Raw genomic sequence first — 57034 nt, 5'->3', positions numbered from 1 at the left:
GCGTCGTCGTCCATCGCCGGCAGGTCGTCGTGGACCAGCGAGTAGGCATGGATCAGTTCCACCGCCAGCGCCGGCGCGTCCAGGCGCGCGGCGTCGGCGCCGAACAGCGCGCCGCTGGCGTACACCAGCAGCGGGCGCATGCGCTTGCCGCCGCCGAGCGTGGCGTGGCGCATCGCCGCGTGCAGGCGTTGCGGGGCCAGCGTCGCCGCCGGCAATTGCGCCTGCAGACCGGCTTCCACCCGCTCGCGCCAGTGCGCGAACGCCGCGTCAGCCGCCATGGGGCGGCACGGGGTCGAAGGGTTCGGCGCTGTCGGGCTGCTCGGGATCGCTGAGCAGGCGCACGCGCAACTCGGCCTGCTCCAGCGCCTGCTGGCATTGCCGGTACAGGCCCACGCCGCGCTCGTAGGCGCTGAGCGACTGTTCCAGGCTCAGGTCGCCGGCTTCCATCTTCTCCACCAGGACTTCCAGTTCCTCGAGCGACTGCTCGAAGCGGGCGACCGGGGAGGCATCGTCTTGAGGCTTCTTGGGCATGGCGAAAGTGTGCGCGGCGGCGGCAGCAGGGTCAATGCGACGCTGTCGCCGGCACTGTCAGCGGATCCAGCACCAGGCGTGCGGCGCGCGCCTGCAGCCAGGCGTGCAGCGGCGCGGCCAGCAGGTCCGGGCCGGCGGCCAGCAGTTGCGTGGCGTCGAACAGCAGCGGCAGCCGTTGGCGCTCCCACGGCGGTAGCGCCTGGGTCTGCAGCAGGTGCTTGAGCGACTGCGACTGTGCACGCCCAGGCAGGCGCAGGCGCTCGCCGCCGCGGCGTGCGCGCACCAGCAGCGGCGTGTCGAAGGCCAGCGTGGTGTCGGCGAGCAGGTGCAGGCGGCGGCCGTCGGGCAACGGCAGCGGCGCACGACCATCCCACTGCGCCTGCCAGTCGGCCGGCCAGGGCGCGAGGTCGTGTTCGGCGTACAGCGTGTCGCGCCAACTGCGCACGCTGGCGCCATGCCAGGCGAACTGCGCCGCGGCGTCGGCGCGCGGCTGCAGCAGGTCGCGTTCGATCGCGGCCAGGCCGGCTGCCGGCAACGGTGGCAGCCCGGCCTGCGCGATCCAGCGCCGCAGTACACGCGCGCGCCGTGCCGCGGGCAGGGCGCGCAGCGGGGCGATCGCTAGCGGGGCGCCTGCGGCGTCCTGCAGGGTCTCGAGCACCGCGCGGTCGTCCGCGTCCAGCAACGCGCCGGCGTCGGCGCACAACTCTGCGCTGCGGGCGAGGGCGGCGTCGGCATGCGGCCAGCGCTGGCGCAGCAGCGGCAGTACCTGCAGCCGCAGGAAATTGCGATCGAAGCCGGGATCGGCATTGCTGGGGTCGTCGATCCACTGCAGGCCGTGTTGCTGTGCATAGGCGTGCAACGCGCTGCGCGGCTGCGCCAACAGCGGCCGCCACAGGCGGCTGCCGGCGAAGTCGGACAGTGCCTGCATCGCCGCCAGGCCATCCGGGCCGGACGCGCGCAGCGCACGCAGCAGGAAGGTTTCGGCCTGGTCGTCGCGGTGTTGCGCCAGCGCCAGCCATTCGCCGGGCTGCAGTACCTGCGCGAAGGCGTGGCGCCGCGCCTGCCGCGCCGCCGCTTCCAGGCCATCGCCGCTGTCGCGCGGCACCTGCACCCGCACCACCTGCAGCGGCACCGCTAACGCTGCGCAGGCCTGCGCGCACTGCGCGGCCCAGGCGTCGGCCTCGGCGTGCAGGCCGTGGTGCACATGCAGCGCACGCAGGCCGGCGTCGCGGTAGGAAGGGTGTTGCGCGAGCAGGTGCAGCAGCACGGTCGAATCCAGTCCGCCGCTGAAGCCGAGCAGCAGCGGCGCCGGTGCCGGATCGGGCAGTGCGGCGGCGAGGGCGGACAAGGGGGACGTGGAGACGCGCGGAGCCATCGCGTCACTGTAGACGCAAGCGCTTGCCAGCGCGACGCGCGACCAGGGCGACGTCTTTGAGCCCGACCAGCGTTGTGGGACGGACTTCAGTCCCGATGCCTGTCAGTTCGACGCGTCGGGACTGAAGTCCCTCCCACAAAAGCAGGTGTCGGCACCCGGGACTATTCGGTTGCCTGCTCGTCAGGGCGCGTGCTCGGTGTCGACCGCCAGCACGCGACGCCCGGCCTGTGGCCAGCGCGCGACGGCGTCTGAAGCAGCGCAAAGGTGAGTCAGCTCCCTGTGGGAGGGACTTCAGTCCCGACGCGGGAATGTCTCACCTCGCGGACGATGCGCTTCCGCCGATATCGTGGAGCTGCAGCAAGAGACGCGTTGCAGAGGACCAGCCTTGGCGACGTTGTCCGCGACAACGCGGCCATGCCGCGCTCGCAGATCGGCTCAGCGCGTCGGCGCCGGCACTTCGCGATTATGGCGATCGATGGAGTACCAGCGGCCACCCTGCATCGGCGTATGACCGTCGGCGTCGGGTGTGCCGGCGCTGCAGCCATCGCAGACCTCGGCGACGCCGTGCTCGAACGGCCAGGCGAAGTCGTGGACCGGCGCGATGACCTCGCGCAGTTGCCGGTCGTAGAAGCCGATGCGGCCGTGGACGATGCCGCGGGTGAGACCTTCGGCGAAGCCGTCCGGGCCGTTGTCCCAGGTGATCACCGGCAGGCTGCGGCCATCGGCGCGCACGTAGTAGAAGCGTGCGCCGACGCTCAGCAGCGCCAGCCCGTCGCGATCGAAATGCAGGTGCCGCAGCGCCTGCGGCGTCAGTACCAGGCGTTCGTCGGCGCCGAGCCGGCAGCCCGGCACCACCGGCCGGTCGCTATTCGGGTCGCCCAGTCGGCAGGCCGCGGCGGCCGGTTGCGCCGTGGCCGCCGACGCGGCGCCGAGCGCGGCAAACGCAGCGAACCCTGCGAACACCGCAACGACCCCGCGCAGGCGGCCGCCGTGCAGCCGATGCCGGCTCATTGCGCAGTCGCGGCGCTGGTCATGAACGCCGCCGGCTTGGGCAATTCCACCGGCACCCCATCGCCGTTGCAGGTGCCGGCCTGGCACAGCCGCGCGCGCAGCGTCGGTGTGGCCTGCACGATCACGTGGTAGATCACGTTTTCTTCCAGACTGCCGCGGAACGCGTTGCTGCCGGGGCCGCGCGCCCAGATGCCGACGTCGTCGCCGCCGTGGGTCTCGGCCTTGGTCGGCACCAGCGCTTCCTGCATGAAGTCCGGGCTTTCGGTGTCGACATGGGTCAGGTCGGGACGGCCGTTGGCCGGCTCGAAGCTGCTCGGCGCATGCGGGAAGGTCTTGACCCCGGCCGGCTGCTGGTTGCTGGCGCCGGTGTAGCCGGGGCCGTTGGCGTAGCTGAGCGTGGCGTAGGGCTGGCCGTTGCCGTCCAGCGCCAGGTCGCCGGTGTTGGCGTCTTCGCCGCTGGTGCCGCGCACCTTGCCCAGGATCGGGTTGCCGCGCTGCGGATAGCCGACGAAGTTCAGCGTGTGCGAGTGGTCGGCGGTGACGATGATCAGCGTGTCCTCGGCCGAGGTCGCGTCCGCCGCGGCCTGCACCGCCTGCGACAGGGCGATGGTCTCGTCCAGCGCGCGGTAGGCGTTGCCGGCGTGGTGCGCGTGGTCGATGCGGCCGCCTTCGACCATCAGCACGTAGCCGTTCTTGTCCTGCGACAGGGTGCGGATCGCGGCGCGGGTCATCTCGGCCAGGCTCGGGTCGCCGTTGGCGCTGCGGTCGCGGTCGTGGTCGAACTGCATGTGGTCCGGCTCGAACAGGCCGAGCAGCGCCGGTGCGTTCTGCGCCGCCTCCAGTTGCCCGCGGGTCCACACGTAGGCGCCCTGCGGATGGCGCTGTCGCCATTCGCCGACCAGGTCGCGGCCATCCAGGCGCAGGCCGACCTTGTCGTCGTACTCCGGGTCGCGCTGTTCGACGGTGGTGAACTGGCCGCGGCCGCCGGCCAGCATCACCTGCGGGCCGCGCCCGAAGCGCGCACCGACCATCTGCTGGGCGATGTCGCGGCAGCCCTCGGCGACCGCCTTCTCCGGCAGGTCGGCATCGCTTTCCCAGTTGCGCTCGGGCACGTGCGCATAGGTCGCGGCCGGGGTGGCGTGGGTCAGGCGGGTGGTGGTGACGATGCCGGTGCCCATGCCGGCGCTGTCGGCCAGTTCCAGCCAGCTCAGCAACTGCTTGCCGAGGCTGTCGGCGCAGGCGTCGCGCTTGCCGGCGGCCACGCCGATCGCGCCCATGTGGGTCTTCACCCCGGTGGTGATCGAGGTCATGGTGCCGGCCGAGTCGGGCGTCTGCGAATCGGTGTTGTAGGTCTTGCTCAGCGCGGTGGCCGGGAACGCCTCCCACGACAGCTGGTTCTCCTCGCCGGAGGCGCCCTTGCGCTGGCCGTCGAGGATGCGCGCGGCGGCGACCGTGGTCAGGCTCATGCCGTCGCCCAGGAACAGGATCACGTTCTTGGCCTTGCCGCGCATGGCGCCGTTGTTGGCGGCCTTGGCCGCGCCGCTGCGGTACCACCAGGCCGGGGTCTCGCCGGCCGGATGGGCCACGGCGGGGACGATGATCGGCGCGACGTTGGCGCTGGCGGCCGGCGCGTGCGGCGCGCTGGCGCAGGCACCCAGCAGCAGGGTGGAGGCGGCGGCGAGAGCGGAAACGGGAAGGCGCATACGCGGAACGGGTCCTGAACAACGAAGTCCCCCGCATTATGCCGGTTGCGACAAGGCACGCCGATGACATCGCGCCTTTCCAGCCATGGCGTCGTCGTTGCCGCCGGGGTGCGCTATCGTGCGAAACCCCCGAGATTTCTGGACAGCGTCGATGAAACTGGTGACGGCCTGGTTACGCATTCCGTTCTGGCAGCGCGTGGTCGCCGGCTTCGTGCTGGGCGCCCTGGCCGGCTGGGCGCTGGGGCCGACCGCGGAAACCTGGTTCAAGCCGCTGGGGGATCTGTACGTCACCCTGATCAAGATGATCGCGGTGCCGCTGGTGTTCTTCGCCGTCATCAACGCGATCTCGGCGCTGCACGGGCAGCAGTCGGTGGCCAAGCTGGGCGGGCGCACCTTCCTGTGGTTCGTGGTCACCGCGGCGCTGGCGGTCGGCGTCGGCCTGGCCGTGGGCACCGTGCTGCAGCCGGGTGCCGGCCATCTGGGCCTGCGTGTGGACAGCGCCTGGACCCCGCGCGACGTGCCCAGCCCGGTGCAGGTGTTGCTCGACGTGGTGCCGTCCAATCCGTTCTACGCGCTGACCGGCATCGGCACCAAGACCAATGCCGCCGGCGAGACCGTGCTGGCGGCCGGACGCGGCTCGATCCTGCCGGTGATCTTCTTCGCCGCGCTGCTCGGCTTTGCCATGGTCAAGCTCGGCGAGCGCGTGGCCGAGGCGCGCAAGCTCACCAAGCAGATGAGCGAGATCATGATCCAGGTCACCCGCTTCGTGCTGGAGATGACCCCGCTCGGCACCTTCGGCCTGATCGCGGCACTGGTCGGCGGCTACGGCTTCGGCAAGCTGCTGCCGTTCGGCAATTTCGTGCTGGCGCTGTATCTGGCTTGCGCGATCCACATCGTGGTGGTCTACAGCGGCCTGCTGCTGGTGCATGGCTTGAACCCGTGGAAGTTCTTCCGCGGCGCCGCGCCGGGCATGCAGGTGGCCTTCGTCAGTTCCTCCAGCTTCGCCGCGATGCCGGTGGCGCTGCGCTCGATCACCCACAATCTCGGCGTCAACAAGGACTACGCGGCGTTCGCGGTGCCGCTGGGCGCGAGCATCAAGATGGATGGCTGCGGCGCGATCTTCCCGGCGCTGTGCGCGGTGTTCATCGCCCAGTACACCGGCGTGCCGCTGACCGCCAACCAGTACTTCGTGGTGCTGATCGCCTCGGTGCTGGGCAGCTTCGGCACCGCCGGCGTGCCCGGCACCGCGGTGGTGATGGCCACGGTGGTGCTGAGTGCGGCCAACCTGCCGCTGGAGGTGATCGGCTACCTGTACGCCATCGACCGCGTGCTGGACATGATGCGCACCATGACCAACGTGACCGGGCAGATGCTGGTGCCGGTGCTGGTGGCCAAGGAAACCGGCCTGCTCGACCGCACCATCTACGAGGCGGCCCCGAGCAATGTCGGCCTGGAAGATCCGCCGGTCGACGGTTCCGGCCAGGTGCGTTGATGCTGCCGTGAGCGCGCCTGTCGAGCGTCTGCGCGCGCAGCTGCGGCAGTTGCCGGGGCTGACGCTGCGCGAGGGCGTGCTGGTGCACGACGCGTTGCCGGACGACCCGTTCGAGCAGCGGTATCTTGAGGTGCGCCGCCGCGAAGGCCGGTTCTACAGCGACGCGCAGGTGCGCACGCTGCCGCAGCCGCCCGGCGCGCTCGGCGCCAGCCACGAATGGCGGGTGCGTGCCGAATCGTGCCGGCGCCTGCTGCGCCATCTGCGTGCGCGCGACGGCGACGGGCCGCTGCTGGAACTGGGCTGCGGCAACGGCTGGCTGTCGCATCGCCTGGCCAGCGGCCTGCAGCGCGAGGTCTGCGGCGTCGACGTCAATCGCACCGAACTGGCGCAGGCGGCGCGGGTGTTCGCCGCCGAGCCGCGGCTGAGCTTCGTCGCCGGCGACATCCTGCGCCTGCCGCTGCCGACGCAGCGGTTCGATGTGGTGGTGGTGCCGGCCTGCCTCCAGTACTTCGCCGACCCGCGTGCGCTGATCGCGCGCCTGCTGCAGCTGCTGCAGCACGATGGCGAACTGCACATCCTCGACAGCCCGTTCTACGCCGACGCCGAGCAGGCCCGGGCCAGCGCCGCGCGCAGCCTGCGCTACTTCAGCGACCTGGGCTGCGCCGAACTGGCGCAGCAGTACCACCAGCACACCGACGCAGTGCTGGACGGCATCGTGCTGCGCCGGTTGTTCGACCCCCGACGGCTGTCGGTGCGCTGCCTGCGTGCACTGCGCTGGCGCCAGCCGCATTTCCCGTGGCTGTGCATCCGCAAGCGCGACAACCTGGCGCTGGCCGCGGCGTAGTCGACCCCGTCGGCCGCCAGCGCGGCCGTGACCGCAGGCCATTGCGGCGCCATTGCGATTGGCGGCGTCGGCGCATGGCAGACTGCCGCCTTCTTCCCCTGCATGGACTCCCGATGAGCGGCACCCAACGCGAACTGACCTTCCGCTTCTTGGCCGAACCGATCGACGTCAACTACGGCGGCAAGGTCCACGGCGGCGTGGTGATGAAGTGGATCGACCAGGTCGGCTACGCCGCCGCGGTGGGCTGGAGCGGCCACTACAGCGTGACCGTGGCGGTGGGCGGCATCCGTTTCGTCGCGCCGATCCGCATCAGCGACATGGTCACAGTCAGCGCCAAGCTGGTCCACACCGGTACCAGCAGCATGCATTTCGCCATCGAGGTGCGCGCCCGCGATCCGATGGGCGGCGAGCCGCGCCTGTGCACCCATTGCATCATCGTGTTCGTGGCCCTGGACGGCGTCGAAGGCCGGCCGACCGCGGTGCCGGCCTGGCATCCGGACACGCCGGAAGACCATCGCCTGGCCGAGTACGCGCAGAAGGTGATGGAGCTGAGCAAGGGCATGGAGGACACCATCGCCCACTACCACGGCTGAGCGCGAACCTTACGCGCGCCAGTCCGCCGGCGCGGTGCGGCAGTCGCCATCGAACAGGCGGCCGCCGTGCGCGGCCAGTTCCTGTTGCGCCAGGGCCAGCACCGGCGCGCAGTCGGCGCTGGCGAACAGCGTGGCGAAGGCCTGCTCGAAGCGTGCGCCCACCGCCGGGTCCATCCGTGCCAGCAGGCGCGGCACCCACTTGCCGCTGCCGTACCAGTGGCCGCGCCCGCGCAGCGCCAGTTCCGCCAGGCGCGGATGCAGCAGGGCGCCGATCGCGACGATCTCGGCGGCGCTGCGCTCGCCGCACAGGTCGTCGACCAAGTCGGTGATCTCGTAGCGCAGCGCGTCCCGTTGCGCCGGCGTCAGCGGCAGCGGCCCGGCCTGCAGCCGCGCGGCGACCTGGGCTTGCAGGGCGTGGGCCGCGTCTGTCGCCGTGCCGACGATGTGGCCCTCGGCGATCATGTGCAGCAGGCTGGGACGGCCGCGCGCTGCGTCCTCATCGAGGAACCAGGCCAGCGTGCCTGGATCGTGCACGAAGGCCTCGACCGGCACGCCGTCGGTCAGGAACGATTCGCGGCGTGCGGCCGGCAGATGCGCATAGACCACGACCAGGTCGAGATCGGACAGGTGCGTGCCTTCGCCGCGCAGGATCGAGCCGGCGGCGAAGCCGAAGGCCGCGTCGGCGTAACGGTTGGACAGCAGCGATTGCGCGAGCGCCAGCGCCTGTGCGGGCGTGGGCAGGGTGGGCGCGGCTGGCATCAGCGCAGCGCCCGCTGGCGCGGCCAGGACGCGGCCGCATGGCGGACCTGCAGGGCAGGCGAGGGAAGTGCTGTCATCGAAGTTCGGCTGACGCGATCGAGGCCGCCCAGCGTAACGTGCCGGTGGGCAATGCGGACGGCGGCAATGACGTTCATGCGGACAGCGCGCAACTGCAGCGGGTAACGCGGCGAGTCCCGCCGGCGCAGCGCAAGTCGCGGCATGCCAGGTGCGGCCGCGCCGGCTGGTCTCCGTGGTTGCGCGGGCAGGTGTCGCTGGCTGCTGCGACGCTAGCCCGCTCGTCGCTGTCTCCTGCGAGCGGCGTCGCCGTGCGCCCGTGGTGCGGCGGCCAGCGAGGTGGCCGTGAATCCCCACAACGAAAAAGGCCGCTGTCGCCAGCGGCCTTTCCTGAAATGTCTGCAGACGGGACGGCTTACATCGCCACGCGGCGCGCCTGCACGAACTTCTCGCCCCAGTAGCCCGAGGTCAGCGTGTCCACGCGCACGTCCTTGCCGCGGCTGGGGGCGTGCAGGAAGCGGCCCTCGCCGACGTACAGGCCGACGTGGTCGACGCGGCCCTTGCGGCCGAAGAACACCAAGTCGCCCGGCGCCAGCGCGTCGCGGTCCTTGATCAGCTGGGCGCTGGCCTCGCGGGCCATCTCGCGCGACACGCGCGGCAGTTCGATGCCCAGCGCGGTGCGGAACACGTAGCCGACCAGGCCGCTGCAGTCGAAGCCTTCGGTGTCTTCGCCGCCCCAGCGGTACGGGGTGCCCAGCAGCGCCATGGCGCGCTTGAGCACGGACTGGACCTTGTCGCCGCCCGGCACCACGCCTTCGCGCGGGACCGGCTGGGAGACGTCGTAGTTGGCCAGCAGGCGGCTGATGTCGCCGGCGAACATCGCCGAGCGGTCCATCAGCGGGATGGTGTCGTTGGCGGCCAGGTGCGGCAGCAGGGCGGCCAGGGTGGCGGTGGCGGCAGCGTCGGCCTTGCTGCGCGACGGCGCGGGTGCCTGATTGGCGGCGGCCGGCTTGGCCGAGGCGATGGGAGTGCTGGTCTGTGCGGCGGCCGGGGCGGTGGTCGCGGCGGCGCCGACCTGGGCCGGAGCGGGGGCGACGGTCGCGATCGCTTCCGGGACGACGGTGTCGGCGGGAGCGGTCTGGGCCAGGGCCGGGAGGGCCGAGAAACAGAGCGAGGCGGTGCAGAAGAGGCGGAAAGCGGTCCGGCGGGGAACGGCGGTCCTGCCTGGAGAGGTCTGGGCTTCGGTCGTCACGCTTGGATCACAAAATAAAACGATGGGGGATCATGCCTTGTAGACAGAAATAGGAAGTTCAAATAAGGTTAAATTTTCGTAATTATGAATGTGGGTGAAATCACAGTTCAGCGCAAAACCCGTTTTGCGCCGGTGTAATGGTCCCGCCAGTAGGCCCCGTCCAACGAATCCAGGCGCACCGTTCCGCCGGTGCTGGGGGCGTGCACGAAACGGCCTTCGCCGACGTAAATTCCGACGTGCGTCACACTTCCTGCGCTGCCGAAGAACACCAGGTCGCCGGTGCTCAGGCGCTGCGGGTCGATCCGCGGGCCCTGTACCGCGGCCAGTTCGCGCGAGGTGCGCGGCAGCCGCAGGTCGAGCATGTCGCGGTAGACGTAGGCGACCAGGCCGCTGCAGTCGAACCCGGACTCGGGGGTGTTGCCGCCGTAGCGGTAGGGCGTGCCGACCAGGCCCAGCGCGCGCATCAGCACCGCATTGGCCGCGACCGGGTCGGCCGGCGCCACCTGCGGCCACTCGCGCACCGTCACCGGTGCCGGCCGGGTGTGGCGGACCTCGTGGCGTCCGCAGGCCGCCAGCGCAGCGGTGCACAGCAGCGGAAGCCACCACGGGAACGCGCGGCGGCCGCGCGGCGAAACTGGCGTGTTGTGCATGGAGCCGGGATAATGCGCGACCTCAGAAGGCCGCCATGATGGCGGCGCTCCCGGCGGCCGACAAGCCGCCCATCCCGTCTGCCCCCGGCAGCCACAGCGCAGAGTGCACATGAAGATCGAAAAAGACCGCGTCGTCCGTTTCCACTACACCGTTTCGGAAGTCGGTCAAGAACCGATCGAAAGCTCCAAGGACCGCGATCCGCTGGTGATCCTGGTCGGCCACGGCAACATCATCCCGGGCCTGGAGAACGCGATGCTGGACAAGGCCGCCGGCGACAGCTTCGGCGTCGACGTGGCCGCCAAGGACGCCTACGGCGAATACCGCGAGGGCCTGAGCCAGCGCGTGCCGAAGAAGCATTTCGGCGCGGCCAAGCTGCAGCCGGGCAGCCAGGTGGTGCTGCAGACCAACTTCGGCCCGCGCGCGGTGACCGTGCAGAAGGTCGGCATGAGCGTGGTCGACGTCGACCTCAACCACCCGATGGCCGGCAAGGACCTGCACTTCGACGTGGAGATCGTCGACGTGCGCGAGGCCAGCGCCGAAGAGATCGAGCACGGCCACGTGCACGGCGACGGCGGCCACCACCACTGATTGCGTTGGCGGCGGTGCCGGTCGCGCCGGTGCCGCCGGCCCTGGCGCCGCGCGCAGCGGCGCCGTCGCGCCGCCGCGGACGCCGGCGGCCCTCCTGATCGCGGCGAGGGGACATTCGCCGGCCTTCCGCCCGGTGCCCGCCTTGGCTTCCTCCGCCCCCCTGCTGCAGCCCGTCGCGCCAGCCGAGCGCATCGCCATGCTGGACGTGCTGCGCGGCTTCGCCCTGCTGGGCATCCTGCTGATGAACATCGAGGGCTTCGTCGGTCCGCTGGACGCGGCGATGACCGGCCTGGATCCGGCGCTGCGCGGCGCCGACCGCATCGCCGACGCACTGGTCTACATCCTGGTGCAGGGCAAGTTCTACACCTTGTTCTCGCTGCTGTTCGGCATGGGCTTTGCGGTGATGGCGCAGCGCGCCGAGACCGCGCGGCGGCCGTTCGGCGGGTTCTTCCTGCGCCGCAGCGCGGGGCTGCTGCTGATCGGGCTGCTGCACGCGCTGCTGCTGTGGTCCGGCGATATCCTGGTCAGCTATGCGCTGCTGGCGTTCATGCTGCTGGCGTTCCGCGAGGCGCCCACGCGCTGGCTGCCGGGGATGGCGCTGGTGGTGTATCTGTTCGCGCCGGCGCTATGGCTGCTGATCGGCGCAGTGGCGTCGGCGGCGCAGGCCGATCCGCACGGTGCGGCGCAGTGGCAGCGCGACATGGCCGAGCAGGCGCGGCACAGCGCCGCGGCGCTGGCGCAGCAGCGCGAGGTGTTCGGCCACGGCAGTTACGTCCAGGCCACCGCGCAACGTGCGCGCGACCTGGTCGAATCGCTGAGCGGGCTGCTGTTCAATGCGCCGAGTATCTTCGGCATGTTCCTGCTCGGCGCCTGGTGCGTACGCAGCGGCCTGGCCGCGCAACCGCAGCGCTTCCCACGATTGCTGGCGGTGCTGCGCTGGGGCGTGCTGCCGCTGGGCCTGGCGCTGATGCTGCTGAGCTTCCGGCTGGAGCCGTGGATGGACCCGGCGCGGCTGGATCTGCGCCTGACCTGTGCCTATGCGCTGGCCAGCATCGCCAGCGGCCTGATGGCGCTGGGCTATGCGGCCTGGCTGGTGCGCGCCGCGCCCGCGTTGCAGTGGCTGGCGCCGGCCGGGCGCATGGCGCTGAGCAACTATCTGCTGCAGTCGCTGGTCTGCACCACGCTGTTCTACGGCTACGGCTTCGGCAACTTCGAGCAATTGCCGCGTGCCTGGCAGATCCCGTTCGCGGTCGCGCTGTTCGCGCTGCAGGTGGTGGTGTCGCAGTGGTGGTTGCAGCGGTTCCGCTTCGGCCCGGTGGAGTGGCTGTGGCGCTCGGCCAGCTATCTGCGCTGGCAGCCGATGCGCCGCCGCGACGTGGCCTGAGCGCAGGCGCTGCCGCGGCGTCCTCACATCTGCCGCGCGGCCGCCCATGGCATGCTCCGCGGCGACCGAGACATGCGACAGGACAGCCGATGGATGACGTGAGAGGCGGCAACAGGCCCGCCAGCGATACCGCCCCCCTGCGCGCCGAGCGTGCGCCGTGAGCGGGCCGATCCGCGATTACGACCTGCTGGTGCTGGGCGGCGGGTCCGGTGGCCTGGCCACTGCGTTCCGCGCCGCCAGCCATGGCGCGCGGGTGGCGATCCTGGAGCCGAGCGCGCTCGGTGGCACCTGCGTCAATGTCGGCTGCGTGCCGAAGAAAGCGATGTGGCTGGCGGCGGACCTGGTCGAGCGCATCGACCTGGCGCGTGCGGTCGGTTTCGCCATTCCCGAGGCCACGCTGTCGTGGGCGGAACTGGTGGCGCATCGCCAGGGCTACATCGGCAACATCCACGCCAGCTACCGGCGGCGCCTGGATGCCGATGGCGTGGTGCTGATCCCGCGGCGCGGCCGGCTGGTCGATGCGCACACCGTCGAATGCGACGACGGCGTGCGGGTCAGCGCCAACCACGTGGTGATCGCCACCGGCGCGCATCCGTTGCGGCCGCAGATCGAAGGCGCCGACCTGGGCCTGGTCTCGGACGACTTCTTCAACCTGTGCGAGGCGCCGCCTCGGGTGGCGATCGTCGGCGGCGGCTACATCGCGGTGGAACTGGCCGGGCTGCTGCAGGCGCTGGGCAGCCGGGTGGAGCTGTACGTGCAGGGCGAGCGCCTGCTGGAGCGGTTCGACGCGGAACTGGCGCGACAGCTCGCCGACAACCTTCGCCACCAGGGCGTGCGCCTGCATTTCGGCTATCGCGCCAGCGCCCTGCGCCGCAGCGGCGAGGGCCTGTGCGTGGTCGACGCGCAGGGACGGCCGGGCGACAGCGTCGACAAGGTGTTCTTCGCCATCGGGCGCCGCCCCAATACCCGCGACCTGGGCCTGGAAGCGCTGGGCGTGCGCCTGGGCGACAAGCACGAGATCGTGGTGGACGATTACCAGAACACCGACGTGCCGGGGCTGTACGCGATCGGCGACGTTGCCGGCAAGGTCGGCCTGACCCCGGTGGCGATCGCCGCCGGGCGCAAGCTGATGGACCGCGTGTTCGGCGGCCGGCCGCAGGCGCGACTGGACTACGAGAACGTGCCCAGCGTGGTGTTTTCGCATCCGCCGCTGGGCCAGGTGGGGCTGGGCGAGGAGCAGGCGCGCGAGCGCTATGGCGCCGACGCGGTGACCGTGTACCGCAGCAACTTCCGGCCGATGCTGCAGGCGCTGGCCGACTCGCCGCAGCGCAGCCTGTTCAAGCTGGTGTGCGTCGGCACCGACGAGCGCGTGGTCGGCGTCCACCTGCTGGGCGATGGCGCCGACGAGATCCTGCAGGGCTTCGCGGTGGCGTTGAAGCTGGGCGTGACCAAGCAGCAACTGGAGGACACCGTGGCGATCCATCCGACCTCGGCCGAGGAAGTGGTGCTGATGCGCTGAGAGAAAGCGGCGATCCGACGGCTGGCCGGCCGTCGCGCCGTAGAATGGCGGCATGCACGTGTTCTCTCCTCCTTGCCGCGGCGCTGCGCGATGAGCGCGCCCGGCACCTCCGCCAGCGTCGCGCCCGCCGCCACACAGGCCAGCCTCGGCGGGGTGCTGCTCGCCGCTGGCGGCGCGATCGCGTTTTCCGGCAAGGCCATCATCGTCAAGCTCGGCTACCGCTACGGTGTCGATGCGGTGACCCTGCTGGCCTTGCGCATGCTGGTGGCGCTGCCGTGCTTCGCGGCGATGGCGCTGTGGGCGGCGCGGCGCGCGCCGCCCCTGCAGCCCGGCGACCGCTGGCGGATCGTCGCGCTGGGCGTGCTCGGCTACTACCTGGCCAGCTTCCTGGATTTCCTCGGCCTGGCCTACATCACCGCGACCCTGGAGCGGCTGATCCTCTATCTCACCCCGACCCTGGTGCTGCTGATCGGCGTGCTGCTGTGGCGGCGACGGCCGCAGCGGCGCCAGCTGTGGGCGCTGGCGTTGAGCTACCTGGGCGTGCTGCTGGCGTTCGGCCACGACCTGCGCATCGGCGGCGCGCGCACCGCCTGGGGCAGCCTGCTGGTGTTCGGCAGCGCGCTGGCCTATGCGGCCTATCTGGTCGGCAGCGGCCAATTGGTGGCGCGGGTCGGCGCGGTGCGGCTGACCGCCTACGCCAGCCTGGTCGCCTGCGCGCTGTGCATCGCCCAGTTCCTGCTGCTGCGGCCGCTGCAGGCGCTGGCCTTGCCGGCCCCCGTGTACGCGCTGTCGCTGCTCAACGGCACGCTGTGCACTGCGGTGCCGGTGCTGGCGACGATGCTGGCGGTGCAGCGGATCGGCTCGGCGCTGGCGTCGCAGATCGGCATGCTCGGCCCGGTCTCCACCATCGTGCTCAGCGTGCTGCTGCTGGGCGAGGCGATGGGGCCGTGGCAGATCGCCGGCACCGTGCTGGTGCTGGGCGGCGTGCTGCTGGTGTCGCGGCCGGTGCGGGCGCGGCCGGCGGCATGAGTCCACGACGGCCGCCCGCAGCGACGGCAACGGCGTCGGTCACGACGACGGCCGAGGCGCACGCGCGGATCCTGGCGACGATCCAGGCGATCCCGCCGGGCCAGGTGCGCGGCTATGGCGAGGTGGCGATGCTGGCCGGGTTGCCGGGGCGCGCGCGCCTGGTGGCACGCCTGCTCGGCGGCAACACCGACGCCGCGCTGCCCTGGCACCGGGTGCTGCGCAGCGACGGCCGCATCGCGTTCCCCGAAGGCTCGCGTGGCCACCGCGAACAATGCCAGCGCCTGCGCGCCGAAGGCGTGGTGGTGCAAGGCGGACGCGTGAAGCGCGCAGCGACGCCGGCGCGCGATCTCGATGCCGAAGTGTGGGGGCCGCCGTAGCGGCACCCGGGGGGAACTGCAGCGGTCGCTCTCACAAAGGGGGGGCGCAGGCGGATGGTTTAGCCCCTCTCCCTCCGGGGCGACAAGGCACGGCGTGCGCGCCACTGGCGCGCGTGCCCTGGAGCGCCCGCGCCGCAAGCGCGGGCCGGGGCGCGGAGCGGGGGTTGGGGTGAGGGTGCGGGCGCGTAGCGCATGCGGTGTTTCAACTGCACGAGGCTGCGCCCCGAACACCATCCGCCCTTCGGCGCACCGCACTGGTGATGGTGCTTGGAAAAGAGGGCTTGGTCCTTGTGGGAGGGACTTCAGGCCCGACGCTCTTTGCGCAGCCTGCGGGTTGGCCGGTGTCGTTCGTCGCGACTGAAGTCGCTCCTACAGAAGTTATCGAGAAGGGTGTGGCGGTTCCCCGGGGGGCGATCGCAGTCGAGGCGCCGGATGCCGCCGCGTCGGTTGGAGTGCAGTCTCCGGCGAGCGGCTATGATGGGGGCAGTTGCCACGGACCCGACCATGTTCCCCAGACTTCCGCCCGTCACCCAAGCGCTGCTGATCGGCAACGTCGTGGTGTTCCTGCTGCAGATGTTGCTCGGCACGAACACCTTCGATCCCTTCATGCTGTGGCCGATCGGCGCCTTCGATGCGTTCTCGCCCGGGCAGAACTTCCAGCTCTGGCAGTTGCTGACCTATGGCTTCCTGCACGGCAGCTTCTCGCATCTGCTGTTCAACATGCTGGCGCTGTACATGTTCGGCGGGCCGCTGGAACAGACCTGGGGCAACAAGCGCTTCCTGACCTACTACCTGGTGTGCGTGGTCGGTGCCGGCCTGTGCCAGTTGCTGGTCGGCTGGTGGATGCTCAGCAACGGCAACGAGCCGTATCCGACCCTGGGCGCCTCCGGCGGCATCTTCGGCCTGCTGCTGGCCTTCGGCATGCTGTTCCCGAACCAGCGGGTGGTGCTGCTGTTCCCGCCGATCCCGATGAAGGCGCGGACCTTCGTCATCGTGTTCGGCGCGCTGGAACTGCTGATGGGCTTCACCGGCTGGCAGCCGGGCGTGGCGCATTTCGCGCATCTGGGCGGCATGCTGTTCGGCTGGCTGATGATCCGCTACTGGCGCGGCCAGCCGCCGTTCGGCAAGCGCAAGCCGCCGCGTCCGCGCATCGTGCGCTGAGCGCACGCCGGCCTCCGCGCGCAGGCATCGCCGCGCGCGCAGCGCCCTCGCGTTGACAGCCGCCTGCGCAGCGCAGGCGCCGACGACACGTTTTCCCATCCCTGAACGCAAGACGGCGCGGTTGCCCGCGCCGTCTTGCTGTGCGTGCCTGGTCGGCGGCTAGCGCCGGCAGCGGCTCACGGCCACAGGTGGATCTGCTCGGCCTCGCTGCGGACCATCGGCTGACCCGGCTTGCAGGTGAAGGTCGCGGCGAAGGCGGGCAGGTTGGCCAGCGCGCCGTTGGTGCGCCAGCGGCCGGGCGCGTGCACGTCGGCGGTGACCCGCTGCACGGCTTCGTTCGGCGACAGCTGCTGCGCCCACAGGCCGGCCCAGGCCTTGTAGAACGCCTGCTTGCCGGCCTCGCTGGCGCTCGGCTGCGCGGCCCCGTAGGCCTGCCAAGCCAGCTCGACGCTGCCGATGTCGGTCAGGTCCTCGTCCTGGGTCAGCGGGCCGTTGACCTTGGCTCCCTTCACGCCGGGGAAGTCGTAGGCGCCGTACTGCGCGGCGGTGCGGGCGGCCAGCGCGTTCCAGGCGCTCTTGTCCTCCGGGGTCCACCAGTTGCGCAACTGGCCCTGCGCGTCGACCTGGCTGCCCTTGTTGTCGATGGCGCCGATCAACTCGTGCGCGACCATCGCGCCGTAGGCGCCGTACAGCGCCGCGGCGTCGCCGCCGGCCGCGTACACCGGCGGCTGCAGCACCGCGGCGGTGACGATCAGGCGGTTCTGGGCGATGTCGTAGGTCAGCGCCGGCTGCTGTGGCAGCACGTCCCAGCGGCGGTCGGCGTTGCCCTTGCCGATGCGCTTCATCTCCTCGCGGTGGCGCCAGGTGGAGGCGATCAGCATGTTGCCGCCGAAGCTGCCGCGGCCCATCGGCTGCAGCGTGTAGTCCAGATCGCGGCGCGGTGCGCCGACTTCGATCTTCAGCGCGGCCAGCTTGGCCTGCGCCTCGGTGCGCGCCGGCTCGCTCAGCCAGGTGCTGCGCTTGACCGCGGCGATCTGCGCGTCGCGCACCTGGTCGGCGATGGTCTCGGCCTGGCGGCGGGTGTCGGCCGACAGGTAGCGGGCCACGTACTCGCGGCCGAGCATGGGGCCGGCGGCGACATTGATCGCGTCCAGCACCTGCGCCCAGCGCGGCGGCGGCGCGACCTGGCCCTGCAGCACGCGGCCGCGGAACTCGAAGCTGGCGTCGCGGAAGCTCTTGGACAGGTACGGCGCCATCGCATCGCCCACGCGCCAGCGCAGGTAGGCCTTCCACTGCTCGGGCTTGATGCTGACGATCATGCCGTCGAGCTGCTTGAACATGTCCGGGTCGGCCATCGACACCAGGTCGTCGTTGACGCCCTGCGCCTTGAGGAAGGCGTCGAGCTGCAGGTTGCGGTACTGCTTGTTCAACTCCTTGGTCGAGATCGGCGCGTAGTTGTTGAACGGGTTGTTGATGCCGGTCAGCGACTTGGCGCTGCGCGCCAGCGCGGTCTCGATCTGCAGCACCGACTGGGTGTCGGCCTCGAGCCGGTCGGCCGGGGTGCCGGTCAGGGTCAGGATCTGCTTGACGTAGGTGCGGTAGCGGCCCATCAGCGCCACGGTGTCGGCGTCGGTGCGGGTGTAGAAGGCCGGGTCGGGCAGGCCCATGCCGCCCTGCATGAAGTAGCCGATGTGGCGGTCCAGCGCCTTCAGGTCGACGTCGGCGCCGAAGTTGAACGCGACCGGGATGCCGATCTGGTGCAGCGCGGCGATCGAGGCCGGCACGTCCTTGGCCTTCTTGATCGCATCGATGCGGCCGAGCAGCGGCGCGATCGGGTTGGAGCCGTCCTTTTCCACGGCGGCCTCGTCCAGGCCGCTGGCCCAGAAGTCGCCCAGCGCCTTCTGCACCGCGTTCTGCGGCGACTGCATGGACGCGTCGAGCAGGTCGCGCTGCTGTTGCTGCGCGCGCTCGGCGAGCTGGCCCAGCGCGGTGACCGCGCCGGTCTGCGGCACCGGGTTCTGCTTCAGCCAGTCGGCGTTGGCGTCGTCGTAGAAATCGCTGCAGGCGGCGCTGATCGGCGGCGCCTTGGGCGTGGCGGCGCGCTTCTTCTTGGGCGCGGCATCGGCGGCCGAGGCGAGGGCGATCAGGCCGAGGGCGACGGCGAGGGCAAGCGGACGGGCATTGGGCATCGGGAACGCATCCGGTCAGGATTAAAGTCGGCGGAGTTTAACAAGCCGCGGTGTGCAACTGTGGCGATGACGCGCGTCCATCTCCCGACCGGATTCAGCGAGCGGCGTCGGCGACCACGGGTGCCGGTGGCCGGGCAGGGCGGTCGGCATCGCCGGCGCTGACGGTGCCCGGCAGCCACACAACGAAAAGGCCCGGACATGCCGGGCCTTTTCGCGAGACGGCAGCAGCGCCGTCGCTTACCAGATCACCACGCGCTTGTCGCCGCTGCGCACCATCGGCGCGCCCGGCTTGCACTGGAACGCGGTGGCGAAGGCCTCCAGGTTCGACGGCGCGCCGATCGCGCGGAACTGCGCCGGGGCGTGCGGGTCGGTGGTCAGGCGCACCATCGCGTTCTGCGGGGTGTACTTGGTGCGCCACACGGTGGCCCAGTTGATGAAGAAGTTCTGGTCGCGGGTCATGCCGCCGACCTTCGGGTCGTCCTTGCCCTCGGTGGCCTTCTTCATGGCGTCGTAGGCGGTGGTGATGCCGCCCAGGTCGGCGATGTTCTCGCCCAGGGTCAGCTTGCCGTTGACGTGCTTGCCGTCGACTTCGTAGCCGTCGAACTGCTGCACCAGCTTGCCGGTGAGCGCGGAGAACTTCTTGGCGTCGGCCGGCGTCCACCAGTTCTCGAAGTTGCCGGTGGGCCCGAAGCGCGCGCCCTGGTCGTCGTAGCCGTGGGTCATCTCGTGGCCGATCACCGCGCCGATGCCGCCGTAGTTGAACGCGTCGTCGGCCTTCGGGTCGAAGAACGGCGGCTGCAGGATCGCCGCCGGGAACACGATCTCGTTCTGCAGCGGGTTGTAGTAGGCGTTGACCGTCTGCGGGGTCATGCCCCACTCGGTCTTGTCCACCGGCTTGCCGATCTTGCTCAGGTTGTACTTGTAGTTGAACGCGGTGGCGGCGCGCACGTTGTCCAGGTAGCTGTCGCGCTTAGTGGTCAGGCTGCTGTAGTCGCGCCACTTGTCCGGGTAACCGATCTTCGGGGTGAAGGTCTTCCACTTCTCCAGGGCCTTGGCCTTGGTCTCGTCGCTCATCCAGGTCAGCTTCTCCAGGCGCGCCTTCAGCGCCTGGCTCAGGTTCTGCACCAACTGCTGCATCTTGGCCTTGTCGTCGGCCGAGAAGGCGACCTTGACGTACATCTGGCCCATCGCCTCGCCGGCGCCGTTCTCGATGCTGCCGAGCACGCGCTTCCAGCGCGGCTTCATCTCGGCCTGGCCGTTGAGCTCCTTGCCGTAGAAGGCGAAGTTTTCCTGCGCGAAGGCATCGCTCAGGTACGGCGAGGCGCTGTCCACGGTGTGGAAGCGCAGGTAGGCACGCCACACCGACGGGTCGGTGTCGCCCAGCGCCTTGCTCACTTCCTGGTGGAAGGCCGGGATCGCCAGCGAGAACTTCTCCGGCACGGCCACGCCCTGCGACTCGAAGAACTTGGTCCAGGGGAAGTTCGGGGTCAGCTTGTCGGCCTCGGCCGGGGTGACCGGGTTGTAGGCCAGCTCGGCGTCGCGCGAGAGTTGCTCGCTGGACTTGGACACCTTGGCCAGGCGGGTTTCCAGCGCCACCACGTCCTGCGCCTGCTTGGCCGCATCGGCGGCCGGCACACCGGCCAGTTCCAGCACCTTGGCCACGTGCGCCTGGTAGGCCTTGAGCTTGTCCTGCTTGTCAGCGTCGACGTAGTAGCTGCGGTCGGGCAAGCCCAGGCCGCCCTGCATGGCGTAGGCCATGTTCATCGTCGAGTTCTTGAAGTCGGCCTCGGCGCCGAAACCGAACAGGCCGTTCTCGCCCTTGGCCGCGCTCTGGCGCAGGTATTCGGCGATCGCCGGGCCATCCTTGAGGCCGTCGATCGCGGCCAGGTCGGCCTTCAGCGGCTCGATGCCCTGGGCGTTGATCTTGGCTTCGTCCATGCCCGAGGACCAGAAGTCGCCGACGATCTTTTCCACGCCCTGCGGGTTGGCGGCAGAGGCGGCCTGTTCGGCCAGCTGGTGCTGCACGGCCACCGAGCGTTCGTCCAGGATCGAGAACGCGCCCCAGCTGCTGCGGTCCTTGGGAATTTCGTTGGCGGCCAGCCACTTGCCGTTGACGTAGCCGTTGAAGTCGTCGCAGGCGTTCTTGCTGGCGTCGAGGTCGTTGACACTGAACGCGTTGTAGGCCGGCAGCTTGCTGGTGTCGAGCTTGAGCTCGGCCGGCGCCGCAGCGGCGGCCGGGGCGGCGGTCGCGGGCTTGGCAGCATCGGCTGCGGTGGCGGCATCGTCGTGCTTGCCGCAGCCGCTCAGCGCGGTGCTCACGGCCAGGGTCAACAGCAGCATCTTGGGATTGCGAAGGGTCACAGGCAGGCTCCAGGCCAACGTGGATAAAAGGATGGCCCGCTCGGGCCGTGGCGAGACTCTACGCCGCCGCGGGAGGTTTCAGGGGTGTCGAAGGTCATGGGCGGCCCCGGGCATTGGGCCGTGGGACTGCTCGCCGCCTGCCGCTCGGCGGGCTCACCGGCGCTGGCTTACCATGCGGCCATGACCCGCGAACCGCCATGCGATGCCCTGATCGTGGGCGCCGGCCACAACGGCCTGGTCTGCGCCGCCTACCTGGCGCGGGCCGGCTGGAAGGTGACGGTGCTCGAGCGGCGCGGCGTGGTCGGCGGCGCGGCGGTGACCGAGGAATTCCACCCCGGGTTCCGCAACTCGGTGGCGTCCTACACGGTGTCGCTGCTGCAGCCCAAGGTGATCGCCGATCTCGACCTGGCCGGGCACGGCCTGCGCATCGTGCCGCGCCGGCGCAACAACTTCCTGCCGTTGCCGGACGGGCGCTACCTGCTGACCGGCGCCGGCCACACCCAGGCCGAACTGGCCAAGTTTTCCGCGCGCGACGCCGCGCGCCTGCCGGCCTACGAAGCGCGGCTGGAGGGCATCGCCGACGTGCTGCGCACGCTGGCGCTGCAGCCACCGCCCAACGTGACCGACGGCGGCTGGCTGCAGGCGCTGCCCGAACTGCTGCGCGCCGGCCGCCTCGGCCGCCGCCTGCATGCACTGGACGCGGAACTGCGCCAGGATCTGCTGGACCTGTTCACCATCTCCGCCGCCGACTACCTGCAGCGCTGGTTCGAGAGCGACGCGGCGCAGGCGCTGTTCGGCTTCGACGGCATCGTCGGCAACTACGCCAGCCCGTACACGCCGGGATCGGCCTACGTGCTGCTGCACCACGTGTTCGGCGAGAGCAACGGGGTCAAGGGCGCCTGGGGCCATGCGCTGGGCGGCATGGGCGCGATCACCCAGGCGATGGCGCGTGCCGCGACCGCCGCCGGCGCGCAGATCCGCACCGATGCGGGCGTGCGCGAGATCCTGGTCGAGGACGGGCGTGCGGTCGGCGTGGTCACCGAGCAGGGCGAGCGCCTGCGGGCGCGGCGCGTGGTCGCCAACGTCAATCCCAAGCTGCTGTACGAACGCCTGCTCGATCCGGCGCACGTGCCGGCCGCGACCCGCGCGCGCATGGCGCACTGGCGTTGCGGGTCGGGCACGTTCCGCATGAACGTGGCGCTGTCGCGCCTGCCCAGCTTCAGCGCGCTGCCGGGGCCGGGCGACCATCTCACCGCCGGCATCGTGCTGGCGCCGAGCCTGGACTACATGGACCGCGCCTACCACGACGCGCGCACGCACGGCTGGTCGCGCGAACCGATCGTCGAACTGCTGATTCCCAGCACCCTGGACGAGCGCCTGGCGCCACCGGGCCAGCACGTGGCCAGCCTGTTCTGCCAGCACGTGGCGCCGCAGTTGCCGGACGGGCGCAGCTGGGACGCGCACCGCGAGGAGGTCGCCGATCTGATGATCGCCACCGTCGAGCGCTACGCGCCGGGCTTCGCCGCCTCGGTGCTGGGCCGGCAGGTGCTGAGCCCGCTGGACCTGGAACGCACCTTCGGGCTGATCGGCGGCGACATCTTCCACGGCGCGCTGAGCCTCAACCAGCTGTTCAGTGCGCGGCCCATGCTCGGCCAGGCGGCGTACCGCGGTGCGATCCCGGGCCTGTTCCTGTGCGGCTCCGGCACCCATCCCGGCGGCGGCGTGACCGGCGCACCCGGCCACAACGCGGCGATGGCGCTGCTGCGCGGCTGAGCGGCGACCCGGCGGCAGGGCAGCAGGGCAGCAGGGCAGCAGGGCAAAAAAAACCCTGGCATGGCGGCCAGGGCGAGGAAAGGCGCGGCGCGTGCAGCGCGCCGTGGCATTGTCTGCGCGCCGGGTCAGGGCGCGCCGGCCTGCGCGGATGCGCCGGCCTGTGCGGCGCGACCACCCAGATGCGCGTCGAAGAACGCCAGCATCCTGGTGTAGAGGTTGAGGTTGTGCGCTTCCTTGTAGAAGCCGTGGCCTTCGCCGGATTGCACGATCACGCCTTCGGGCGGATGCCCGGCGTCCTGCAAGGCCTTGGCCAGCGCTTCGGTGTGCTCCGGCGGGCAGCGGTCGTCGCGGGCACCGGCGGCCAGGTAGATCGGTAGCGTCAGCGCCTGCACGTGGTTGATCGGCGACATCCGCTCCTGCTCGGCACTGCTGCTGCCGAAGGCGCGCAGCAGATAGCGCCTGCCGCTCTCGCTCTTGCTGGTGTCGCTGAGCCGCAGCTGGAGCTTGGCGTCGTACATGCCGACATAGCCGAACGCGCACTGGAACAGGCCCGGCGCGCGCACCGGCGCCATCATCGCCGCGTAGCCGCCGAAGCTGCCGCCGTAGATGCAGATGCGCGATTTGTCGACCAGGCCCTGCTGGATCGCGTATTGGGTGCCGTCGACGATGTCGTTGAGGATGCCGCCGTCCCACTGCCCGTAAGCACGGTCCATGAACGCCTTGCCGAAGCCGCCGGAGCCGCGATAGTTGAGTTGCAGCGTGGCGTAGCCGCGGCTGGCGAACAGTTGCGCCTCGGAATGGAAGCCCCAGCTGTCGCGCGGCCCCATCGGCCCGCCGTGCACGTTGACGATCAGCGGCAGGTTCCTGGCCTGCGCGCCGGCCGGCACGGTGAGGTAGCCGTGGATGCGCAGGCCGTCGCGGGCGGTGAACTGGATCGGCATGACCGTGGCCATCTTCGCCGCATCGATCCACGGCCGGCTCTTCATCAGGAAGCGCGCCTTGCCGGTGGCGCGTTCGTACAGGTACAGCTCGCCCGGATTCTGGTCGCTGCGCACGCTGACCACGATGGTGTCGCCGGTGCGCGTGGCGCTGGCGAAATCGACGTACTGGCCGGGAAAGGCCGCGGCCAGGTTGGCGTACAGCGTCGCATCCGGATGCGCCTCGTCGATCAGCTTGACCTGCGGCGCGCCGGCCTCGGTGACGACAGCCAGTGCGGTGTCCGAGCCGTCGGTGGCGGTGATGGTGCGCGCGACCTCGCTGGTGGCGTCCTGGAACAGCGAGACGAAACGTCCGCTCTGCGGATCCAGGTAGCCGAACGCACCGGGCGCCTTGCCGTCGTCGCGGGTGGCGTAGACGCGGCCGCCGGCGGTGGACCAGGCGATGTCCAGACGCGCGCCGTCGGCCTTGCTGGCATTGATCAGTTCCCACATGCCGTTTTTCAGCGCGTACACCTCGCTGTGGCTGTCGTAGCCGGTGCCGTCGTCCTTGTCGCTCTGGCAGGTGGCGAAGGCGGGCTGCTTGGCGGCGTCCAGGGCAATGGAGCAGTTCGCCTTGGGCGCGCGGCCCAGCGACTTGCGCCGCCCGCTGAGCGTGTCGATCAGCACCACCTCGGTGCCGGCGCCCTCCGAGGAGCGCGGATAGCGCACCTGCATGACCACGTTCTGCTCGTCGTCGCGCAGCGTGTCGAGCAGGGCGAAGGATTCGCGGCCCACGCTCTTGCCGCGCTGGGTGACGCCTTGCGTGCCGTATTCGATCAGGGTGCGCGGCTGGCCGCCGTCGGCGTCGACCGCGAACCATTCGCCGGTGCCCATCGGCCGCTCGAACGCACCGACCTTCTTGACCGCGGTGAACAGCAGCCGCTTGCGGCCGGTCCAGTAGAACGCGCCGACGCTCTTGCCGTCGGGCAGCACGTTGACCTTGATCGGTTTGAGGTCGCGGGTGCCGAGCACGGTCAGCACGTCCTGTTCGCCGCGGTCCACGGTCAGCGCGAGATACTCACCGTCCGGCGAGATCTTGACCGCACTGTAGGTGGGGCGCTTGACGAAATCCGCAATGGGCGGGGGCGCGGCCGCGGCGGCATTGCCGTGCAGGCACAGCCCCAGCGCGCAGAAAGCAACGAGTCGTTTCACGAGCATCCTTTTTGCGTGAGTGCACAAAGCGAGAGCCCGATGCCGGGCTCTCGCTGACCTCCAGTGCGCGTGCCGCGGCTCAGCGGAAGCGGTACTGGAACTCCGCCGCCACTTCGCGGCCGTACGGGCTGTAGGCACGCCAGAAGTACGGATACGTGTTGTAGCCGCTGTCCTTCGGGTGGGTCTTGTCGAACACGTTGTTGACGTAGAAGTTGACCGTCAGCTTGTCGGTCAGCTTCTTGCCCACGTTGGCGTTCCAGATGAAGTACGGCGCGATGCGGCCGGTCTCCTGCCAGTTCGGCAGGCTGCCGTAGCGGAGCATGAACACCGCCGCCTGCCAGTCGTTCCTCTGCCAGGTCGCGGTGGTGCGGATGCGGCTGCGGAAGTCGAAGTTGCTCAGGTCGTCGCGGTAGTCGAGCACCGGGTCGCCCTTGAACTCGGCCGACTTCTGCTCGAGGGTGTGCGAGTAGCCCACCTGGAAGCGAAAGTCACCCAGCCGGTCGGTATCCAGGCGATAGTCCAGCGACGCGTCGATGCCCTTGGTGCCGAGGAAGGCGCGGTTGATCGGGCCGCGGCGGATCTCGGTGATCTGGCCGTCGTTCGGCGTGCCCGGCGCGCTGAGGCGGGTCACCCGCGACAGCATGTCGGCGCAGAACGCCGAGCCCGGCGCACCCAGGGTGAACGGGTTGCGGTTGCGGGTCAGCCCGGTCACGCAGCCGGCTTCGCCGTCGAGGATGTAGCTGGAGGTGATGTCGGCCACCACGTTCTTCAGGCGGATGTCGTAGTAGTCGGCGGTGACCGACAGGCCGTCGATCACGTCCCACACGAAACCGGCGGTCCACGACGTACCGGTTTCCTCGGACAGGTCGGTGGTGCCCTGGCGCACCCCGTACGCGGTGTAGTTCACCGTGGTGTCCGAGGTCGGGCACTGCGCCGCGGCGCGGCCGCTTTCCAGGCAGCGACGGGTGTCGAAGATGCTGGAGAACGTGCCGCTGCGATCGGCGAACACGTAGTGCAGGTCGGGCGCGCGGAAGCTGGTGGAGTAGGAGCCGCGCAGCAGCAGGCTGTCCAGGGGGCGCCACTCCAGGCCGACGTTCCAGGTCTTGGCGTCGTCCACCGCGGTGACGTCGTCGTACTTGTCCAGGCGCCCGGCCAGGTGCGCCTTCAGCGAGCTGAGGATCGGAATCGACAGCTCCACGCCCAGCGCGTAGCGGTCGCGCTTGCCGCCGCCGCCGGTGCCGGTGAGGTTGTACGGGCGGTCGGCGCCGGTGTAGTCGGGCAGGATGCGCGGGTCGGCGTTGAGCTTGTATTCCTGCTGCGAGGCTTCGACGATGCCGGCGAAGCCCAGCGCGCCGGCCGGCAGCTCGAACAGGTCGCCGGAGAGGACGAAGCTGCCTTGGTTGACGTGCGAGTTGGCGTCGGTCTTGACCGTGGTGCTCAGCGCCGCGAACTGGTCCGGGGTCAGCGCGCTGTAGTAGCGCTGCTGGTTCAGGCGGTACACCGGATAGGAGACGCCGCCCACCACGCGGGTGCCCAACTGCTGGCCCAGGAAATAGTCGTTGACCGCCGACGCCACCAGGCGCGGCCGGTCGACCTTCACCTTGTACTCGGCGCGCGACAGGGTCAGGTCCCAGTCGAAGCGGTCGCCCCACTTGCCGCGCAGGCCGGCGGCGAAGTCGTAGGACTTCTCCTTGTTGCGCGCCATCAGGTGCTCGACGCCGCCGGCTTCCTGCGGGGCGAACAGGCGCTGCGCGTCGACCAGCGCGTTGAAGCCGGGGTCGAACCACAGCGCGCCATTGGTGCGGCCGGACCAGAACTGCGTGCCCGAGGTGTACTTGGACTCGGAGGACCACGCCTGCAGGCTGGCCCAGCCCTGCAGGCCGCCGTCGAAATCGAAGGTGCCGTAGGCGTAGCCGGACAGGTCGTTGTTCTCGTTGCGGATGGTCTGGTAGGCCACGTCCTTGAAGCTGCCGCAGGCCTGGCCGAGGTTGGTGATGGCGCCGGCGGTGCTGGCGGTGCGGTAGTTCCAGCGCACCCACTCGTCGCCCAACTGTTCGCACGCGCCGGCCGGCGGCGCGAAATAGGAGTTGGCGGTCGAGCCGGTGCGGCGGCGCACGCGCATGGTGCCGGTCGGCTGGATGCCGACGAAGTCCGGCGGTAACGGATTGTCCAGCGCCGAATCCATGAAGTCGCGCTGGTAGCCGTACAGCGGCTCGCCGGCGGTGTATTCGAAGGCGTAGGTCAGGCTCCAGCGGTCGCCGGTCTTGCCGCCGATCCACTGGAAGTCGCCGGTGTCGCCGCCGCCGCGGGTCAGCGTGCTGCCGCGCAGCTTGACCAGGTCGCCCTCGTAATTGGTCTTGAGGATGACGTTGACCACGCCAGCGACCGCGTCGGAGCCGTAGATGGCCGAGGCGCCGCCGGCGAGGACCTCGATGCGATCGACTGCCGCGGCCGGGATGTTGCCGAAGTTGGCGAAGTTGCTCTGGCCGTTGTACGGCAGCGGGTAGTCCGCGGCGCGGCGGCCGTTGATCAGCAGCAGGGTGCGGCCGGGGCCAAGACCGCGCAGGTTGATCACGCTGGCATTGGGAGTGAAGCCGCCCTGGAACAGCTCGTTCTGGGTGGAGCCGGAGGCCTGGGTGAGGGTGCTCAGCGCGTCGAAGACGGTGTTGAAGCCTTCGCGCTCGATCTGGGTGGCGGAGATGATGGTGACGGGGGAGGGACCCTCGACCTCGGTGCGCTGGATGCGCGAACCGGTCACGGTCACCTTCTCCAGGGTATGCGCCTTGGCGCCGGTGGCCTCGGTCAGTTGTTCCGTTTCCGATTCCTCGCTCGGGTTCTGGCTTTGCGCCAGCGCCGATGCCGCGGGCAGGGCCAGAATGGCGGACACAGCAACGACCAGAAGACTCCGCTTGGGAGTCGGTGCTTTGACTGACATTGACAAATTTCCCCTAGGTGCATGTGCAGTACCCGGGTCCCTTCCTGGACAGGTACGTGTAGAGAGTGTGAGGTCCGTTTCACGTTTCGTGACCGTAGCATGAACGAATCGGAAAAGTAACGAAAAATTTCCGTTACATGACATGGTTTTGAAGCGGGCCTGCTGTAGGAGCGGCCTCAGCGGCTGCTCGCTGGGGTCAGGGCTGACACAACTCCTTGTCGCGGCGCTTCCCTCCAGGCGAGTGTCGTTTCGCAACGCCTTCGCCCAACGTGGCGCACGCGTCAGCCACGGGCAGCAGACACCCGCGGCGTGCACGCGCATGCTGCACTGCAGTCATAATCGGTGACCGCCGCGTGCCTGCATGCCGCCGCGGCCAGCCTTCCAGGGGAGATCGGGCGCATCCATGAGCGAACAGGTTCAGCTCTACAACCAGGCCATCGCCGCGCTCAACCGCAGCGACTGGCCGCAGGCGCAGCGGATCGCGCAACATCTGCTGCAGGCCTCGCCGCAGCATGCGGGCGTGCATTTCGTCGCCGGCGTGGCGGCGCTGGAGCTGCAGCAGATGCAGGTCGCGGCCATGCATCTGCACCAGGCGGCGACCCTGAATCCCGAACGCGCCGACTACGCGGCGCAACTGGCACGGGTGCTGGCGATGGGGCGGTTCCTGCAGGATGCGCACCGTTTCGCCGATCATGCGATGGCGCTGCAGCCCACGGACGCGCATACCCTGGACACGCTGGGTGTGGTCTACAGCCAGGTCAACGAACATGCCGCGTCGCTGCAGGCGTTCACGCGTGCGGTGCAGGCGGCGCCGCAGCAGGCCAGCTTCCGCTACAACCTGGGGACCTCGCTGTTGTTCTCCGGGCGGCTGCAGGAGGCCGAGGCCGAGTACCGCGCCTGCCTGGCGCTGGAGCCGCGCTACTGGAAGGTGTATCTGTCGCTGTCGCAGCTGCGCAAGTGGACGCCGGAAGAGAACAATCTGGCGTTGCTCGAGGCCGCGCTGGCGTCGGCCGGCGACGATCCGAACGCGGTGCTGCACCTGAACCTGGCACTGGCCAAGGAGCACGAGGATCTCGGCGATTACCGCGCGGCGTTCCGCGGCTACGTGCAGGGCAAGTCGGTGCACAAGCGGGCGCGCGGCTACACCTCCGAGCGCGATGCGCGCCTGTTCGATGCGCTGGAGCGCAGCTTCTGCGCCGACGATGTGCCGGTGGCGGGCTTCGAGAGCGAGGAACCGATCTTCGTGATCGGCATGCCGCGCAGCGGCACCACGCTGGTGGACCGGATCCTGTCCAGCCATCCGCAGGTGCATTCGGCGGGCGAGCTGCAGAACTTCTCGGTGGTGCTCAAGCGCCTGACCGGTACGCCGTCGCCGGAGATCCTCGACGTCGCCACGCTGAGCCAGGTGCAGGGGCTGGACTGGCGCGCGCTCGGCCGCGGCTATGTCGAATCCACGCGCCCCGGCACCGCGCTGAAGCCGCGCTTTGTGGACAAGCTACCGCACAACTTCCTCTACGCCGGCCACATCGCGCGCGCGCTGCCGAAGGCGAAGATCGTGTGCCTGCGGCGCGATCCGATGGATACCTGCCTGAGCAACTTCCGCCAGTTGTTCGCGCTGTCCTCGCCGTACTACGACTATTCCTTCGACCTGATGGACGTCGGCCGCTACTTCCTGAGGTTCGACCGGCTGATGGCGCGCTGGAACGCGGTGCTGCCGCAGCGCATCCTGCAGGTCGACTACGAGGACCTGGTGACCGCGCAGGAGCCGACCACGCGCCGCCTGCTGGACTTCTGCGGCCTGCCCTGGGACGACGCCTGCCTGCATTTCGAACAGAACCAGGCGCCGGTGGCCACCGCCAGCGTGGTGCAGGTGCGCACGTCGATGACGCGTTCCTACATGGGGCGTTGGCAGCGTTATGGCGAGGATCTGGACGAGCTCAAGGCGCTGTTGTCGGCGTTCTATCCGTAACCGCTGGGCCGGCCACGCGGCCGGTCTCCACCGATCCGCCATCGGTCGCTGTCGTATCCGACGCGCGCCCTTGCACGTGCTTCAGGCCAGGTGCGACGCAGGGAGCGCTACCTACTTGTCTGCGTGGCGTTGTTGAGCGCGGCGACGCTGCCGCACTGCGCGCGCCTGGCCCCGCCTAGTCCAGATCGGTCTGGATCCAGGTCGGCGAATGATGGATGTCCATCGTCTGCAGGCGGCCCGGTCCCAGGTTCTCGAATCGGTGCGGCACGCCGGCTGGGCCGAAGACCACGTCGCCAGCCGCCGCCTCGAGCGTCCCGTCGCCGACGAAGAACCGCTCAGGTCCAACCAGCACCACGAAGGTTTCGTCGTACGGATGGACATGGAGCGGCGGACCGTCGCCGATCGCCTCGGTACCGTAGGTCAGCACGGTGACTGCGCCGCCCAGGGCGGCACCGGCGACGACGCCGTGCCAGGGCGGCGGCATGTCCGGGTCGAACAGCCGTGCCTGCGTCGCCGGCCGTCCGTCCGCGGCGAAGGTGGCGGGGTCGAAGTCGCGACGCGGCATGTTGGGTATCTCCATGGGACGTGGTGCGGCACCGACTGCGTCGACGAGATGGACGTGTCGGTGACGACGGATGTGCTGGGCGCGATTACAGCATGGGCTGCCGGCGCCAGCGGCCCCGGTGTCGAAACGCTGTCGTGCGCACATCGCGCGCGTCTGGCAGGAGATGTCTGATGCGTAGACCGGCAGGCCCCGTGACTGCCGGCATCGCCGAGCGGGCCACGACTGCGGGGCATAAAAAAACCCACCCTTGCGGGTGGGTTTCTTCGTTGCCTGCGCGCGTTCTTACTTGCCGAACGAGTAACGCATTTCCAGGTAGTACGCACGGCCGTACACATCGAAGTTGTATTCGTTGTACGCCCACTGCGCGCTGCCCGGGTAGGAGGCGTCGAACGGCGGCATCTTGTTGAACACGTTGGTCACCATCAGCGACAGCTCCATGCCCTCGAACGCCTTGTAGGTCACGCTGGCGTTGTGGGTGATGTGCGACGGCAGCTTGCCGGCGCGCGGAGCGGCGTAGCCGTCGGCGCTGATCGTGGCGGCGTAGTTCGGGGTCTTGTCGAACCAGCTCGCGTACCAGGTGGTCGAGAACTTGCCGATGTCCCAGGTCAGCGACGCGTCGGCCTTGCGCTTCGGGTCGGTGCTCCAGTACGGATCGTTCAGCAGGTCCACCGGCTGGTCGCCCGCATAGCGCACGTACTTGTGGCGCAGGTTCTCGCTGTAGCTGGCGATGGTGCTCAGGTCACCCCAGCGGCCGAAGTCGTAGCCATAGCGGAACGAGGCGGTGACCGCTTCCAGCTTCTGGTTGGAGACGTTGACCTTCGGCGTGTAGATATTGGTGATCTGGCCGGCCGCGTTGCGGGTGACCTGCGAGAACGTGGCCTGGCACAGCGCCGAAGCGGCATCGTCAATGCCGGCGCGGCAGCGGTAGTCCTGCAGGCTCAGACCATTGGCGCTCTGCTGGGTGACCTCATCGCTGATGTCCCAGTTGAGGTAGTCGACGGTCAGTGCCATGCGGTCCACCGGCGACCACACGAAGCCGGCGCTCCACACATCGGCGTTGATCGGCTTCAGGTCCAGGTTGCCGGACTGCGTACCGCGGAACTGACGGCTGGAGTAGGCCGCCGGGCAGTTGTCGGTGTTGCCCGGCAGGTAGCCACGGCGCGCACACTGGTAGTAGTCGATGACGCTGTTGTAGTAGCCGCTCTGGCCCTGGTACAGGTCGGACAGGGTCGGCGCGCGGAACGCGGTGCCGTACTTGCCGCGCAGCAGCAGGGTTTCGAACGGACGGTACTCCAGCGAGATGCTGTAGGTCGGCTTGTCGATGGTGCGGCCGCTTGCCTTGAACGCGTCGTAACGGCCGGCCAGGGTGATGGTCAGCGGATCGAACACCGGCATGCGCAGTTCCGAGGTCAGCGCGTAGCGGTCACGCTGGCCGCCGCCGGCCACCGAGGTCAAGCCCCAGACTTCGCCGTTGAGGATCACCGGATCCGGATCGTAGTCCCACTTCTGCTTGCCGTACTCGCCGACCACGGCCAGGCCGGCGTCGCCGCCGGGCAGGCTGAACAGCTTGGCGTTGGTGGCCTGCAGGCGAATCATGCCGTCGGAGGTCTTGCTCTTGTTGGTGGCCTGGCCGGTGAAGCTGGCGAAGTCCGCCTGGCTGATCGGCGAGTAGAACGCCGCGTAGTTCGGCGAGTACACGGGGTAGGTGTCGTACAGCGGATCCAGGCCGAGCTGCGGGCCCAGCACGCGGTTCACGAAGAACTGGTCGATCGCGTTCTTGTAGCGGACCAACTGGCGCTCTTCCAGCTTGTACTGGGTGTAGGTGACGCCGGCATCGTAGTCCCAGCTCGACTGGCCGAGTTGGCCCTGGGCACCGAAGGTCACGCGCACCGAGTCGCTCTTGTCGCGGCTCATCGTGTCCTTGATGCCGTTGATGCCCATTTCTTCCGGCGCGAACGAGCGCTGCAGGTTCAGCAGGTCGCCCACGTTCGGGTCGTAGTAGTAGCCGAAGTCGGCGGCGGTGCCCCACCAGATGTAGTTGGAGCCGGAGTTGTACTTGACCTCGTCGTGGCTGTAGAGCACGTCGCCGTACAGCTGCACGTTGTCGTTGAGGTCGTGGGTGGCGTGCACGTAGGCCTGCAGCGACTTGTTGCCGGCATCCAGGGTGCGGTAACCCGGGGTGTACTTGGAGCCGCAGTAGTACTCGTCGCCGAAGCCGCGGCGCTGCTGCTTGGCAATGGTGCCGCCGAACAGGCCGGACACGTTGTTGCAGTCGTTCGGGTCGAGGAACTTGTAGCTGGTGAACGGGCTGTAGACCAGGAAGTCGCGGCTCGGCAGCTGGGCGCTGTAGCCCTGCGTGTTGAACTGCTTGGTCATGTCGCGCTGGTAGGCCCAGATCGGATCCTTCTCCTCGTACTGCACGCCGCCCAGCACGCTGGTGCGACCGTCGGCCGAGGTCCAGCCATCGGCGAAGGTCGCGCGGAAGTTGCTGCCGCCGCCCTCGGAGAAGCCGCCGCCGCGGATGCTGAACACCGCGCCATCCATCTTCTTCTTGAGGATGACGTTGATCACGCCGGCGATCGCGTCGGAACCGTACAGCGACGACTGGCCGCCCGGCAGGATCTCGATGCGGTCGACCAGGTCGATCGGAATGCCGCTGATGTTGTTGAACGTATCGCTGCCGTTGTACAGCGCCGGGTAGTTCGACATCGGACGGCCGTCGATCAGGTACTTCACGTAGCCCGGCGGCAGGCCGAACAGGCTCACCGTCTTCGCGCCCTGGGTGAAGGTGCCCGAGCTCTGCCCGCCCTGCACGCCGCCGGTGGCGAACGAGCTCTTCTGCAGCACGTCGGCGACGGTGCTGAAGCCGCGCGCCTTGATCTCTTCGGCATTGATCGTGGTGACCGGGGTGGCGGTCTCGATCTCGGTCTGCGGAATCAGCGAGCCGGTGACGGTGATCTTTTCCAGATCCGTCGCCTTGTCGGTCTTGCCGTCGGTCGTGGCGTCCTGCGCGAAGGCGGCGAACGCGGCCGGGACAAGCATGGCGGAGGCCAGCGCGGCGCTCAGGTGGCTGTGCTTGAAACTACGAGTATGACGAGCAGTCATCTTTCTCTATCCCCGAAAATCAATCGATAAGGCGAGGGGCCTCGTGCCGCGACATGTGCCTTGAAAGTGGGATCGCATCCTGCGACCGACCCAAACGTAACACGGACTTAACGCCGTTTGTACGTGGGTGTCACTTTTTTCGTCTACAAGCGAAAAGTGCCGTGAACACGCAGGAAACGTCGGTAAACAGCGGGCTTCGGGGTATGTGTAGACAAATTCCGCGCTGCTTTGCACCATTGCGGGGCGTTACAGGTACAGGTTTCTGAACTTCCTCGCGTCGGTGCGATACGCGCCCGGGAGAGCCCGCCCCCATTAGCTGGTATCGACAACGCCGACGGCTTGGTCAGGTTGTCGGCGCACCATTTCGGTGAGCGAGATTCGCCATCGTGGGGCGTGGCGGCGTGGGCCGTGCCGTCGACCGCCTGGCATCCCTGCATCGGGCTCCTGTGTGGGGCGGTGTCCGCCCCGATGGCCGACCCCGGCGAATGGCGCGCCGCTGCGGCTACCGGGTGCCATTTGCGCAAATTCGCCAGCGCTCGCATCGCCGCGGGACCCTGCACGGAGACACTTGTATAGTCATGTGTCTGTGCGGCCCGCGACGCTGCCGCTGCCCGCGGTCCGTTCGCGGTCCATGTTTCCTCTTCGTCCCGTGCACTTCTGCGTGCGCTGCCGGACGCTTCTTTATTGAGTTCCCGATGACCGAACGCCCCCGTCTCCCCGCCCACGCCGTCCAGCCCAAGCTCGCTCCGCACCCGCGCATCCGCAACGTCATCGCCGTCGGCTCCGGCAAGGGCGGGGTGGGCAAGTCCACCACTGCCGTGAACCTGGCCCTGGCCCTGCAGCGCCAGGGCGCGCGCGTCGGTGTGCTGGACGCCGATGTCTACGGCCCCAGCGTGCCGGCCATGCTCGGCCTGAGCGGGCGCCCGGACAGCCCGGACGACAAGAGTATCGAGCCAATGCGTGCGTTCGGTATCGAAGCGATGTCGATCGGGCTGCTGGTGGACCAGGACACGCCGATGATCTGGCGCGGCCCCATGGCGACCTCGGCGCTCAGCCAGTTGTTCGCCGACACCCTGTGGGACGACCTGGACTACCTGCTGATCGACCTGCCGCCGGGCACCGGCGACATCCAGTTGACCCTGGCGCAGAAGATCCCGGTGGCCGGGGCGGTGATCGTCACCACCCCGCAGGACATCGCCACGCTGGACGCGAAGAAGGCGCTGAAGATGTTCGAGAAGGTCGAGGTGCCGGTGCTGGGCATCGTCGAGAACATGGCGGTGCACACCTGCAGCCAGTGCGGCCACGTCGAGCACCTGTTCGGCGAGGGCGGCGGCCAGCGCATGGCGCAGCAGTACGGCGTGCCGCTGCTGGGGTCGCTGCCGCTGGCGATCGCGATCCGCGAGCAGGGCGACGCCGGCACCCCGGTGGTGGCCGCCGCGCCGGCGTCGGCCGCGGCGCAGGCCTACCTGGCCACCGCGCAGCGCCTGACAGAGGAGCTGCGCAAGCGCCCGCGCGCGGCCATCCCGATCTCCGCGGCCTTGCGCTGAGCGGCACGCGGCGCCTGCCGCGAATGCCTTGCACCGGCTAGAATCGCCGGTCATTGCGGCCGGCCCTTGCGCCGGCTGCGTTCCCGGCGCGCAGGCTGCGGCCGCCGCCACCGCATCAGGAAGGCCCCATGAGCATCAAGAGCGACCGCTGGATCCGCCGCATGTCCGAACAGCACGGCATGATCGCGCCCTACGAACCGGGCCAGGTCAAGCAGGTCGACGGCCAGCGCATCGTCAGCTACGGCACCTCCAGCTACGGCTACGACGTGCGCTGCTCGCGCGAGTTCAAGGTGTTCACCAACATCAACTCCACCATCGTTGACCCCAAGCACTTCGATCCCAAGAGCTTCGTCGACATCGAGGCCGACGAGTGCATCATCCCGCCCAACAGCTTCGCGCTGGCGCGTACCGTGGAGTTCTTCCGCATCCCGCGCGACACCCTGGTGGTGTGCCTGGGCAAGAGCACCTATGCGCGTTGCGGCATCATCGTCAACGTCACCCCGCTGGAGCCGGAGTGGGAAGGGCACGTGACCCTGGAATTCAGCAACACCACGCCGCTGCCGGCGCGCATCTACGCCAACGAGGGCGTCGCGCAAATGCTGTTTTTCCAGTCCGATGCCGACGACGTCTGCGAGACCAGCTACAAGGACCGCGGCGGCAAGTACCAGGGCCAGACCGGCGTGACCCTGCCCAAGACCTGACCCCACCCGATCTTTCCTACAGCACAAGGAGCGCGCAATGAACGACCCCAATCCCTACCAGGCCCCGGACGCGGCGTTGCCGCCCGCGCTGCCGGACGCCACCGGCGGCGAGGTCCTCGCCGGCCGCGGCGAGCGCCTCGGCGCGGCGCTGATCGATGGCGTGATCTCGCTGGCGACGTTCCTGCCGGTGGCGGCGCTGACCGGCTACTTCGGCAAGGTCATGGAGGCCGCGCGCAGCGGCGTGCAGGTGTCGTTCCTGACCACGCTCGGCTACGGCGTGCTGGGCATGGTGATCTTCCTGCTGGTGCAGGGCTACCCGCTGGCCAAGAGCGGCCAGACCTGGGGCAAGAAGCTGCTGTGGATCCGCATCGCCGACCTGGACGGCGGGCAGCCGCCGTTCTGGCGCCTGATCGCGTTGCGCTACCTGCCGACCCAGGCGATCTCGCTGCTGCCGATCGTCGGCGGTATCTACGCCCTGGTGGACGCGCTGTTCATCTTCCGCCAGGACAAGCGCTGCCTGCACGATCTGATCGCCGGCACCCGCGTGGTCAACGTCCGCCGCTGAGCCCGCAGTCGCGACACGGCGCCCCTGCGTTTGCAGGCGTCGCTCCCGAAAGCCGCTAACGCGACGTCGCCGCTAAGAGTGGGGATCGCTTTGCGAATCCCCACTCCCAAATCCCCAATCCCAATCCCGGCTCCACCTACTTGCCGCGGCCGAACAGCATGCCGACGCCGACCGCGACCAGGATCGCCGGCCACCAGGTGGCGATCAGCCGACCCAGGCTCAGGTTGGTCCAGCCCAGGTTGTTGGCCAGGAACACCAGGCCGATCACGATCAGCACGATGGCGGCGATCACATTGGATTTCATGGAGGCGTGGCTTCCGCAAAAAAGGGCGCCTATCGTAGCCGCTGGCGCCACGCCGCAACACGCGCCTGCAGTTCTTCGGCCGGCAGCCGCTGTGCCGCGCCGCTGCCCCACACCGGGCCGGGCCAGGCGGCATCGCCCGGATGCCGCCCCAGCACGTGCACGTGCAGTTGCCGCACCACGTTGCCCAGTGCGCCGATGTTGAGCTTGTGCACGCCCGGCTCCTGCCGCAGCAACTGCGAGAGCTGGTTGATCTCGGCCAGCAGCAGGCGCTGCTGGCCGCCGTCCAGGTCGATCCACTCGCTGGCCTCGGCCACCCGCGGCACCAGCAGCAGCCACGGGAAGCGGGCGTCGTCCATCAGCCGCACCTGCGACAGCGGCCCGTCGGCGACGAACGCGCTGTCGGCCTGCAGCCGCGGGTCCAGGACGAAGTCGACCATGCCGCGGCTCAGCCCAGGTGCTCGGCGAGGAACGCCAGGCTGCGTTCGCGGGCGAGCTCGGCACTGTCGGCGTCGTAGTGGTTCGGATCCACGTGGCGGTCGAAGCCGTGCCCGGCCGGGTACACGAAGGTCTGCATCTGCGGCAGCTTCTCGCGGTGCTGCTGGATCGATTCGGCCGGAATGCTGCCGTCCTGGGCGCCGAAGTGGAACAGCACCGGTGCCTTCGGCGTCTCGTCCAGGAACTGGGTATTGCGGCCGCCGTAGTAACTCACCGAGGGCAGGCCCAGGCGCAGCGCCGACAACAACGCGACGCTGCCGCCCCAGCAGTAGCCCAGGGTGCCGACCTTGCCGGCCGGCGCCAGCGCCTGTGCCGCCGCCTGCACGATATCCAGGGCGCGGTCGAAGCCGAGCGCGCCGACCAGTTCCAGGCCCTTGCGCACGCCTTCCTGGTCGTAGGCCAGCTGCGCGTCCTTCTCCACCGGATCGAACAGCGCCGGCGCCAGCACTTCGTAGCCGTGCGCGGCGTAGCGGTCGGCGACCTGGCGGATGTAGTCGGTCACCCCGAAGATCTCCTGGATGACCACCAGGCCGCCGCGCGGCGTGCCCTCGGGCAGGGCGTGCCAGGCGGAAACCTGGCCGTGAGCGGTGTCGAGCGTGGTCCAGTGGCCCATGCGGGGAATCCTGTGGAGTGGGGGAGCGGCCGATTATCCATCGCGCGGGCTAAACCGGGGTGAGCGCGGAGGCACGCCCGGGGCGGCCGCCCGGCGGCGCTGCGGGACGACGACGCGCTGCGCTCCTCTTCAGGCATCCGCTGTCGTTGGGATCCAACATCCGATCTCGGCGTCCCAGAGCGCCGCAGGCCTGTCCGTGGGGAGCGGCCCTGCTGCTACCATCCGGGCATCGCCGCATGGCGTCTGGCGCGCTTGCGCCCGGGGATCGGGAGGCAACATGAAACGATGGTTTGTCATCGTCGGTCTCTTTCTTGCGGCCAGTGGGTCGGGTAGCGCCAGCGATCTGAAGGAGGCGCTGGACGCGCAGCTCAAGGCCAATGCTTTGGGTCATGGCATTCCGGCCCAGGCGGTACGGGTGAGGCACAATGGCGAGCTGGTCTATGAAGGGGCCACCGGCACGACGGCAATGGGCGGCGGACAGCCCATCACGTCCAAGACGCCATTCCCGATCTATTCGGTAAGCAAGCTGTTCACCAACACGCTGGTGCTGCAACTGGTGGAAGAGGGCAGGATCGATCTGGCGGCGCCGGCTTCGCGCTACGTGCCCAACCTGCCCGAGACGTGGCGCTCCCTCCGCGTCGAGCAGTTCATGAATCACGTCACCGGGCTGCCGGACTTCTTCGATCCCCAGCATCTGGATCGGCCGTTCCCGCCGACGCTGGAGGCGGCATTGGCCGCCGCAAGCAAGCGGCCCTCCACCTCGGCGCCGGATGCCCAGACGCGCTATGCGGGGACGAACTATCTCGTGCTCGCGGCGGTTCTGCAGCGCGTGACGCACAAGCCTTACCGGATGCTGGTTGAAGAGCGGATCATCCGGCCTCTGGGCTTGCGCGGGACGGTGCTGGAGCCGGCACGTCCGCCCGTCGGGATGGTCGCGAGCTACCACGCGGACAACGGGCGCGCCGTCGTCGATGCGCCGATCCGGTGGCCCGATTACGCCATCGCCCAAGGCTGCATCGTTTCAACCCTCGAGGACGTGGACACCTTCATGTCGGCCATCGCCGATGGGAAGCTCGTCTCGCGCGCGGCGCTGTTGAAGCACTGGCGCCCTTATCTGTTTCCCAATGGCGCGCAGGGCGGCTTTGCATCCGGCTGGGATTACGGCGAACAGGGGCGCTGGCATGAACTGGGCCATGACGGTGGCACCAAGGTGCGCGTGCGCATTCTCTACGGCGCGAATCTGGACGACCATTACGTGATCGTCTACCTGACCAACGGCAATCGCGACGATGTGTGGTCCAGGACCCTGGTCGATTCGGTGCAGATCATCGCCGTGCCCCGTTGACCGCGCGGCGCGTTCAGCCGCCAGGGTGCAGCGGTAGAGGCGCTTTTGCGCATCCCCACCCTCTGCAAGGTAAAATTCCAAGGGTTATCAGCCAGGGCATCTGCGCCCACGCGAATCGGTGACCCTGTGAAGAACGTTCTGCCTGCCTCCCCTGCTGACCAGCTGCCTCCGAAGGTGGGGTTCGTTTCGCTCGGCTGCCCCAAAGCCCTTGTCGATTCCGAACGCATCCTCACCCAACTGCGCGTGGAGGGTTACGCGATCGTGCCCAGCTACGACGCGGCCGACGTGGTGGTGGTCAACACCTGCGGCTTCATCGATTCGGCAGTGGCCGAGTCGATGGAGGCGATCGGCGAGGCCATGGCCGAGAACGGCAAGGTCATCGTCACCGGCTGCCTGGGCAAGCGTTCGGAGCAGATCCGCGCGGCCTATCCGGACGTGCTGGCGGTGTCCGGCCCGCAGGACTACCAGAGCGTGATGGAAGCGGTGCATGCGGCGCTGCCGCCGCGCCACGACCCGTTCGTGGACCTGCTGCCGCGTGCGCGGGGCGCCGAGGACGACATCGGGGTCAAGCTGACGCCGCGGCATTATGCCTACCTGAAGATTTCCGAAGGCTGCAATCACCGTTGCAGCTTCTGCATCATTCCGTCGATGCGCGGCGACCTGGTGTCGCGCCCGGTCGACGAGGTACTGCGCGAGGCCGAGCGGTTGGTGAAGGGCGGGGTACGCGAGTTGCTGGTGGTGTCGCAGGACACCTCGGCCTATGGCGTGGACCTCAAGTACGCCGAGCGCGAATGGCGCGGCCGCGCCTACCAGACGCGGATGAAGGCGCTGTGCGAGGGGCTGTCGGAACTGGGCGCGTGGGCGCGCCTGCACTACGTGTACCCGTATCCGCACGTGGACGACGTGATTCCGTTGATGGCCGAGGGCAAGTTGCTGCCGTACCTGGACATCCCGTTCCAGCATGCCAGCCCGCGCATCCTCAAGCTGATGAAGCGGCCGGGCGCGGTGGAGCGCACCCTGGAGCGCGTGCAGCGCTGGCGCGCGCTGTGCCCGGAGATCACGCTGCGTTCGACCTTCATCGTCGGCTTCCCCGGCGAGACCGACGCCGAGTTCGAGCAGTTGCTGGAGTTCCTGGACGCCGCGCAGCTGGACCGCGTCGGTGCGTTCGCCTATTCGCCGGTGGAGGGCGCCAGCGCCAATGCGCTGCCGGATCCGGTGCCGGAAGAACTCAAGCAGGAGCGGCTGGCGCGCTTCATGGAGCGGCAGGCAGCGATTTCCGCCGCGCGTCTGGAAGCCAAGATCGGCAGCGTGCAGGAGTGCCTGGTCGACCTGCTGGAGGATGGCATCGCGGTGGCGCGCTCCAAGGCCGATGCGCCGGAGATCGATGGCCTGGTGCACATCCAGAACGGCGGCGAACTCGGGCTCAAGCCGGGCGATCTGGTGCAGGTGGAGATCACCGACAGCGACGAGCACGACCTGTTCGGCGATGCGTTGCCGGCGCCCGCGGCGCCGGCGCGGCCACTGGACCTGCGGGTGCTCTGAGGCCGCAGGCGGCCGCATGCGGGGCGCCACGGCGCCGCGCGCTCACGGCGTGGCGTAGTCCACCGCCACCACCACGAAGCTGTGGCGGCCGCCGGGCAGCTGCGCTTCCACTTCGTCGTCGACGCGCTTCTTCAGCAGGGCCCGCGCCAGCGGCGAATCGATGCTGATCCAGCCGCGCGACGCGTCGGTCTCGTCCGGGCCGACGATGCGGTAGCGGCGCAGTTCGCCGCTGTCGGCGTCCTCCAGTTCGATGTGCGCGCCGAAGAACACCGCTTGAGGGTCCGACGGCGCCTCGGCGACCACGCGCAGCGCTTCCAGGCGCTTGCTCAGGTAGCGCACGCGGCGGTCGATCTCGCCCAGTTGCTTCTTGCGGTAGGTGTACTCGGCGTTCTCCGAACGGTCGCCCTCGGCCGCGGCCGCGGCCAGTGCCTTGACCACCTCGGGGCGGCGCACCCGCCACAGTTCGTCCAGTTCGGCCTTGAGCCGGGCATGGCCTTCCGGGGTGATCAGGGCGGTGCTTTTCTCGGCAGGGGGCCGCCAGCGGCTCATCGATGCGACTGCGGTGGAGCGGGGTGGCGATGCTAGCGCGTGCCTGCGGCTTGCGCACCCGCAGGCGATGGCCGAAGCTGGCGCCGCCCCGCACACGACCGTCGCCCGATGCTGATCCTGCCGCTGCACAAGCCGCTGTCGCGGGACAACTTCCCATTGGTCACGCTGCTGCTGATCCTGCTCAACGTCGCGGTCTACGTCGGCTGGCAGCGCCACGACGGGGCGCCGCTGCGGCAGGCGCTGCGCGTGTACCTGGACTCCGGACTCGGCGCGCTGGAAGCGCCGGCCTATGCGCGCTACCTGGAGCGCAGTGGCGAGCGCGAGGCGCTGGCACGGCTGCAGCAGGTGCCGGCGGCGGAGCGGCCGGCCTTCGTCGGTGCCACCACCCTGCACGACGTGCGCTTCGTGCAGGCCATGCGCGACGGCAACGCATTCGCGGACGCCGATGCCCGGCAGGCCTGGGCGCCGCTGCGCGCGCACTACGACGCGCTGCTGCAGCGCGTGTTCACCCTGCGCCATGTGCAGCGCAGCTCCGAATGGGCGCCGGCACGTATGCTCACGTCGGCCTTCCTGCATGCCGACGCCCTGCACCTGGTCGGCAATATGCTGTTCCTGCTGGCGCTGGGCACCTTGCTGGAAGGCGCGATCGGCGGCTGGCGGTTCCTGGCGGTGTACCTGCTCGGTGCGTTCGGTGCCAGCGCGGCGAGCCTGTGGTGGCGTTGGGGCGAAGCCGGGGCGGGGCTCGGCGCCTCCGGTGCCATTGCCGCATTGATGGGCGCGTTCTGCGTGGTGTGGGGGCGGCGCCCGGTGCGCTTCTTCTACTGGGCGGCGGTGCTGTTCGACTATGTGCGCGCCCCGGCCATCGCCCTGCTGCCGCTGTGGCTGGGCTGGGAACTGTACAACTTGCTGTGCAACGGCGATGCCGGCATCGGCTTCGACGCGCATGCCGGCGGCCTGGTGGTCGGCGCGCTGCTCGGCGCGGTGCTGGTGGCGGCCGGACAGACCCGCGAGGCGTTCCTGCGCGACGAGGCCGATGCGCCCCTCGACGACCGCTGGGCGCGTGCGCAGGCGCACCTGGGGCGGATGGAACACCACCAGGCTGGCGTGCTGCTGGAGGCGCTGGCCGCGGAAGCGCCGCAGCGCTTCGATGTGGCGCTGGCGCGCTACCGCCTGGCCGCCAATGCCGGCCAGGCGGCGTCGGCGCGGACCAGGGCGTTGGAGGTGCTGCGGCTACCGGCACCGTCACTGCAGGAGGCGCGGCAGCAGGCTGGGGTGCTGCAGGCGGCCGGCGACCTGGATGCGCCGATGCGCGCGGCGCTGTTCGCACGCTGGATGGCGCTGGGCTTGTTGGCGGAGGCGGAGGCGCTGCTGGCGCAGGATGCGGTCTCGCCACGCGAGCAGCAGGCGCAGGCCTGGTTCCGGCTCGCGCTGGGCCACGGCGAACGCCAGGCCACGGCGGAGTGGCGGCGCGTACTGGAGGCGCTGATCGTGCGCTACCCGGATTTACCGCCGGCGGACAAGGCGCGGTTCCTGCTCGCCAACGCCTGAGGGCGTTGTCCGGCGCGTGTGGGGCGCATGCCGCATTGCCGGCCCTAGACCGGCGCGATCGTCACCGCGCGCAACGCCGCCTGCAGCTTGCCGCGCTGCACGTCATCGTCGCAGCGGGTCAGCGCGTCCTCCAGCAGGCTGCGCGCCTGCGCGTCTTCGCCAAAGCGCTCGGCCAGCAGCAAGGCGGCCTGCAGCGACCACGTGCTGTATTCCGGTGCCTTCGGCCAGGCACGCAGCGCGGCCTGCAGGCCGTCGGCGGCGAGCCGGAACTGGCCCGCCAGTTGCGCACGTTCGGCCAGCAGCGTGGCCTGTTCTGGCAGCAGCGGCGCGAAGTCGGGGGCGGCATCCAGCGCCTCGCGCTGCAAGGCCAGCGCACGCCGTTCCTGCTTTTCCTGCAGCAGCCGGTGGATGTACTGGCGGGTGTGGTCGCGGCGTTCGTCGTGGCGCGCACTGCCGCGCAGCAGGCGCTGGTACAGCTCGTGCACGCCCAGGCTCACCGCGCGGGTGCGCACTTCGCTGCGCAGCACCTGCAGCGCGTCATCGGTGTGGCCGTCGCGCACCAACTGCTCGGCCTCGTCGAGCACGCGCTGGTCCGGGTCGTGGCGGGCGAAGGCGTTGGCCGCCTCGGCAGCCGGTTCGTAGCCCAGCACGGCGTGATACTGGTAGACCAGATAGCCCAGCAGGTGGAAGGCGGCGAACAGGCCCCAGATCGTCACCACGGTGACCGCCAGGTCGGCGACCAGCGGCGGCAGGGCGCGCTGCAGCCAGGCGGCGGCGCTCAGTGCGCTGGCCTGGATCACGAACAGCAGGCCGAACGCAGCCAGGTACGGCCAGCCGATGCGCAGCGCCAGGCCGATCGACACGGCCGGGTTCAGCGCGCGGCGCAGGCTGCCGTCCATCGCCAGGGAAATCAGGATGCCCGGCTGCAGCAGCACCACCGCCAGCAGCATCAGCAGGCCACCGACCGGGCCGGCCAGCAGCAGCGCAGCGAACACCGCCACGCCGAGCAGGATCATCATCGCCAGCAGCCGCAGCACCACGCCGTCGCCCACATCGAAACCGCGTTCCGGCGCGTCCAGGTAGCCGTCGGCAGTGTGCCGCAGGATCTCGAAGGCGTACTTGTAGATCGCCAGGGTGGTGACGATGCCCAGGATCCAGCCGATGCCGGGCAGCATGCCCAGCAGGCTGCACAGGGTCAGCGCGATCAGCGCGTACAGTGCGCCGCCGCGTAGCGGATACAGCGCGATGGCGCGGGTGCGCGCCCAGAACGGTTCGGGTGTGCTGCGATGGGCGCGGCTTGCGCCCGCGCGACGACGATCTTCCATGACGCCCCCTGTCTACGAAGTGAGACGATTGTGCGGGTCGGCCGCAGCCGGTGCAATCGCGCGCTGGCCGTGGCAGCGGTGCGGCAGCGACGGCCGGGGTGGCACGGGAGTGCGTGCTGCCGCGCAAAGCGCTACCCGTGTCGCAGCGGCGCCGCGTGCGCTGGCTACACTGCACGCCCAGCGGCGAGTGCGCGTGTCTCGCGTCGAGCCCGTCGTTTCGCCGTTCCCATCCCAGGAGTCTCGCTTGGACCCTTCCTTCGTTTCCGGCAATCCGCGCGTGCGCGTCACCAACATCGAAGTGCTGTCGGACAACTGGTACGTGCTGCGCAAGGTCAGCTTCGATTTCCAGCGCCAGGACGGCCGCTGGCAGGCGCTCACGCGCGAGGCCTACGACCGCGGCAACGGCGCCACCATCCTGCTGTACAGCCGCGCCAAAGGCACGGTGATGCTGACCCGCCAGTTCCGCTTGCCGACCCTGCTCAACGGCAATCCCGACGGCATGCTGATCGAGGCCTGCGCCGGGCTGCTCGATCGCCACGATGCGGAGACCTGCATCCGCAAGGAAACCGAAGAGGAGACCGGCTACCGGATCGAGAACGTGCGCAAGGTGTTCGAGGCGTTCATGAGTCCGGGCTCGGTGACCGAGCGGCTGTATTTCTTCGTGGGCGAGTACGTGGACCGCGACAAGGTCGGCGCCGGCGGCGGCGTGGCCGCCGAGGGCGAGGAGATCGAGGTGCTGGAGCTGGCGCTCGATGCCGCGCTGGCGATGATCGACACCGGCGAGATCGCCGACGCCAAGACCATCATGCTGCTGCAGTACGCCAAGCTGCACGGGCTGCTGGCCTAGCGTAGCGTTGTCGGTTGTTGTATCTGCGCGTGGCATCGCCTGGATCGAAGGCCGCGCGTACCCGCGAATCCACCGTTCTGCAGGCCGGGCCTGTCGATCGCTGGTGGCGACGGTGTGCGGCAGGCATGCTCAGGTGTCAGCGATGACCCATTGCACGTCCGGCACCCACGCCTGCAACCATCGGGCCTTTTTTGCTTCGGCGTCCAGCCATTGCGGTGAAACCGGCGTTGCGGCCCCCAGCGCGGGCGTCTTGTTCAGACAGCCGGCATTGACGGCACCGTAAAGCCGCCCCTGATGCTCGAACGTGACCGCGACCAGTACCCCGCACTGGCGGCACAGCTGGAAGTGGGCGGCCTCTGCGCCCTGGCGATAACGATGCACGGCCTCGGCATGCGTGGCCGTCAGTCGCAGCGTGCCGGCGGGATCGGAAACGTATGCCGCACCATGCTTCTGGCAGAAGCTGCAGTCGCAGGCGCGCGGACGGATGTCCTCTGCCGATTGATCCGTCGAGAACGCGACGGTCAGGCAGCCGCAGTGGCAGCTTCCCTGGAGCGTTGTCAGCTTGTCCGCCCGCGACATCATTGAAAGGCGCTCATCGCGTTTCTGTCCATGCTGGAGCGTCCTTTGGCATCGGCTGCGCTCAGCGCCTGCCACCGAAGATGCTGCCGAAGATGCCGCGCACGATCTGCTGGCCGATGCGGTTGCCGATGGTGCGCGAGGTCTGCTTGGCCATCGCCTCCAGCATGCCCTGGCGGCGCTTGGTGCCGAACACCGCGTCCTTGACCGCCTGGCCGAAGCCGCTGTCCTGCGCCTCGTCCTGTTCGCGGGTGCGTGCTGGCGGCGCGGCGCTGCGGTCGGCGCTCTGCTCGACGCGGCGCGCCAGCAGCTCCGCCGCCGATTCGCGGTTGACCGGCGTGTCGTAGCGCGCGCCGACCGGGCTGCCGGCGCGCACCTGCGCGCGCTCGGCCTCGGTGATCGCGCCCATGCGGCAGCGCGGCGGCGCGATCAGGGTCTGCTGCACCGGCGATGGCACGCCCTTGTCCTGCAACGTGGACACCAGCGCCTCGCCGGTACCGAGCTGGGAGATGGCCTTGGCCACGTCCAGCTTGGGATTAGCGACGAAGGTGTCGGCGGCGGTGCGCACCGCCTTCTGGTCGCGCGGCGTGTAGGCGCGCAGCGCGTGCTGCACGCGGTTGCCGAGCTGGCCGAGGATGCTGTCGGGCACGTCGTCGGGAAACTGCGAGCAGAAGTACACGCCAACCCCCTTGGAGCGGATCAGCCGCACCACCTGCTCGATGCGCTGCACCAGCGCCGGTGGCGCGTCGTCGAACAGCAGGTGCGCCTCGTCGACCACGAACACCAGCTTGGGCTTGTCCAGGTCGCCCACTTCCGGCAGTTGCTCGAACAGTTCCGACAGCAGCCACAGCAGGAAGGTCGAGTACAGCCGCGGCTTGAGCACCAGTTGCGCAGCGGCGAGGATGCCGATCACGCCGCGGCCGTCGTGGTCGACCCGCATCAGCTCGGCCAGGTCCAGCGCCGGCTCGCCGAAGAAACCTTCGCCGCCGTCCTGGGCCAGGCGCAGCAGCGCGCGCTGGATCGCCGCCACCGACTGCGCGCTGATCAGGCCGTATTCGGTGGAGATGTCCTTGCGCTCTTCCACCACCAGCGCCAGCAGCGCGCGCAGGTCGTCCAGGTCGAGCAGCAGCAAGCCGCGGTCGTCGGCCAGCTTGAACACGATGTCGAGCACGCCGGCCTGGGTGTCGTTGAGTTCCAGTACGCGCGCCAGCAGGGTCGGGCCCATCTCGCTGACGGTGGTGCGCACCGGATGACCGAGCTTGCCGTACAGATCCCAGAACACCACCGGGTCGGCGGCCGGGGCGTAGTCGGTCACGCCGATCTCCCTGGCGCGTTGCAGCACCTTCTCGTTGCCGTCGCCGGGCATCGCCAGGCCGGCCACGTCGCCCTTCACGTCGGCCAGGAACACCGGCACGCCGATCCGCGAGAAGCCTTCGGCCAGGGTCATCAGGGTCACGGTCTTGCCGGTGCCGGTGGCGCCGGCGACCAGGCCGTGGCGGTTGCCCAGGCGCGGTTGCAGCAGCACCGCGATGTCGTCGGTCACGCCTTTGCCTAGCAGGATCGGGTCCATATCGGGGTCCGCAATGAGGTGCCTGGATTCTAGAGCGTCTGCGGGATGGCCGAACGCGCACGGGTGCGCCAGGCGCGCCGCGACGCCATGCGGACACCGGCGCACCCCGCGAAATGAGTTCTTTGTGTGGTTTGGCCGTTCGATGCTGCGGCACGGGAGTGGCGACGGCATCGCGGGGCGCGGGCGCGGTGCGCGCGGTGCCCGTGTTGCAGCGCGGGACGCGCGCCGGCCATGAACGTCGGCCCGCCGCGGGTCGGGCCAGGGCCGCGGCGACCTTGCCGCGATGCGACGGCGGGGGCTACCCTGCGGCCTTTCCGTCGCCGCGTCCCACCATGCCCCTTCCGTTTCGCTTCACCCACGCGTGGCCCGTCGCGGCTGCCGTGGCGCTGACCTGCACCGCTCCTGCCGCCCATGCCCGCGTGTCCGCCCGCGACCAGGCCGCCATCGCCGTCCTCGATCAGCGCCTGGCCGCCGCCGAGAAGCGCTACAACGACGCCATGGTGCTGGTCGGCAACAGCGACCCCAAGGGCACCCAGGAAAGCGACGCCGCGCTGGAAGACATCGAGGACGTGATCCAGGCCTGCATCAAGCAGCGTGGCTGCGAGGTCGGCACCTACCTGGGCGCGTACAAGCGCCTGCTCAAGGCCAAGACCGACGCGCAGGGCCAGGCCAGCGATACCGATGCCGCCGACGACGAAGACGCGGCGCCGCTGCAGGCCGACCCCGACCACATCAGCCCGCTGGCCGCCGACGTGCCGGAAGCCGCGCGCGCGGCGCGCCTGCTCAACGACAAGCGCCACGCCTTCGATTCGATGGTGGAGTACAACCCGGCGGTGCAGGCCGGCATCCGCCGCTGGCTGACCGACATGCGCCCGGCGCTGATGAGCAGCTACGAGAACTACCAGAACCTGCGCGCGATCATGTGGCCGGAGTGGGAGAAGCGCGGCCTGCCGGAGGCGTTGCTGTTCGGCATCATCGCCAAGGAGTCCAACGGTCGCGTGCACGCCAACTCGCGGGTGGGCGCCGCCGGGCTGATGCAGTTCATGCCGGCCACCGGGCGCCGTTTCGGCCTGGGCCCGGACGGCACCGGCTTCGATACCCGCTACGACGCGCGCAGTGCCGCCGAGGCCAGCGCGGTCTACATCAACGAGCGCATGGCCGAGCTCAACCGCAGCGTCGAACTGGCCCTGGCCGGCTACAACGGCGGCGAAGGCCGTGCGGCGCGCGTGTTCAACCAGATGCCAGGCCGCAGCTTCTGGGACGCCTCGGTGTACAACCAGTTCCCGGCCGAGACCAAGGACTACGTGCCGATGGTGATCGCCGCGGCGTGGATCTTCCTGCACCCGCAGCAGTACGGCGTGGCCTTCCCCAAGATCAATGCGCAGCCGGCCACGCTGCGCCTGGCCAAGTCCACCACCATCTACGAACTGACCATCTGCCTGGGCAGCGACGGCACCCGCGACGGCTACATGCGCGCGCTGCGCAACCTCAACCCGCGCTACGAGCCGGACGGCTGGATCCCGGCCGGGGTGACCATCAACGCCACCACCAAGATCGTCGGCCTGTACAACCGCTACTGCGTCAGCGGCCCGCGCGCCGACCTGGCGCGCGCGCTGATCACCGCCGACGTCACTGCCGCGGTGCGCAGCGGCAGCCCGGCGCCGGCCGCCGACCTCACCGGCAACGTCGCCGTGGGCGACGTCAGCCCGGTCGCCGGCGTGCCGACCACGGTGGCCACCGGCCGTCCCGCGCCGGCCAAGCCCAAGCAGAAGCAGGTGCGCAGCTACCGCGTGGCCAAGGGCGACACGTTGGGGCGGATTTCCGACCGCCACGACTGCGACCTGAAGGAGCTGGCCAAGGCCAATGGCCTGCGTGCCCCGGGCTATGCGTTGAAGCCGGGCCAGTCGCTGAAGCTGGTGGGCTGCGAGAAGTAGGGATCCCTTCTGCCCGCGGAGAAGGTGGCGCGCAGCGCCGGATGAGGGTCGGGCCATGCGCAGTCTCGGGCGTGTAGCTTGCCGTCATCCATTGCAGGGAAAGGCGGCCCGTCCACCGTCCATGCGTCGGGACTGAAGTCCCTCCCACAGGGGGGCGCTGCACACGCGCTGCGAGACAAAAGCGCAATCCAATCCCTTCTCCCTCCGGGAGAAGGTGGCGCGCAGCGCCGGATGAGGGTACGGCGGCCGCAGTCTCAGGCGAGGCGTCGACAACACCATCCAGCACATGCCTTCGGTCTTTCACCGTCGAGGCGTCGGGACTGAAGTCCCTCCCACAAAAACACTCCCCGCAAGGGGCCGCGCCGCGGCCCCGCGCGCTTCAGCGCACCAGCCGCGCCAGTGCCTGCCCCAGTCGCACCGGCGATTCCGCCTTCAGCGCCGGATCGAACGCGGCCACGCCAGGCGGCAGCAGCACGATCACCGTGGAGCCGTAGTTGAAGCGCGCCATTTCCTCGAACCGCTGCAGGGTGATGCCCTTGCCGCGCCAATCCTTGCGGGTGATGCGGTCGGCGTAGCGCGGGATCTCCACGCCGCTCCACACGCTTTCCACGCCGGACACCAGCAGCGCGCCGACCATCACCGAGACCATCGGGCCGAAGTCGGTGTCGAAATGGCAGACCAGGCGCTCGTTGCGCGCGAACAGGCGCGGCACGCTGCGCACCGCGTCGGTGCCGACGCTGAACAGCCGCCCCGGCACGTGCACGGTTTCGCGCAAGGTGCCGGTCCAGGGCATATGCACGCGGTGGTAGTCGCGCGGCGACAGGTACACGGTGGCATACAGGCCGTTGGCGAACGGCGCCGCCGCGGCGTCGTCGCCGAGCAGTTCGGCGGCGGTGAACGACTGCCCCTTGGCCTGGAAGATGCGCCCGTCCTCGATCCGGCCGAGCTGGCTGATGCGGCCGTCGGCCGGCATCAGCAGCGCCTGCGGATCGGGATCGGCGACACGCGCACCCGGCTTCAGCGCACGGGTGAAGAAGGCATTGAAGGTCGGGTAGGCGCGCGCATCCGGTTGCGCGGCCTCGCTCAGGTCCACGCCGAAGCGGCGCACCACCGTGTCGATCAGCCACTGCTTCAGTCCGGGCCGCGACGAATAGGCCAGGCGCCGCGCCAGCGAGGACAGCAGCCGGTGCGGCAGCACGTAGGTCAGGCGGGTGGTCAGGCTCATGGGGCGGTGGCCTTGGTCAGGGCCTGCAGGTCGGCGGCGATCGCCGCGGCATCGAACGGCGGGCGGATCAGCCCGGCCTGGCGGCCCTGCGGGTCGAGCACCGCGATCGCGGCGGAGTGGTCCATGCTGTAGTCGTTCGGGTTCTCGGCGTAGTGCTTGCCCGGCACCTTCTGGAACACGAAGCCCAGCGCGGTGGCGAAGCGCTCCAGCTCGGGCACGTCGGCGGTGGCGGCGATGGTGTCCTTATGGAAGGCATGGGCGTACTCGCCCAGCCGCGGCAGGGTGTCGCGCTGCGGGTCGACCGAGACGAACAGCACGCGCGGGCGCAGCGTGTCCGGCAGCGTCTCCCATTGCTTCTGCGCGCGCGCCAGGTCGGCCAGGGTGGTCGGGCACACGTCCGGGCAGGCGGTGAAGCCCAGGAACACCAGGGTCCAGTGGCCCTTGAGTTCGCCCGGCACCAGCGGCGTGCCGTCGGTCTGGCGCAGGTGGAAGTCGGGCAGGGGCCGCGGCTGCGGATACATGCGCACCGTGCGGGTCTCCGGCCAGGCCGGGGCGGCGCTGCCGCCGAAGTACTTCTGGGCCAGCAGCAGCCCCAGGCCGGCGGCCAGGGCAACCACCAGGACGATGCCGAAGGTGCGGTTGAACATACTGATTTCCCATGCAACGAACGCTCATCATAGCGGCCGGGCCTCTATAATCGGGGGCCACATTGCCTTGCCTGTTGCCATGACTGCCGACGCGGCCGCCGAACTCCACACGATCATCGACCTGATCCGCTACGGCACCAGCCGTTTCAACGCCGCCGGGCTGAGCTTCGGCCACAGCTACGACAACGCCCTGGACGAGGCCACGCAACTGGTGCTGCACGCGCTGCACCTGCCGCACGACCTGGGCCCGGCCTACGGCAGCGCTCGGGTCACCACGCCGGAGAAGGCGCAGGTGCTGGCGCTGTTCGAGCGCCGCATCGCCGAGCGCATCCCCGCCGCCTACCTCACCGGCGAGGCCTGGTTCGCCGGGCTCAGCTTCAAGAGCGATGCGCGCGCCCTGGTGCCGCGTTCGCCGATCGCCGAACTGATCGAGGCCGGCTTCGAGCCGTGGCTGGCCGGCCGCCCGGTCGAGCGCGCGCTGGACCTGTGCACCGGCTCGGGCTGCATCGCCATCGCCATGGCCCACTACAACCCGAACTGGCAGGTGGACGCGGTCGACATCAGCGACGACGCGCTGAGCCTGGCCGCCGAGAACAAGGAGCGGCTGCTGGCCGACAACGTCGAACTGGTCAAGTCCGACCTGTTCGCCGGGCTGGGCGGGCGCCGCTACGAGCTGATCGTGACCAATCCGCCCTACGTCACCCACGCCGAGACCGACGCGCTGCCGCCGGAATACGCGCACGAGCCGGAACTGGGCCTGCGGGCGGGCGACGACGGGCTGGACCTGGCGCTGAAGATCCTGCGCGACGCCCCGGCGCACCTGAGCGAGGACGGGCTGCTGATCTGCGAGGTCGGCGAGTCCGAGCGCGCGCTGGCGCAGCTGCTGCCGGAAGTGGATTTCGCCTGGGTCGAGTTCAAGGTCGGGCAGATGGGCATCTTCGCGGTGGAGCGCAGCGAACTGCTGACGCACCACGCGCGCATCGCCGCGCTGGCCGCGGACCGGTGACGCCACGGCCATGAGCGCGAACAGTTTCGGCACGCTGCTGACCGTCACCACCTTCGGCGAATCGCACGGGCCGGCGATCGGCTGCGTGGTCGACGGTTGCCCGCCGGGGCTGGAGCTGGACGCCAGCGAATTCGCCCACGACCTGCAGCGCCGCGCCACCGGCAAGAGCCGGCACACCTCGGCGCGGCGCGAGGCCGACGCCATCGAGATCCTGTCCGGGGTCTACGAGGGCCGCACCACCGGCACCCCGATCGGCCTGCTGATCCGCAACACCGACCAGCGCAGCAAGGACTACACCGACATCGCCCGGCAGTTCCGCCCCGGCCATGCCGACTACAGCTACTGGCAGAAGTACGGCATCCGCGATCCGCGCGGCGGCGGGCGCTCGTCCGCGCGCGAGACCACCATGCGCGTGGCCGCCGGCGTCATCGCCAAGAAGTGGCTGGCGCAGCGCTACGGCGTGCGCGTGCGCGGCTACCTGTCCCAGCTCGGGCCGCTGCTGCCGCAGGGTTTCGCCTGGGACGCGGTGGAAGACAACGCGTTCTTCTGGCCGCATGCGCCGCAGGTGCCGGAGCTGGAGGCGTACATGGATGCGCTGCGCAAGTCCGGCGATTCGATCGGCGCGCGCGTGACCGTGGTCGCCGACGGCGTGCCCGCGGGCTGGGGCGAGCCGATCTACGGCAAGCTCGACGGCGAGTTGGCCGCGGCGATGATGAGCATCAATGCGGTCAAGGGCGTGGAGATCGGCGACGGCTTCGCCGCGGTGACCCAGAAGGGCACCGACCATCGCGACCTGATCGCGCCGGACGGGTTCCAGTCCAACCACGCCGGCGGCGTGCTCGGCGGCATCGCCACCGGCCAGCCGGTCGTCGTCTCGGTTGCGTTCAAGCCCACCTCCAGCCTGCGCCTGCCCGGCGCCACGGTGGACGTGGACGGGCAGGCGGTGGACGTGATCACCACCGGCCGCCACGATCCCTGCGTCGGCATCCGCGCCACCCCGATCGCCGAGGCGATGATGGCGCTGGTGCTGATGGACCAGGCGCTGCGCCACCGCGCGCAATGCGGCGACGTCGGCACGGTGACGCCGCGCATCCCCGGCGGTGGCGATGGCTGAGTCGCGGCCGCGGGTGTGGGTCAGCCAGCCGCTGTTCGACGATGTCGTCGCACGGCTGGGCGCGCATTGCGCGCTGACCACCACCGCGGACGTGACCAAGTATTCGCCGCAGGACCTGGCGCAGGCGCTGGCGCCGCTGGACGGCGCCCTGGTCACCCTCAACGAGCGCATCGGCGCCGCCGAGATCGCCGGGGCGCCACGGTTGCGCGCCATCGCCAACGTGGGCGTCGGCTACAACAATCTGGACCTGGACGCGCTCAGCGCGGCCGGCATCGTCGCCACCAACACCCCCGACGTGCTCACCGAGACCACCGCCGATCTCGGCTTCGCCCTGCTGATGGCCGCCGCGCGGCGCATCGGCGAGGCCGAACGCTGGCTGCGCGCGGGGCAGTGGCAGCAGTGGTCGTTCCAGACCATGCTGGGTGCCGATGTCCACGGCAGCACGCTGGGCATCCTCGGCATGGGCCGGATCGGTCAGGCCATCGCGCGCCGCGCCGCCGGCTTCTCGATGCGCGTGCTGTACCACAACCGCAGCCGCCTGCCGGCCGAGGTGGAGCGCGCGCATGGCGCCGAATACGTCGGCTTCGACGCACTGCTGGCACGCGCCGACCACCTGCTGCTGGTGCTGCCGTACAGCGCACAGTCGCACCACATCGTCGACGCGGCGGCGCTGGCCAAGATGCGGCCGACCGCGACGCTGGTGAACATCGCCCGCGGCGGCCTGGTCGATGAAGTCGCGCTGGCCGACGCACTGGCCAATGGGCGCCTGGCCGCGGCCGGGCTGGACGTGTTCGAAGGCGAGCCGGCGATCCGTCCGGAACTGCTGGCGCTGCGCAACGTGGTGCTGACCCCGCACATCGGCAGCGCCAGCGTGGCCACGCGCCGCGCGATGGTGGCGCTGGCGGTGGACAACCTGCTTGCCGCGCTGGGCATCGGTGCCGACGCCGGGCGTCCGCCCAATGCGCTGAACCTGGACGCGATCGCCGCGGCCGGCGGCGGCGCGCGGGCGATGGCGGACAAAAAACGATAGGGAGCCTGAGGCCCTGTGCGCGGCGCGCACGGCAGGTTCCCCGAATCCACGTGGCAGTGCGGCTGTTCCTCCCCTTTTTCTTCCTGCGGATCGAATCCTTCCATGAGCAATGCAACCCGTCGTTTCAACGTCGCCGTCGTCGGCGCCACCGGTGCCGTCGGCGAAACCATGCTGAGCATCCTCGCCGAGCGCGGTTTTCCCGTCGCCACGCTGTACCCGCTGGCCTCCGAGCGCTCGGCCGGCGGCCAGGTCGAGTTCAACGGCCAGAAGGTCACCGTGCTCGACCTGGCCACCTTCGACCCGGCCGGCGTGGACATCGCGCTGTTCTCTGCCGGCGGCGGCATCTCCAAGGAGTACGCGCCGAAGTTCGCCGCGGCCGGCGCGGTGGTGATCGACAACTCCTCGACCTTCCGCTACGACGACGACGTGCCGCTGGTGGTGTCGGAGGTCAATCCGCACGCCCTGAAGCACCGTCCGCGCGGCATCGTCGCCAACCCCAACTGCTCGACCATGCAGCTGATGCCGGTGCTGGCGCCGATCCACAAGGAATACGGCATCGAGCGCATCAACGTGGCCACCTACCAGTCGGTGTCCGGCGCCGGCCGCTCGGGCATGGAGGAACTGGGCAAGCAGACCGCGCAGCTGCTGGCGTTTCAGGACATCGAGCCGCAGAAGTTCCAGGCGCAGATCGCCTTCAACCTGATCCCGCACATCGACGACTTCCAGCCCAACGGCTACACCAAGGAAGAGATGAAGCTGGTGTGGGAGACGCAGAAGATCCTCGAGGACAGCAGCATCCTGGTGAACCCCACCGCGGTGCGCGTGCCGGTGTTCTTCGGCCACTCGGAGGCGGTCAACATCGAGACCAAGCGCAAGATCACCCCGGAGCAGGCGCGCGAACTGCTGCGCAACGCTGCCGGCGTGGAGGTGGTCGACGAGCACAAGGCCGGCGGCTATCCGACCCCGGTGACCCATGCCTCGGGCAAGGACCCGGTGTTCGTCGGCCGCATCCGCGAGGATTTCTCGCACCCGCGCGGCCTCAACCTGTGGGTGGTGGCCGACAACATCCGCAAGGGCGCCGCGCTCAATGCGGTGCAGTTGGCCGAGCTGGTGGCCCAGGAGGGCTGAGGGGCCGGGATTTGGCAGTCGGGATTGGGGATTCGTAAGAGCCGTGCAGCGCCGTTTCGGCGCTGCGAAGCGCGGTATCTCCAGGCAATCACGCAGCGGCCAGTGGCGCATGCCCTGGCCGTTGTCGTGTCCGGGGTCCGTATCGTGCTGCAAGAAGAGGATGCGATAACGCCTGCGGGCGCGATGATGACGGGCGCATCCGTAGGAGCGGCTTCAGCCGCGACGAAGCATTCCCGGGAACGCCATCGCGGCTGAAGCCGCTCCTACAGGACAAGGGGGCGTCGCAGTGTTCGTCTGTCCACGGATCCCGCAAGGGAAGAGAAGCCGCTCGCGCACCCGCGACCACACCCCCGCCGCTGCAGTGCCCTGCCCGCAACGAATCCCAAATCCCAAATCCCCAATCCCCGCTTCATATATATTGACGACATGACTCCAAGGGGCAGGGGCGGGATGCGCCTACAACCACGTTTGTTCCGTCGCCGCAGCGGCGATGCGGTGTCCACCGCGCCTGCGCTGCGCCATGTCTGTCGCGCGGCCGCTGCGCTGCTGTTGCTGGCCTGCAGCCAGGCGGCGCTGGCATTGGGCCTGGGCGATATCCGCGTGCTGTCCAAGCCGGGCGAGCCGTTCCTGGCCGAGATCCCGGTGATCTCCAACGAGCCGGGCGAACTGGAGCGGGCGCGGGTGGCGCTGGCTTCGCCGGCGACCTTCGCGCGGGTCGGGCTGGAACGCCCGCAGGGCCTGGTCAGCGATCTGCAGTTCCGCTTCACCCAGACCCGCAAGGGCCGCGCGGTGATCCAGGTCAGCAGCCGCATGCCGGTCGACGTGCCGTCGCTGAGCTTCCTGATCGAGGTCGATTGGGGCCAGGGGCGGCTGATCCGCGAGTATTCGGCACTGATCGACGCCCCCAACACCGCTGCGGCGATCGACGCGCCGGCGATCGATGCACCGGCCGCGGCGCAGCCGTCCGACCGCATCACCCGCGAGGCATCCACGGCCGCCCCAGCGCCGGCGGCCGCCGCGACGCCAGCGACGCCGAGTGCGAGGCCGGCCGCCACGCCGCGTCCGGTGCCGGCCCCCGCGGCCGCGCCAGGCGATGCGCTGGCGCCGGTGCGCGCCGGGCAGACCCTGTCGCAGATCGCCGGCCAGCTCGCGCGCGGCAACGGCCATTCGCTCGATCAGACCATGGTCGCGCTGCTGCGCGCCAACCCGGACGCCTTTATCCGCGGCAATCTCAACCTGCTCAAGCAGGGCGCTGTGCTGCGCACGCCGCGCGAGGAGGACCTGGCCAGCCTGGATGCCGCGGCGGCCGAGGCGGTGGTGCGCGAGCAGGCGGCGCAATGGCGCCAGGCGCGCGCGCCGGTGCCGCAGCCGGCACAGGCGCAGCAGGACGCGGCGACGGCGCAGGCCGCAGCCAAGCCGGCCGCCGCGGCGACGGCGGCCGCGTCCGGCGCGCGCCTGGAAATCGCGCCGGCGGTGCCGGCGACGCGCCGCGAGGCGGGAACCAAGTCCGGCACGGGTGCCGGCGACGAAGGAGACATGGTGGCGACCCAACAATTGCAGCAGGCGCGCGAAGACCTCGCGGCACGCGATGCCGAGGTTCAGGAACTGCGCTCGCGGGTGGAGCAGCTCGAAAAGCTCAAGGCCCAGCAGCAGCAACTGATCGCGCTGAAGGACAGCGACCTGGCCGCGGCGCAGAAGCGCCTGGCCCAGGCCGGGCAGGCGGCGCCGGCCGCCGCGGCCGCGCCGGCCAATACCGGCTGGCCGCTGTGGCTGTGGGGCGGGCTGAGCCTGCTGGTGCTGGGCCTTGGCGCCTGGTTGCTGTCGCGCCGGCGCAAGCCGTCGCCGCTGCCGCCGTTGCCGCGCGACGATGACGCGGCACTGGCGGCCAGCGCCGCGGTGCCGGTGGTCGCGCACCGCGATGTCGATGCACCGGAACTGCCGCCGCTGGAACCCCAGCCGTTGGTCGAGGAGGCTGCGGCCGCCCGCGACGAGGAGGCGCTGCCGGCGTGGGAGCGCGCCGACCACGTCGACCACGTTGCCGACGATCACGCCGACCACCACCCCACGCTCGACGACGACGCCTTCGAGCGCGTGCTGGCGCAGCAGTCGATGC

Annotated in this window: 47 protein-coding genes (2 of these 47 running past the window's edge); 24 read left to right on the top strand and 23 right to left on the bottom strand. The window is 69.8% G+C overall.

The features are described from left to right. From NUG21_RS13950 to NUG21_RS13930, 5 genes are all read right to left on the bottom strand, one after another. Positions 1 to 278, bottom strand: the 5' end (the start) of a protein-coding gene (locus tag NUG21_RS13950; RefSeq protein WP_263391176.1) for a polyprenyl synthetase family protein. 604 nt of this gene lie to the left of the window's left edge; the window shows 278 of its 882 coding nt (coding positions 1-278); its start codon is at positions 276 to 278; the stop codon falls past the left edge of the window. Next, positions 268 to 531, bottom strand: a complete 264-nt coding sequence (locus tag NUG21_RS13945) for an exodeoxyribonuclease VII small subunit (RefSeq protein WP_160947972.1) — start codon at positions 529 to 531, stop codon at positions 268 to 270. The genes NUG21_RS13950 and NUG21_RS13945 overlap by 11 nt, the downstream gene beginning before the upstream one ends. 31 nt (positions 532 to 562) lie before the next feature. Further along, on the bottom strand, positions 563 to 1879 hold the full coding sequence (tilS, locus tag NUG21_RS13940; protein WP_263391175.1) for a tRNA lysidine(34) synthetase TilS: 1317 nt from the start codon (positions 1877 to 1879) through the stop codon (positions 563 to 565). Between the two features lie 462 nt (positions 1880 to 2341). Then, the gene (locus NUG21_RS13935) at positions 2342 to 2917 is read right to left on the bottom strand and encodes a WG repeat-containing protein (protein ID WP_237473342.1); all 576 of its coding nucleotides are present in this window, start codon (positions 2915 to 2917) and stop codon (positions 2342 to 2344) included. Continuing rightward, complete coding sequence (locus NUG21_RS13930; protein WP_263391174.1) at positions 2914 to 4620, bottom strand: alkaline phosphatase family protein; 1707 nt, start codon at positions 4618 to 4620, stop codon at positions 2914 to 2916. Before NUG21_RS13930 ends, NUG21_RS13935 begins: the two co-directional genes overlap by 4 nt. A gap of 151 nt (positions 4621 to 4771) precedes the next feature. On the opposite strand from NUG21_RS13930, the gene NUG21_RS13925 reads away from it, so the two are divergent. From NUG21_RS13925 to NUG21_RS13915, 3 genes are all read left to right on the top strand, one after another. After that, positions 4772 to 6112, top strand: a complete 1341-nt coding sequence (locus NUG21_RS13925; RefSeq protein ID WP_152182838.1) for a dicarboxylate/amino acid:cation symporter — start codon at positions 4772 to 4774, stop codon at positions 6110 to 6112. A gap of 76 nt (positions 6113 to 6188) precedes the next feature. Then, positions 6189 to 6956: a class I SAM-dependent methyltransferase gene (locus NUG21_RS13920; RefSeq protein ID WP_263393091.1), complete on the top strand. Its 768-nt coding sequence runs from the start codon at positions 6189 to 6191 to the stop codon at positions 6954 to 6956. Between the two features lie 113 nt (positions 6957 to 7069). Next, the gene (locus tag NUG21_RS13915) at positions 7070 to 7549 is read left to right on the top strand and encodes an acyl-CoA thioesterase (RefSeq protein WP_019798477.1); all 480 of its coding nucleotides are present in this window, start codon (positions 7070 to 7072) and stop codon (positions 7547 to 7549) included. Positions 7550 to 7558: 9 nt separating this feature from the next. On the opposite strand, the gene NUG21_RS13910 is transcribed toward NUG21_RS13915, so the two are convergent. From NUG21_RS13910 to NUG21_RS13900, 3 genes are all read right to left on the bottom strand, one after another. Continuing rightward, positions 7559 to 8308 (bottom strand): nucleotidyltransferase domain-containing protein, encoded by a 750-nt coding sequence (locus NUG21_RS13910; RefSeq protein WP_263391173.1) that lies wholly within the window; start codon positions 8306 to 8308, stop codon positions 7559 to 7561. Between the two features lie 430 nt (positions 8309 to 8738). Continuing rightward, entirely contained in the window at positions 8739 to 9575 is an 837-nt protein-coding gene (locus tag NUG21_RS13905) for a C40 family peptidase (RefSeq protein ID WP_263391172.1), read from the bottom strand. Between the two features lie 107 nt (positions 9576 to 9682). Continuing rightward, entirely contained in the window at positions 9683 to 10225 is a 543-nt protein-coding gene (locus NUG21_RS13900; RefSeq protein ID WP_160947965.1) for a C40 family peptidase, read from the bottom strand. Positions 10226 to 10334: 109 nt separating this feature from the next. On the opposite strand from NUG21_RS13900, the gene NUG21_RS13895 reads away from it, so the two are divergent. The 6 genes from NUG21_RS13895 to NUG21_RS13870 all read left to right on the top strand — a co-directional run bounded on the left by NUG21_RS13895 (position 10335) and on the right by NUG21_RS13870 (position 16284). Then, on the top strand, positions 10335 to 10814 hold the full coding sequence (locus NUG21_RS13895) for an FKBP-type peptidyl-prolyl cis-trans isomerase (protein WP_160947964.1): 480 nt from the start codon (positions 10335 to 10337) through the stop codon (positions 10812 to 10814). 196 nt (positions 10815 to 11010) lie between these two features. Next, positions 11011 to 12198, top strand: a complete 1188-nt coding sequence (locus NUG21_RS13890) for a DUF418 domain-containing protein (RefSeq protein ID WP_263393090.1) — start codon at positions 11011 to 11013, stop codon at positions 12196 to 12198. Between the two features lie 157 nt (positions 12199 to 12355). Further along, positions 12356 to 13717, top strand: coding sequence for a glutathione-disulfide reductase (gene gorA / locus NUG21_RS13885; protein ID WP_160947963.1), 1362 nt, complete (start codon positions 12356 to 12358; stop codon positions 13715 to 13717). 90 nt (positions 13718 to 13807) lie between these two features. Further along, positions 13808 to 14746 (top strand): DMT family transporter, encoded by a 939-nt coding sequence (locus NUG21_RS13880; protein ID WP_160947962.1) that lies wholly within the window; start codon positions 13808 to 13810, stop codon positions 14744 to 14746. Then, positions 14743 to 15123 carry an MGMT family protein gene (locus NUG21_RS13875; RefSeq protein ID WP_263391171.1) on the top strand — a complete coding sequence of 127 codons (381 nt, stop codon included), beginning with the start codon at positions 14743 to 14745 and terminating at the stop codon, positions 15121 to 15123. Before NUG21_RS13880 ends, NUG21_RS13875 begins: the two co-directional genes overlap by 4 nt. A gap of 504 nt (positions 15124 to 15627) precedes the next feature. Continuing rightward, positions 15628 to 16284, top strand: coding sequence for a rhomboid family intramembrane serine protease (locus NUG21_RS13870; RefSeq protein ID WP_160947785.1), 657 nt, complete (start codon positions 15628 to 15630; stop codon positions 16282 to 16284). Between the two features lie 176 nt (positions 16285 to 16460). Here NUG21_RS13870 and NUG21_RS13865 read toward each other — a convergent pair whose 3' ends face one another. Together NUG21_RS13865 and NUG21_RS13860 are read right to left on the bottom strand one after the other, a co-directional pair. After that, entirely contained in the window at positions 16461 to 18473 is a 2013-nt protein-coding gene (locus tag NUG21_RS13865) for a M13 family metallopeptidase (protein ID WP_263391170.1), read from the bottom strand. Positions 18474 to 18710: 237 nt separating this feature from the next. After that, positions 18711 to 20813 (bottom strand): M13 family metallopeptidase, encoded by a 2103-nt coding sequence (locus NUG21_RS13860; RefSeq protein ID WP_263393089.1) that lies wholly within the window; start codon positions 20811 to 20813, stop codon positions 18711 to 18713. Between the two features lie 201 nt (positions 20814 to 21014). Here NUG21_RS13860 and NUG21_RS13855 point away from each other — a divergent pair, with 201 nt between their 5' ends. Next, entirely contained in the window at positions 21015 to 22607 is a 1593-nt protein-coding gene (locus NUG21_RS13855; protein ID WP_263391169.1) for a phytoene desaturase family protein, read from the top strand. A gap of 125 nt (positions 22608 to 22732) precedes the next feature. On the opposite strand, the gene NUG21_RS13850 is transcribed toward NUG21_RS13855, so the two are convergent. Together NUG21_RS13850 and NUG21_RS13845 are read right to left on the bottom strand one after the other, a co-directional pair. Further along, positions 22733 to 24742 carry an alpha/beta hydrolase family protein gene (locus NUG21_RS13850; protein ID WP_263391168.1) on the bottom strand — a complete coding sequence of 670 codons (2010 nt, stop codon included), beginning with the start codon at positions 24740 to 24742 and terminating at the stop codon, positions 22733 to 22735. Positions 24743 to 24815: 73 nt separating this feature from the next. Next, positions 24816 to 27623, bottom strand: coding sequence for a TonB-dependent receptor plug domain-containing protein (locus tag NUG21_RS13845; RefSeq protein ID WP_263391167.1), 2808 nt, complete (start codon positions 27621 to 27623; stop codon positions 24816 to 24818). Between the two features lie 451 nt (positions 27624 to 28074). Here NUG21_RS13845 and NUG21_RS13840 point away from each other — a divergent pair, with 451 nt between their 5' ends. Beyond that, positions 28075 to 29640: a tetratricopeptide repeat-containing sulfotransferase family protein gene (locus tag NUG21_RS13840; RefSeq protein WP_019795920.1), complete on the top strand. Its 1566-nt coding sequence runs from the start codon at positions 28075 to 28077 to the stop codon at positions 29638 to 29640. 175 nt (positions 29641 to 29815) lie between these two features. Here the strand turns inward: NUG21_RS13840 and NUG21_RS13835 are convergent, their stop codons facing one another. Next, positions 29816 to 30205, bottom strand: coding sequence for a cupin domain-containing protein (locus NUG21_RS13835; protein WP_263391166.1), 390 nt, complete (start codon positions 30203 to 30205; stop codon positions 29816 to 29818). 282 nt (positions 30206 to 30487) lie between these two features. Further along, the gene (locus tag NUG21_RS13830) at positions 30488 to 33247 is read right to left on the bottom strand and encodes a TonB-dependent receptor plug domain-containing protein (RefSeq protein WP_160947796.1); all 2760 of its coding nucleotides are present in this window, start codon (positions 33245 to 33247) and stop codon (positions 30488 to 30490) included. A gap of 758 nt (positions 33248 to 34005) precedes the next feature. Here NUG21_RS13830 and apbC point away from each other — a divergent pair. From apbC to NUG21_RS13815, 3 genes are all read left to right on the top strand, one after another. Next, complete coding sequence (gene apbC / locus NUG21_RS13825) at positions 34006 to 34857, top strand: iron-sulfur cluster carrier protein ApbC (RefSeq protein WP_263391165.1); 852 nt, start codon at positions 34006 to 34008, stop codon at positions 34855 to 34857. 128 nt (positions 34858 to 34985) lie between these two features. Further along, positions 34986 to 35558, top strand: a complete 573-nt coding sequence (dcd, locus tag NUG21_RS13820; protein WP_010340509.1) for a dCTP deaminase — start codon at positions 34986 to 34988, stop codon at positions 35556 to 35558. Positions 35559 to 35595: 37 nt separating this feature from the next. After that, on the top strand, positions 35596 to 36123 hold the full coding sequence (locus NUG21_RS13815; protein WP_263391164.1) for an RDD family protein: 528 nt from the start codon (positions 35596 to 35598) through the stop codon (positions 36121 to 36123). 136 nt (positions 36124 to 36259) lie between these two features. Here NUG21_RS13815 and NUG21_RS13810 read toward each other — a convergent pair whose 3' ends face one another. The 3 genes from NUG21_RS13810 to NUG21_RS13800 are packed head-to-tail and all read right to left on the bottom strand — an operon-like array spanning position 36260 to position 37535. Further along, positions 36260 to 36427, bottom strand: coding sequence for a LiaI-LiaF-like domain-containing protein (locus NUG21_RS13810; RefSeq protein WP_003467495.1), 168 nt, complete (start codon positions 36425 to 36427; stop codon positions 36260 to 36262). Positions 36428 to 36456: 29 nt separating this feature from the next. Continuing rightward, positions 36457 to 36864 carry an HIT domain-containing protein gene (locus tag NUG21_RS13805; RefSeq protein ID WP_242081300.1) on the bottom strand — a complete coding sequence of 136 codons (408 nt, stop codon included), beginning with the start codon at positions 36862 to 36864 and terminating at the stop codon, positions 36457 to 36459. Between the two features lie 8 nt (positions 36865 to 36872). Beyond that, positions 36873 to 37535 carry a dienelactone hydrolase family protein gene (locus tag NUG21_RS13800; protein WP_160947776.1) on the bottom strand — a complete coding sequence of 221 codons (663 nt, stop codon included), beginning with the start codon at positions 37533 to 37535 and terminating at the stop codon, positions 36873 to 36875. 277 nt (positions 37536 to 37812) lie between these two features. On the opposite strand from NUG21_RS13800, the gene NUG21_RS13795 reads away from it, so the two are divergent. Both NUG21_RS13795 and rimO read left to right on the top strand, forming a co-directional pair. Further along, a complete protein-coding gene (locus tag NUG21_RS13795) occupies positions 37813 to 38880 on the top strand; it encodes a serine hydrolase domain-containing protein (protein ID WP_263391163.1) in 1068 nt (355 codons plus the stop codon). A gap of 138 nt (positions 38881 to 39018) precedes the next feature. Then, positions 39019 to 40422, top strand: coding sequence for a 30S ribosomal protein S12 methylthiotransferase RimO (rimO, locus tag NUG21_RS13790; protein ID WP_263393088.1), 1404 nt, complete (start codon positions 39019 to 39021; stop codon positions 40420 to 40422). A 42-nt stretch (positions 40423 to 40464) separates the two neighbouring features. Here rimO and greB read toward each other — a convergent pair whose 3' ends face one another. Beyond that, complete coding sequence (greB, locus tag NUG21_RS13785; protein ID WP_263391162.1) at positions 40465 to 40971, bottom strand: transcription elongation factor GreB; 507 nt, start codon at positions 40969 to 40971, stop codon at positions 40465 to 40467. A gap of 108 nt (positions 40972 to 41079) precedes the next feature. Here greB and NUG21_RS13780 point away from each other — a divergent pair, with 108 nt between their 5' ends. Beyond that, on the top strand, positions 41080 to 42519 hold the full coding sequence (locus NUG21_RS13780; protein ID WP_263391161.1) for a rhomboid family intramembrane serine protease: 1440 nt from the start codon (positions 41080 to 41082) through the stop codon (positions 42517 to 42519). Positions 42520 to 42563: 44 nt separating this feature from the next. Here the strand turns inward: NUG21_RS13780 and NUG21_RS13775 are convergent, their stop codons facing one another. After that, positions 42564 to 43844, bottom strand: a complete 1281-nt coding sequence (locus tag NUG21_RS13775; RefSeq protein ID WP_263391160.1) for a transcriptional adapter — start codon at positions 43842 to 43844, stop codon at positions 42564 to 42566. Positions 43845 to 44088: 244 nt separating this feature from the next. On the opposite strand from NUG21_RS13775, the gene nudK reads away from it, so the two are divergent. Continuing rightward, complete coding sequence (gene nudK / locus NUG21_RS13770; protein WP_019797082.1) at positions 44089 to 44691, top strand: GDP-mannose pyrophosphatase NudK; 603 nt, start codon at positions 44089 to 44091, stop codon at positions 44689 to 44691. A gap of 129 nt (positions 44692 to 44820) precedes the next feature. On the opposite strand, the gene NUG21_RS13765 is transcribed toward nudK, so the two are convergent. Continuing rightward, positions 44821 to 45273 carry a GFA family protein gene (locus tag NUG21_RS13765; protein ID WP_263391159.1) on the bottom strand — a complete coding sequence of 151 codons (453 nt, stop codon included), beginning with the start codon at positions 45271 to 45273 and terminating at the stop codon, positions 44821 to 44823. A gap of 58 nt (positions 45274 to 45331) precedes the next feature. After that, complete coding sequence (locus NUG21_RS13760; protein WP_263391158.1) at positions 45332 to 47008, bottom strand: helicase HerA-like domain-containing protein; 1677 nt, start codon at positions 47006 to 47008, stop codon at positions 45332 to 45334. Between the two features lie 161 nt (positions 47009 to 47169). Between NUG21_RS13760 and NUG21_RS13755 the strand changes: the two genes are divergently transcribed. Continuing rightward, positions 47170 to 48771, top strand: a complete 1602-nt coding sequence (locus NUG21_RS13755) for a transglycosylase SLT domain-containing protein (protein WP_242081291.1) — start codon at positions 47170 to 47172, stop codon at positions 48769 to 48771. A 379-nt stretch (positions 48772 to 49150) separates the two neighbouring features. Here the strand turns inward: NUG21_RS13755 and asd are convergent, their stop codons facing one another. Next, on the bottom strand, positions 49151 to 49996 hold the full coding sequence (asd, locus tag NUG21_RS13750; protein ID WP_263391157.1) for an archaetidylserine decarboxylase: 846 nt from the start codon (positions 49994 to 49996) through the stop codon (positions 49151 to 49153). Continuing rightward, a complete protein-coding gene (locus NUG21_RS13745) occupies positions 49993 to 50643 on the bottom strand; it encodes an SCO family protein (RefSeq protein WP_010340523.1) in 651 nt (216 codons plus the stop codon). Before NUG21_RS13745 ends, asd begins: the two co-directional genes overlap by 4 nt. 79 nt (positions 50644 to 50722) lie before the next feature. Between NUG21_RS13745 and prmB the strand changes: the two genes are divergently transcribed. The 5 genes from prmB to NUG21_RS13720 form a co-directional block, all read left to right on the top strand. After that, entirely contained in the window at positions 50723 to 51649 is a 927-nt protein-coding gene (prmB, locus tag NUG21_RS13740; RefSeq protein ID WP_160960969.1) for a 50S ribosomal protein L3 N(5)-glutamine methyltransferase, read from the top strand. 10 nt (positions 51650 to 51659) lie between these two features. After that, the gene (gene aroC, locus NUG21_RS13735) at positions 51660 to 52763 is read left to right on the top strand and encodes a chorismate synthase (protein WP_263391156.1); all 1104 of its coding nucleotides are present in this window, start codon (positions 51660 to 51662) and stop codon (positions 52761 to 52763) included. Further along, on the top strand, positions 52756 to 53793 hold the full coding sequence (locus tag NUG21_RS13730; RefSeq protein WP_263391155.1) for a 2-hydroxyacid dehydrogenase: 1038 nt from the start codon (positions 52756 to 52758) through the stop codon (positions 53791 to 53793). Before aroC ends, NUG21_RS13730 begins: the two co-directional genes overlap by 8 nt. 102 nt (positions 53794 to 53895) lie before the next feature. Beyond that, on the top strand, positions 53896 to 54921 hold the full coding sequence (locus NUG21_RS13725; RefSeq protein ID WP_263391154.1) for an aspartate-semialdehyde dehydrogenase: 1026 nt from the start codon (positions 53896 to 53898) through the stop codon (positions 54919 to 54921). Positions 54922 to 55464: 543 nt separating this feature from the next. After that, positions 55465 to 57034 carry the 5' portion of a motility hub landmark protein FimV gene (locus tag NUG21_RS13720; protein WP_263393087.1) on the top strand. It continues 431 nt past the right edge of the window, so only the first 1570 of its 2001 coding nucleotides appear in the window; it begins with the start codon at positions 55465 to 55467; its stop codon lies off the right edge, out of view.

The sequence above is a fragment of the Xanthomonas sp. CFBP 8445 genome, assembly GCF_025666235.1.
Taxonomy (GTDB): Bacteria; Pseudomonadota; Gammaproteobacteria; order Xanthomonadales; family Xanthomonadaceae; genus Xanthomonas_A; species Xanthomonas_A indica.
This window is presented reverse-complemented; position numbering and strand designations above follow the sequence as displayed.

Excerpts from the sequence above, each read along its gene's own strand:
- NUG21_RS13945 (WP_160947972.1), bottom strand. The coding sequence starts at position 531 with ATGCCCAAGAAGCCTCAAGACGATGCCTCCCCGGTCGCCCGCTTCGAG.
- NUG21_RS13935 (WP_237473342.1), bottom strand. The coding sequence starts at position 2,917 with ATGAGCCGGCATCGGCTGCACGGCGGCCGCCTGCGCGGGGTCGTTGCG.
- NUG21_RS13930 (WP_263391174.1), bottom strand. The coding sequence starts at position 4,620 with ATGCGCCTTCCCGTTTCCGCTCTCGCCGCCGCCTCCACCCTGCTGCTG.
- NUG21_RS13925 (WP_152182838.1), top strand. The coding sequence starts at position 4,772 with ATGAAACTGGTGACGGCCTGGTTACGCATTCCGTTCTGGCAGCGCGTG.
- NUG21_RS13915 (WP_019798477.1), top strand. The coding sequence starts at position 7,070 with ATGAGCGGCACCCAACGCGAACTGACCTTCCGCTTCTTGGCCGAACCG.
- NUG21_RS13910 (WP_263391173.1), bottom strand. The coding sequence starts at position 8,308 with ATGCCAGCCGCGCCCACCCTGCCCACGCCCGCACAGGCGCTGGCGCTC.
- NUG21_RS13900 (WP_160947965.1), bottom strand. The coding sequence starts at position 10,225 with ATGCACAACACGCCAGTTTCGCCGCGCGGCCGCCGCGCGTTCCCGTGG.
- NUG21_RS13895 (WP_160947964.1), top strand. The coding sequence starts at position 10,335 with ATGAAGATCGAAAAAGACCGCGTCGTCCGTTTCCACTACACCGTTTCG.
- NUG21_RS13890 (WP_263393090.1), top strand. The coding sequence starts at position 11,011 with ATGCTGGACGTGCTGCGCGGCTTCGCCCTGCTGGGCATCCTGCTGATG.
- NUG21_RS13880 (WP_160947962.1), top strand. The coding sequence starts at position 13,808 with ATGAGCGCGCCCGGCACCTCCGCCAGCGTCGCGCCCGCCGCCACACAG.
- NUG21_RS13875 (WP_263391171.1), top strand. The coding sequence starts at position 14,743 with ATGAGTCCACGACGGCCGCCCGCAGCGACGGCAACGGCGTCGGTCACG.
- NUG21_RS13870 (WP_160947785.1), top strand. The coding sequence starts at position 15,628 with ATGTTCCCCAGACTTCCGCCCGTCACCCAAGCGCTGCTGATCGGCAAC.
- NUG21_RS13865 (WP_263391170.1), bottom strand. The coding sequence starts at position 18,473 with ATGCCCAATGCCCGTCCGCTTGCCCTCGCCGTCGCCCTCGGCCTGATC.
- NUG21_RS13860 (WP_263393089.1), bottom strand. The coding sequence starts at position 20,813 with ATGCTGCTGTTGACCCTGGCCGTGAGCACCGCGCTGAGCGGCTGCGGC.
- NUG21_RS13855 (WP_263391169.1), top strand. The coding sequence starts at position 21,015 with ATGACCCGCGAACCGCCATGCGATGCCCTGATCGTGGGCGCCGGCCAC.
- NUG21_RS13850 (WP_263391168.1), bottom strand. The coding sequence starts at position 24,742 with ATGCTCGTGAAACGACTCGTTGCTTTCTGCGCGCTGGGGCTGTGCCTG.
- NUG21_RS13840 (WP_019795920.1), top strand. The coding sequence starts at position 28,075 with ATGAGCGAACAGGTTCAGCTCTACAACCAGGCCATCGCCGCGCTCAAC.
- NUG21_RS13835 (WP_263391166.1), bottom strand. The coding sequence starts at position 30,205 with ATGCCGCGTCGCGACTTCGACCCCGCCACCTTCGCCGCGGACGGACGG.
- NUG21_RS13830 (WP_160947796.1), bottom strand. The coding sequence starts at position 33,247 with ATGCTTGTCCCGGCCGCGTTCGCCGCCTTCGCGCAGGACGCCACGACC.
- apbC (WP_263391165.1), top strand. The coding sequence starts at position 34,006 with ATGACCGAACGCCCCCGTCTCCCCGCCCACGCCGTCCAGCCCAAGCTC.
- dcd (WP_010340509.1), top strand. The coding sequence starts at position 34,986 with ATGAGCATCAAGAGCGACCGCTGGATCCGCCGCATGTCCGAACAGCAC.
- NUG21_RS13815 (WP_263391164.1), top strand. The coding sequence starts at position 35,596 with ATGAACGACCCCAATCCCTACCAGGCCCCGGACGCGGCGTTGCCGCCC.
- NUG21_RS13810 (WP_003467495.1), bottom strand. The coding sequence starts at position 36,427 with ATGAAATCCAATGTGATCGCCGCCATCGTGCTGATCGTGATCGGCCTG.
- NUG21_RS13805 (WP_242081300.1), bottom strand. The coding sequence starts at position 36,864 with ATGGTCGACTTCGTCCTGGACCCGCGGCTGCAGGCCGACAGCGCGTTC.
- NUG21_RS13800 (WP_160947776.1), bottom strand. The coding sequence starts at position 37,535 with ATGGGCCACTGGACCACGCTCGACACCGCTCACGGCCAGGTTTCCGCC.
- NUG21_RS13795 (WP_263391163.1), top strand. The coding sequence starts at position 37,813 with ATGAAACGATGGTTTGTCATCGTCGGTCTCTTTCTTGCGGCCAGTGGG.
- greB (WP_263391162.1), bottom strand. The coding sequence starts at position 40,971 with ATGAGCCGCTGGCGGCCCCCTGCCGAGAAAAGCACCGCCCTGATCACC.
- NUG21_RS13780 (WP_263391161.1), top strand. The coding sequence starts at position 41,080 with ATGCTGATCCTGCCGCTGCACAAGCCGCTGTCGCGGGACAACTTCCCA.
- NUG21_RS13775 (WP_263391160.1), bottom strand. The coding sequence starts at position 43,844 with ATGGAAGATCGTCGTCGCGCGGGCGCAAGCCGCGCCCATCGCAGCACA.
- NUG21_RS13765 (WP_263391159.1), bottom strand. The coding sequence starts at position 45,273 with ATGATGTCGCGGGCGGACAAGCTGACAACGCTCCAGGGAAGCTGCCAC.
- NUG21_RS13760 (WP_263391158.1), bottom strand. The coding sequence starts at position 47,008 with ATGCCGTCGCCACTCCCGTGCCGCAGCATCGAACGGCCAAACCACACA.
- NUG21_RS13755 (WP_242081291.1), top strand. The coding sequence starts at position 47,170 with ATGCCCCTTCCGTTTCGCTTCACCCACGCGTGGCCCGTCGCGGCTGCC.
- asd (WP_263391157.1), bottom strand. The coding sequence starts at position 49,996 with ATGAGCCTGACCACCCGCCTGACCTACGTGCTGCCGCACCGGCTGCTG.
- NUG21_RS13745 (WP_010340523.1), bottom strand. The coding sequence starts at position 50,643 with ATGTTCAACCGCACCTTCGGCATCGTCCTGGTGGTTGCCCTGGCCGCC.
- prmB (WP_160960969.1), top strand. The coding sequence starts at position 50,723 with ATGACTGCCGACGCGGCCGCCGAACTCCACACGATCATCGACCTGATC.
- aroC (WP_263391156.1), top strand. The coding sequence starts at position 51,660 with ATGAGCGCGAACAGTTTCGGCACGCTGCTGACCGTCACCACCTTCGGC.
- NUG21_RS13730 (WP_263391155.1), top strand. The coding sequence starts at position 52,756 with ATGGCTGAGTCGCGGCCGCGGGTGTGGGTCAGCCAGCCGCTGTTCGAC.
- NUG21_RS13725 (WP_263391154.1), top strand. The coding sequence starts at position 53,896 with ATGAGCAATGCAACCCGTCGTTTCAACGTCGCCGTCGTCGGCGCCACC.